Origin of the sequence: Stenotrophomonas rhizophila (assembly GCF_001704155.1) — a bacterium.
Classification (GTDB): domain Bacteria; phylum Pseudomonadota; class Gammaproteobacteria; order Xanthomonadales; family Xanthomonadaceae; genus Stenotrophomonas; species Stenotrophomonas rhizophila_A.
The window spans coordinates 1,690,684-1,746,622 of sequence record NZ_CP016294.1 but is presented as its reverse complement, the minus strand read 5'-3'; the positions used below and the strand labels follow the sequence as shown (position 1 = coordinate 1,746,622).

Annotated in this window: 51 protein-coding genes and 7 tRNA genes (2 of these 58 running past the window's edge); 10 read left to right on the top strand and 48 right to left on the bottom strand. The window is 66.5% G+C overall.

Annotated features, from left to right (window positions below; genetic code table 11):
• The 5 genes from eno to BAY15_RS07890 form a co-directional block, all read right to left on the bottom strand.
• Positions 1 to 749, bottom strand: partial view of a phosphopyruvate hydratase gene (eno, locus tag BAY15_RS07910; RefSeq protein ID WP_068850835.1) — the 5' portion only. 541 nt of this gene lie to the left of the window's left edge; 749 of the gene's 1,290 nt are visible here — the first part of the coding sequence; it begins with the start codon at positions 747 to 749; its stop codon lies off the left edge, out of view.
• Between the two features lie 119 nt (positions 750 to 868).
• Positions 869 to 1,105, bottom strand: a complete 237-nt coding sequence (locus BAY15_RS07905) for a hypothetical protein (RefSeq protein ID WP_237334332.1) — start codon at positions 1,103 to 1,105, stop codon at positions 869 to 871.
• A 113-nt stretch (positions 1,106 to 1,218) separates the two neighbouring features.
• Positions 1,219 to 2,883: a CTP synthase gene (locus BAY15_RS07900; protein ID WP_068850828.1), complete on the bottom strand. Its 1,665-nt coding sequence runs from the start codon at positions 2,881 to 2,883 to the stop codon at positions 1,219 to 1,221.
• Positions 2,880 to 3,143: a hypothetical protein gene (locus BAY15_RS07895; RefSeq protein WP_157771708.1), complete on the bottom strand. Its 264-nt coding sequence runs from the start codon at positions 3,141 to 3,143 to the stop codon at positions 2,880 to 2,882. The genes BAY15_RS07900 and BAY15_RS07895 overlap by 4 nt, the downstream gene beginning before the upstream one ends.
• A gap of 108 nt (positions 3,144 to 3,251) precedes the next feature.
• On the bottom strand, positions 3,252 to 3,494 hold the full coding sequence (locus BAY15_RS07890) for a hypothetical protein (protein WP_068850822.1): 243 nt from the start codon (positions 3,492 to 3,494) through the stop codon (positions 3,252 to 3,254).
• A gap of 163 nt (positions 3,495 to 3,657) precedes the next feature.
• On the opposite strand from BAY15_RS07890, the gene parE reads away from it, so the two are divergent.
• The gene (gene parE, locus BAY15_RS07885; RefSeq protein ID WP_068850819.1) at positions 3,658 to 5,547 is read left to right on the top strand and encodes a DNA topoisomerase IV subunit B; all 1,890 of its coding nucleotides are present in this window, start codon (positions 3,658 to 3,660) and stop codon (positions 5,545 to 5,547) included.
• 507 nt (positions 5,548 to 6,054) lie between these two features.
• Here parE and BAY15_RS07880 read toward each other — a convergent pair.
• Positions 6,055 to 7,176 carry an inorganic phosphate transporter gene (locus BAY15_RS07880; RefSeq protein WP_068850816.1) on the bottom strand — a complete coding sequence of 374 codons (1,122 nt, stop codon included), beginning with the start codon at positions 7,174 to 7,176 and terminating at the stop codon, positions 6,055 to 6,057.
• A gap of 13 nt (positions 7,177 to 7,189) precedes the next feature.
• The gene (locus BAY15_RS07875; protein ID WP_068850813.1) at positions 7,190 to 7,816 is read right to left on the bottom strand and encodes a DUF47 domain-containing protein; all 627 of its coding nucleotides are present in this window, start codon (positions 7,814 to 7,816) and stop codon (positions 7,190 to 7,192) included.
• A 281-nt stretch (positions 7,817 to 8,097) separates the two neighbouring features.
• Between BAY15_RS07875 and BAY15_RS07870 the strand changes: the two genes are divergently transcribed.
• Together BAY15_RS07870 and BAY15_RS07865 are read left to right on the top strand one after the other, a co-directional pair.
• Positions 8,098 to 9,441 carry a hemolysin family protein gene (locus tag BAY15_RS07870; RefSeq protein WP_068850810.1) on the top strand — a complete coding sequence of 448 codons (1,344 nt, stop codon included), beginning with the start codon at positions 8,098 to 8,100 and terminating at the stop codon, positions 9,439 to 9,441.
• On the top strand, positions 9,425 to 10,084 hold the full coding sequence (locus BAY15_RS07865; RefSeq protein ID WP_068850807.1) for an exopolysaccharide biosynthesis protein: 660 nt from the start codon (positions 9,425 to 9,427) through the stop codon (positions 10,082 to 10,084). The genes BAY15_RS07870 and BAY15_RS07865 overlap by 17 nt, the downstream gene beginning before the upstream one ends.
• Here the strand turns inward: BAY15_RS07865 and BAY15_RS07860 are convergent.
• From BAY15_RS07860 to BAY15_RS07845, 4 genes are all read right to left on the bottom strand, one after another.
• Positions 10,081 to 10,581: a pyridoxamine 5'-phosphate oxidase family protein gene (locus BAY15_RS07860; protein WP_068850805.1), complete on the bottom strand. Its 501-nt coding sequence runs from the start codon at positions 10,579 to 10,581 to the stop codon at positions 10,081 to 10,083. The two genes, BAY15_RS07865 and BAY15_RS07860, sit on opposite strands and share 4 nt — an antisense overlap.
• A 150-nt stretch (positions 10,582 to 10,731) precedes the next feature.
• Entirely contained in the window at positions 10,732 to 11,727 is a 996-nt protein-coding gene (locus tag BAY15_RS07855; protein ID WP_068854627.1) for an LLM class flavin-dependent oxidoreductase, read from the bottom strand.
• A gap of 91 nt (positions 11,728 to 11,818) precedes the next feature.
• Entirely contained in the window at positions 11,819 to 12,565 is a 747-nt protein-coding gene (locus tag BAY15_RS07850) for a sulfurtransferase (RefSeq protein ID WP_068850802.1), read from the bottom strand.
• 45 nt (positions 12,566 to 12,610) lie between these two features.
• Positions 12,611 to 12,976 carry a DUF6164 family protein gene (locus BAY15_RS07845; RefSeq protein ID WP_068850799.1) on the bottom strand — a complete coding sequence of 122 codons (366 nt, stop codon included), beginning with the start codon at positions 12,974 to 12,976 and terminating at the stop codon, positions 12,611 to 12,613.
• 63 nt (positions 12,977 to 13,039) lie between these two features.
• On the opposite strand from BAY15_RS07845, the gene BAY15_RS07840 reads away from it, so the two are divergent.
• A complete protein-coding gene (locus tag BAY15_RS07840; RefSeq protein WP_068850796.1) occupies positions 13,040 to 13,480 on the top strand; it encodes an FKBP-type peptidyl-prolyl cis-trans isomerase in 441 nt (146 codons plus the stop codon).
• Positions 13,481 to 13,485: 5 nt separating this feature from the next.
• Positions 13,486 to 14,730: a TIGR03862 family flavoprotein gene (locus BAY15_RS07835; protein WP_068850793.1), complete on the top strand. Its 1,245-nt coding sequence runs from the start codon at positions 13,486 to 13,488 to the stop codon at positions 14,728 to 14,730.
• Here the strand turns inward: BAY15_RS07835 and BAY15_RS07830 are convergent.
• The 5 genes from BAY15_RS07830 to BAY15_RS07810 all read right to left on the bottom strand — a co-directional run bounded on the left by BAY15_RS07830 (position 14,727) and on the right by BAY15_RS07810 (position 20,258).
• Positions 14,727 to 16,349 carry an FMN-binding glutamate synthase family protein gene (locus BAY15_RS07830; protein ID WP_068850789.1) on the bottom strand — a complete coding sequence of 541 codons (1,623 nt, stop codon included), beginning with the start codon at positions 16,347 to 16,349 and terminating at the stop codon, positions 14,727 to 14,729. The genes BAY15_RS07835 and BAY15_RS07830 overlap by 4 nt on opposite strands.
• A 31-nt stretch (positions 16,350 to 16,380) precedes the next feature.
• Positions 16,381 to 17,664: a nucleotide sugar dehydrogenase gene (locus BAY15_RS07825; protein WP_068850786.1), complete on the bottom strand. Its 1,284-nt coding sequence runs from the start codon at positions 17,662 to 17,664 to the stop codon at positions 16,381 to 16,383.
• A gap of 286 nt (positions 17,665 to 17,950) precedes the next feature.
• Positions 17,951 to 18,406: a BLUF domain-containing protein gene (locus tag BAY15_RS07820; protein WP_068850783.1), complete on the bottom strand. Its 456-nt coding sequence runs from the start codon at positions 18,404 to 18,406 to the stop codon at positions 17,951 to 17,953.
• Positions 18,407 to 18,475: 69 nt separating this feature from the next.
• Positions 18,476 to 19,480 carry a TraB/GumN family protein gene (locus tag BAY15_RS07815; RefSeq protein ID WP_068850780.1) on the bottom strand — a complete coding sequence of 335 codons (1,005 nt, stop codon included), beginning with the start codon at positions 19,478 to 19,480 and terminating at the stop codon, positions 18,476 to 18,478.
• A gap of 85 nt (positions 19,481 to 19,565) precedes the next feature.
• Positions 19,566 to 20,258 (bottom strand): glutathione S-transferase family protein, encoded by a 693-nt coding sequence (locus BAY15_RS07810; protein ID WP_068850778.1) that lies wholly within the window; start codon positions 20,256 to 20,258, stop codon positions 19,566 to 19,568.
• Positions 20,259 to 20,333: 75 nt separating this feature from the next.
• On the opposite strand from BAY15_RS07810, the gene BAY15_RS07805 reads away from it, so the two are divergent.
• A tRNA-Leu gene (locus tag BAY15_RS07805) sits at positions 20,334 to 20,420 on the top strand.
• 2 nt (positions 20,421 to 20,422) lie between these two features.
• Here the strand turns inward: BAY15_RS07805 and hemN are convergent.
• Positions 20,423 to 21,832, bottom strand: coding sequence for an oxygen-independent coproporphyrinogen III oxidase (gene hemN, locus BAY15_RS07800; RefSeq protein ID WP_068854626.1), 1,410 nt, complete (start codon positions 21,830 to 21,832; stop codon positions 20,423 to 20,425).
• Between the two features lie 44 nt (positions 21,833 to 21,876).
• Positions 21,877 to 22,314, bottom strand: coding sequence for a group III truncated hemoglobin (locus BAY15_RS07795; RefSeq protein ID WP_068850776.1), 438 nt, complete (start codon positions 22,312 to 22,314; stop codon positions 21,877 to 21,879).
• 71 nt (positions 22,315 to 22,385) lie between these two features.
• On the opposite strand from BAY15_RS07795, the gene BAY15_RS07790 reads away from it, so the two are divergent.
• Positions 22,386 to 22,679, top strand: a complete 294-nt coding sequence (locus tag BAY15_RS07790; protein WP_068854625.1) for a hypothetical protein — start codon at positions 22,386 to 22,388, stop codon at positions 22,677 to 22,679.
• Positions 22,676 to 23,716 carry a 4Fe-4S dicluster domain-containing protein gene (locus tag BAY15_RS07785; protein ID WP_068850773.1) on the top strand — a complete coding sequence of 347 codons (1,041 nt, stop codon included), beginning with the start codon at positions 22,676 to 22,678 and terminating at the stop codon, positions 23,714 to 23,716. Before BAY15_RS07790 ends, BAY15_RS07785 begins: the two co-directional genes overlap by 4 nt.
• A 23-nt stretch (positions 23,717 to 23,739) precedes the next feature.
• Here BAY15_RS07785 and BAY15_RS07780 read toward each other — a convergent pair whose 3' ends face one another.
• The 18 genes from BAY15_RS07780 to uvrB all read right to left on the bottom strand — a co-directional run bounded on the left by BAY15_RS07780 (position 23,740) and on the right by uvrB (position 40,816).
• Complete coding sequence (locus BAY15_RS07780; RefSeq protein ID WP_068850770.1) at positions 23,740 to 23,976, bottom strand: hypothetical protein; 237 nt, start codon at positions 23,974 to 23,976, stop codon at positions 23,740 to 23,742.
• A gap of 261 nt (positions 23,977 to 24,237) precedes the next feature.
• The gene (locus tag BAY15_RS07775) at positions 24,238 to 24,459 is read right to left on the bottom strand and encodes a hypothetical protein (protein ID WP_068850768.1); all 222 of its coding nucleotides are present in this window, start codon (positions 24,457 to 24,459) and stop codon (positions 24,238 to 24,240) included.
• A gap of 126 nt (positions 24,460 to 24,585) precedes the next feature.
• Positions 24,586 to 26,487 (bottom strand): acyltransferase family protein, encoded by a 1,902-nt coding sequence (locus BAY15_RS07770; RefSeq protein WP_157771707.1) that lies wholly within the window; start codon positions 26,485 to 26,487, stop codon positions 24,586 to 24,588.
• A 124-nt stretch (positions 26,488 to 26,611) separates the two neighbouring features.
• Positions 26,612 to 26,685: transfer RNA gene (locus BAY15_RS07765), tRNA-Cys, on the bottom strand.
• Positions 26,686 to 26,732: 47 nt separating this feature from the next.
• Positions 26,733 to 26,808, bottom strand: a tRNA-Gly gene (locus BAY15_RS07760).
• Positions 26,809 to 26,922: 114 nt separating this feature from the next.
• Positions 26,923 to 26,998, bottom strand: a tRNA-Gly gene (locus BAY15_RS07755).
• A 243-nt stretch (positions 26,999 to 27,241) separates the two neighbouring features.
• Positions 27,242 to 27,317: transfer RNA gene (locus BAY15_RS07750), tRNA-Gly, on the bottom strand.
• A 46-nt stretch (positions 27,318 to 27,363) separates the two neighbouring features.
• Positions 27,364 to 27,987, bottom strand: coding sequence for a CDP-diacylglycerol--glycerol-3-phosphate 3-phosphatidyltransferase (gene pgsA / locus BAY15_RS07745; protein WP_068850761.1), 624 nt, complete (start codon positions 27,985 to 27,987; stop codon positions 27,364 to 27,366).
• A gap of 9 nt (positions 27,988 to 27,996) precedes the next feature.
• Positions 27,997 to 29,844 (bottom strand): excinuclease ABC subunit UvrC, encoded by a 1,848-nt coding sequence (gene uvrC, locus BAY15_RS07740; protein WP_068850758.1) that lies wholly within the window; start codon positions 29,842 to 29,844, stop codon positions 27,997 to 27,999.
• Positions 29,841 to 31,256 (bottom strand): hypothetical protein, encoded by a 1,416-nt coding sequence (locus BAY15_RS07735; protein WP_068850755.1) that lies wholly within the window; start codon positions 31,254 to 31,256, stop codon positions 29,841 to 29,843. Before BAY15_RS07735 ends, uvrC begins: the two co-directional genes overlap by 4 nt.
• 24 nt (positions 31,257 to 31,280) lie before the next feature.
• Entirely contained in the window at positions 31,281 to 32,078 is a 798-nt protein-coding gene (gene kdsB, locus BAY15_RS07730) for a 3-deoxy-manno-octulosonate cytidylyltransferase (RefSeq protein ID WP_068850752.1), read from the bottom strand.
• A gap of 59 nt (positions 32,079 to 32,137) precedes the next feature.
• Positions 32,138 to 33,160: a tetraacyldisaccharide 4'-kinase gene (gene lpxK, locus BAY15_RS07725; RefSeq protein WP_068850749.1), complete on the bottom strand. Its 1,023-nt coding sequence runs from the start codon at positions 33,158 to 33,160 to the stop codon at positions 32,138 to 32,140.
• Positions 33,160 to 34,908, bottom strand: a complete 1,749-nt coding sequence (gene msbA / locus BAY15_RS07720) for a lipid A export permease/ATP-binding protein MsbA (RefSeq protein ID WP_068850745.1) — start codon at positions 34,906 to 34,908, stop codon at positions 33,160 to 33,162. The genes lpxK and msbA overlap by 1 nt, the downstream gene beginning before the upstream one ends.
• Complete coding sequence (locus BAY15_RS07715; RefSeq protein ID WP_068850743.1) at positions 34,905 to 35,327, bottom strand: ExbD/TolR family protein; 423 nt, start codon at positions 35,325 to 35,327, stop codon at positions 34,905 to 34,907. Before BAY15_RS07715 ends, msbA begins: the two co-directional genes overlap by 4 nt.
• Before the next feature lie 3 nt (positions 35,328 to 35,330).
• Positions 35,331 to 36,008 carry a MotA/TolQ/ExbB proton channel family protein gene (locus tag BAY15_RS07710; RefSeq protein WP_068850740.1) on the bottom strand — a complete coding sequence of 226 codons (678 nt, stop codon included), beginning with the start codon at positions 36,006 to 36,008 and terminating at the stop codon, positions 35,331 to 35,333.
• 3 nt (positions 36,009 to 36,011) lie between these two features.
• A complete protein-coding gene (locus tag BAY15_RS07705) occupies positions 36,012 to 38,438 on the bottom strand; it encodes a DNA internalization-related competence protein ComEC/Rec2 (RefSeq protein WP_068850737.1) in 2,427 nt (808 codons plus the stop codon).
• A 172-nt stretch (positions 38,439 to 38,610) separates the two neighbouring features.
• Positions 38,611 to 38,685: transfer RNA gene (locus BAY15_RS07700), tRNA-Val, on the bottom strand.
• A gap of 106 nt (positions 38,686 to 38,791) precedes the next feature.
• Entirely contained in the window at positions 38,792 to 40,816 is a 2,025-nt protein-coding gene (gene uvrB / locus BAY15_RS07695; RefSeq protein ID WP_068854624.1) for an excinuclease ABC subunit UvrB, read from the bottom strand.
• A 146-nt stretch (positions 40,817 to 40,962) separates the two neighbouring features.
• On the opposite strand from uvrB, the gene BAY15_RS07690 reads away from it, so the two are divergent.
• Entirely contained in the window at positions 40,963 to 41,505 is a 543-nt protein-coding gene (locus tag BAY15_RS07690) for a GspH/FimT family pseudopilin (protein ID WP_068850734.1), read from the top strand.
• A gap of 72 nt (positions 41,506 to 41,577) precedes the next feature.
• On the opposite strand, the gene BAY15_RS07685 is transcribed toward BAY15_RS07690, so the two are convergent.
• The 11 genes from BAY15_RS07685 to grxD all read right to left on the bottom strand — a co-directional run bounded on the left by BAY15_RS07685 (position 41,578) and on the right by grxD (position 54,956).
• Positions 41,578 to 41,654 (bottom strand) — tRNA-Asn (locus BAY15_RS07685).
• A 53-nt stretch (positions 41,655 to 41,707) separates the two neighbouring features.
• Positions 41,708 to 42,133 (bottom strand): type IV pilin protein, encoded by a 426-nt coding sequence (locus tag BAY15_RS07680; protein ID WP_068850731.1) that lies wholly within the window; start codon positions 42,131 to 42,133, stop codon positions 41,708 to 41,710.
• A 14-nt stretch (positions 42,134 to 42,147) separates the two neighbouring features.
• Positions 42,148 to 45,867, bottom strand: coding sequence for a pilus assembly protein (locus tag BAY15_RS07675; protein WP_068850728.1), 3,720 nt, complete (start codon positions 45,865 to 45,867; stop codon positions 42,148 to 42,150).
• A 10-nt stretch (positions 45,868 to 45,877) separates the two neighbouring features.
• Positions 45,878 to 46,393, bottom strand: coding sequence for a pilus assembly PilX family protein (locus BAY15_RS07670; protein ID WP_068850725.1), 516 nt, complete (start codon positions 46,391 to 46,393; stop codon positions 45,878 to 45,880).
• Positions 46,394 to 46,395: 2 nt separating this feature from the next.
• On the bottom strand, positions 46,396 to 47,541 hold the full coding sequence (locus tag BAY15_RS07665) for a PilW family protein (RefSeq protein WP_068850722.1): 1,146 nt from the start codon (positions 47,539 to 47,541) through the stop codon (positions 46,396 to 46,398).
• 11 nt (positions 47,542 to 47,552) lie between these two features.
• Positions 47,553 to 48,035 carry a type IV pilus modification protein PilV gene (pilV, locus tag BAY15_RS07660; protein ID WP_068850719.1) on the bottom strand — a complete coding sequence of 161 codons (483 nt, stop codon included), beginning with the start codon at positions 48,033 to 48,035 and terminating at the stop codon, positions 47,553 to 47,555.
• On the bottom strand, positions 48,026 to 48,538 hold the full coding sequence (locus BAY15_RS07655; protein WP_068850716.1) for a GspH/FimT family pseudopilin: 513 nt from the start codon (positions 48,536 to 48,538) through the stop codon (positions 48,026 to 48,028). Before BAY15_RS07655 ends, pilV begins: the two co-directional genes overlap by 10 nt.
• A gap of 162 nt (positions 48,539 to 48,700) precedes the next feature.
• Positions 48,701 to 50,089: a nucleotide 5'-monophosphate nucleosidase PpnN gene (gene ppnN / locus BAY15_RS07650; protein ID WP_068850713.1), complete on the bottom strand. Its 1,389-nt coding sequence runs from the start codon at positions 50,087 to 50,089 to the stop codon at positions 48,701 to 48,703.
• Between the two features lie 264 nt (positions 50,090 to 50,353).
• The gene (locus tag BAY15_RS07645) at positions 50,354 to 53,548 is read right to left on the bottom strand and encodes a TonB-dependent receptor (protein WP_068850709.1); all 3,195 of its coding nucleotides are present in this window, start codon (positions 53,546 to 53,548) and stop codon (positions 50,354 to 50,356) included.
• A gap of 347 nt (positions 53,549 to 53,895) precedes the next feature.
• On the bottom strand, positions 53,896 to 54,639 hold the full coding sequence (locus BAY15_RS07640; RefSeq protein WP_068850706.1) for an SDR family NAD(P)-dependent oxidoreductase: 744 nt from the start codon (positions 54,637 to 54,639) through the stop codon (positions 53,896 to 53,898).
• Positions 54,636 to 54,956, bottom strand: coding sequence for a Grx4 family monothiol glutaredoxin (gene grxD / locus BAY15_RS07635; protein WP_068854623.1), 321 nt, complete (start codon positions 54,954 to 54,956; stop codon positions 54,636 to 54,638). Before grxD ends, BAY15_RS07640 begins: the two co-directional genes overlap by 4 nt.
• Before the next feature lie 118 nt (positions 54,957 to 55,074).
• Here grxD and BAY15_RS07630 point away from each other — a divergent pair, with 118 nt between their 5' ends.
• Positions 55,075 to 55,656 carry a superoxide dismutase gene (locus tag BAY15_RS07630; RefSeq protein ID WP_068850703.1) on the top strand — a complete coding sequence of 194 codons (582 nt, stop codon included), beginning with the start codon at positions 55,075 to 55,077 and terminating at the stop codon, positions 55,654 to 55,656.
• Here the strand turns inward: BAY15_RS07630 and BAY15_RS07625 are convergent.
• On the bottom strand, positions 55,619 to 55,939 hold the final stretch of the coding sequence (locus BAY15_RS07625; protein WP_068850699.1) for a 5-(carboxyamino)imidazole ribonucleotide synthase. Its footprint extends 861 nt past the window's final position; only the last 321 of its 1,182 coding nucleotides appear in the window; its start codon lies off the right edge, out of view; its stop codon occupies positions 55,619 to 55,621. The two genes, BAY15_RS07630 and BAY15_RS07625, sit on opposite strands and share 38 nt — an antisense overlap.

Sequence of the window (55,939 nt, the reverse complement as noted above, 5' to 3'; positions counted from 1 at the left end):
TAGAACTCGCTGGAGGCCACGTCCAGGCCCAGCAGCACGTCTTCGCCGGCGGTGTAGCCGGCCTTGCCGATCGCCTCGAGGATGGTGTCGAGCGCTTCGACGTTGCTGCGGAAGTCCGGCGCGAAGCCGCCTTCGTCACCCACTGCCGTGCTCAGGCCATGGCCCTTGAGCACCGACTTGAGCGAATGGAAGATTTCGGTACCGGCGCGCAGCGCTTCGGAGAACGAGGTGAAGCCGACCGGCAGCACCATGAATTCCTGGAAGTCGACGTTGTTGTCGGCATGCGCGCCGCCGTTGATGATGTTCATCATCGGCACCGGCAGGCTCACATCGGTGCTGCCCTTGGACAGGTACTGCCACAGCGCCTGCTTGTTGGCGGCAGCGGCGGCATGGGCATTGGCCATGGACACGGCCAGCAGTGCGTTCGCGCCCAGGCGACCCTTGTTCTCGGTGCCATCCAGGTCGATCAGGCGCCGGTCGAGGCCTTCCTGGTCGGCCGCGTCGAAGCCCTTCAGCGCGGAGGCGATGGTGGTGTTGACGTTGTTGACGGCGTTGCGCACGCCCTTGCCCAGGTAACGGGTCTTGTCGCCATCACGCAGCTCGACCGCTTCCTTGGTGCCGGTGGAGGCACCCGACGGCACGGCGGCACGGCCGAACGAGCCGTCCTCCAGGGTGACTTCGGCTTCCAGCGTGGGGTTGCCACGGCTGTCGAGGATTTCACGGGCGTGGATGCTGCGGATCGTGGTCATAGCGGGCCGGTTACCAGTCAGAAAGGGGGAACGCCAAAAATCAATGCGTTGAAACGTGCCGCGTGATTATCCCCACCTGCCCCCCGCTTGCCAAATCCGCGCGCGGAAAGCGTTCGGGGCTACAGCAGGGAGGGCAGCAGCAGCACCAGCAACAGCAGGCCCAGCAGGCCCAGCGCGGCGCCGCCACCGGCCGGCTGGCGGCGCAGGCGCAACGCAAGCACGCCGGCCAGCACAGTGCCCAGCGCGCAGGTTGCGCCCAGCGCCAGGGTCAGGTTGATGGGCGTGGCGACGGCCTGGATGGCATGGCTGCCGTCACCCGGCGAACCCACTGCGGAGAACACCAGCACCATGAGCACGAACGCGCAGCCCCAGCTGGCTGTCGACAGGACCAGGGCAGCCCAGCCCCAGGGCCAGGCCCGCCAGTGGCGGCGCTGGCGACGCGCCAGCTGCGCCGCCCACGGGTCCTGGCTCAGGCGCTTGCTTCCTGCAGCAGCGCGCCGCCGGCCTTGCGCTCACGCGCGGCACGGATGAAGCCGATGAACAACGGGTGGCCATCGCGCGGGGTGGACAGGAATTCCGGGTGCGCCTGGCAGGCCAGGAACCACGGATGCTGGTCGCGCGAGAGCTCCACCACTTCCACCAGGGTGTCGTCCATCGATTTGCCGGCAATCACCAGGCCGGCATCTTCCAGCTGGGTGCGGTAGCGGTTGTTGAACTCGTAGCGGTGACGATGGCGCTCGGACACCACGTCCTTGCCGTACAGCTCGCGGGCCAGCGTGCCCGGCTTCAGGCGCTGCTCCTGCAGGCCCAGGCGCATGGTGCCGCCGAGATCGCTCTTGTCATCGCGCTTTTCCACATCGCCGGTGGCGGTGCGCCATTCGGTGATCAGGCCGATGACCGGGTTAGGCGACTGGCGGTCGTTTTCGGTGCTGTTGGCACCCTCCAGGCCGACCACGTTGCGGGCGAAGTCGACCACGGCGGCCTGCATGCCGTAGCAGATGCCGAAATACGGCAGCTGCTGTTCACGGGCGAACTGCGAGGTGAGCACCTTGCCCTCGAAGCCACGGTCGCCGAAGCCACCCGGCACCAGGATGCCATCGACATCCTTCAGCGCGGCCATGTCGGTGCCTTCCAGGTCCTGCGCTTCGAGCCACTTCAGGTTGACCCGGGTGCGCTGGCGCAGGCCGCCGTGCTTGAGCGCTTCGCCGACCGACTTGTAGGCGTCCTGGTGGTCGACGTACTTGCCGACCACGGCGATGGTGACTTCATCCACCGGGTGCAGGGTGGCATCCAGCGCGGCTTCCCATTCGTGCAGGTCGGCCGGACCGGCCTTGTCGCCGAGCTTGAGCTGGTTGATGACGATCTCGTCCAGGCCCTGCGCGTGCAGGCCCATCGGAATGCGGTACAGCACGTCGACGTCGGGCACGCTGATCACGGCACGTTCGGAGACGTTGGTGAACTGGGCGATCTTGCGGCGCTCGGAGTCGGGCACCGGCTGCTCGGAACGGCACAGCAGCACGTCGGGCTGGATGCCGATCGAGCGCAGTTCCTTGACCGAGTGCTGGGTCGGCTTGGTCTTCAGCTCACCGGCGGCGGCGATGTACGGCACCAGGGTGAGGTGCATGAACAGGGCCTTCTCCGGGCCGCGCTCGGTGCGCACCTGGCGGATGGCTTCCAGGAACGGCAGCGATTCGATGTCGCCCACGGTGCCGCCGATTTCCACCAGCGCCACGTCGAAGCCTTCGGTGGCTTCGTCCATGCAGCGGCGGATCTCGTCGGTGATGTGCGGGATGACCTGCACGGTGGCGCCCAGGTAGTCGCCGCGGCGCTCCTTGCGGATCACGTTCTCGTAGATGCGGCCGGTGGTGACCGAGTTCTTGCGGCTCAATCGGGTGCGCACGAAGCGCTCGTAGTGGCCCAGGTCCAGGTCGGTCTCGGCGCCGTCGTCGGTGACATACACCTCGCCGTGCTGGAACGGGCTCATGGTGCCCGGATCGACGTTGATGTACGGGTCGAGCTTCATCATCGTGACCTTCAGGCCACGGGCTTCGAGGATGGAGGCGAGCGAGGCGGCGGCAATGCCTTTGCCGAGCGAGGAAACCACGCCGCCGGTTACGAAGATCAAGGGAGTCATGGCTGGGGGTGTCCTGTCAGGAAGGGGGAAACGGCGCCGGCGCGCGGGGCGGCGGACGACGTGAAGGGGGAATCGGGGAGGATCCGGGCGGCGGCGGCGGGATGTTCACGCGCCAGGGCCGGGATCAGGGGGGCGATGACGTGGCGGCCGGTCGGCGAGGTCGGGTCGGCCGTGCCGGTCGCCGTTGGGACCGTCACCTCCTGCTTACCCTGCTGGCGGCCGCGCACGACCAGACCAGTCCATTCGCTGATGGATGACACGTACTGCTCCCGGAAAGCCATAGTTTACAGATTGAGGGCGCCCAGCCCAAGGGGCACGAACGAAGACGCCCCGGCAAGCCGGGGCGTCGGGGAAGCCGAAACGCTTGTTCAGCGCTTCTTCTTGGCCTCTTCTTCCTCTTCCTGCTGGGGCGCCTGCTGGCCCTTGGCCTTCATTTCGGCGTTGGCGGCCGCGCGGCGCTTGGCCTTGGCGTCGGCTTCGGACTGCGCCTTGGCCTCGGCCTGCTCGCCCTGCTGCGCGGTGGACTGGCCCTGTCCGGCGTTCTGCGCCATTGCCAGCGGCACGGCCACGACGGCGGCGGCAATGGCAACGATGGTCAGCAACTTCTTCATGGGGGGTCTCCTCGCATATGGCTGGGGATGGGGCGCCGGGGCTCCGGTTTTCCCATCCCCTACAGTCTATCGCGCGCTCTTCGGCCGGCCCCTGAACGTGCGGCGTGCAAAAAAACCGGCCAGACCGCAAACTTCGCCGTCGCTATGCGCTTTATGAAGACAGATGAACACCCGCTATAACGCCGCCGATATTGAAGTCCTGTCCGGCCTGGACCCGGTCAAGCGCCGCCCGGGCATGTATACCGACACCGCGCGCCCGAACCACCTGGCGCAGGAAGTGATCGACAACGCCGTGGACGAAGCGCTGGCCGGGCACGCCCGGACGGTCGAGGTCACCCTGTACAAGGACGGCAGCTGCGAGGTCACCGATGACGGCCGCGGCATGCCGGTGGACATCCACCCGGAGGAGAAGGTGCCCGGCGTGGAGCTGATCCTGACCCGGCTGCATGCGGGCGGTAAGTTCAACAACAAGAACTACACCTTCTCCGGCGGCCTGCATGGCGTGGGCGTGAGCGTGGTCAATGCGCTGTCGACGCTGGTGGAAGTGCATATCCGGCGCGATGGCAGCGAGCACCGCATCACCTTCCGCAATGGCGACCGCGCCACGCCGCTGGAAGTGGTCGGCAGCGTGGGCAAGAAGAACACCGGTACGCGGGTGCGCTTCTGGGCCGACCCGAAGTACTTCGACACGCCCAAGTACAACCTGCGGGCGCTGCGCCACCTGTTGCGCGCCAAGGCGGTGCTGTGCCCGGGCCTGACAGTGAAGCTGCGCGACGAGGCCACCGACGAGCAGGACACCTGGTACTACGAAGATGGCCTGAGCGATTACCTGAAGGCTGAGCTGGGCGAGCGCGAAATGCTGCCGGCCGAGCTGTTCGTGGGCCAGCTGAAGAAAGATACCGAGGTGGTGGACTGGGCGGTGGCGTGGCTGCCGGAAGGCGAGCTGGTCCAGGAAAGCTATGTCAACCTGATTCCAACCGCGCAGCACGGCACCCACGCCAACGGGCTGCGCACGGGCCTGACCGAGGCGCTGCGCGAGTTCTGCGATTTCCGCAACCTGCTGCCGCGCGGAGTGAAGCTGGCCCCGGAAGACGTGTGGGACCGGGTCTCGTTCGTGCTGTCGCTGAAGATGACCGACCCGCAGTTCAGCGGGCAGACCAAGGAGCGGCTGTCGTCGCGCCAGGCCGCCGGGTTCGTCGAAGGCGCGGCACATGACGCCTTCAGCCTGCTGCTGAACCAGAACGTGGCGCTGGGCGAGCAGATCGCGCAGCTGGCGATCGAGCGTGCCAGTGCGCGCCTGAAGACCGAAAAGCTGGTGGTGCGCAAGAAGGTCACCCAGGGCCCTGCCCTGCCGGGCAAGCTGGCGGACTGCATCAGCCAGGATCTGTCGCGCACGGAGCTGTTCCTGGTGGAAGGTGATTCGGCCGGCGGCAGTGCCAAGCAGGCCCGTGACAAGGACTTCCAGGCGATCATGCCGCTGCGCGGCAAGATCCTGAACACCTGGGAAGTGTCGTCGGGCAGCGTGCTGGCGTCGGAAGAAGTGCACAACCTGGCCATCGCGATCGGTTGCGACCCGGGCAAGCAGGACATCAGCGGGCTGCGTTACGGCAAGGTAGTGATCCTGGCCGACGCGGACTCGGACGGCCTGCATATCGCGACGTTGCTGACGGCGCTGTTCCTGAAGCACTTCCCGTCGCTGGTGGACGCGGGCCACGTGTTCGTGGCGATGCCGCCGCTGTTCCGCGTGGACGTGGGCAAGCAGGTGTTCTACGCGCTGGACGAGGAAGAAAAGCGTTCGCTGCTGGACAAGATCGAGCGCGAGAAGATCAAGGGCCAGGTCAACGTGACCCGCTTCAAGGGCCTGGGCGAGATGAACCCGCACCAGTTGCGCGAGTCGACCATCCACCCCGATACGCGCCGCCTGGTGCAGCTGACGGTGGACGATGGCGAGCAGACCAGCGCGCTGATGGACATGCTGCTGGCCAAGAAGCGCGCGGGCGACCGCAAGCAGTGGCTGGAGAACAAGGGCGACCTGGCTTCCCTGGAAGTTTGATTGCTGATGAAAAATCCCGCTTCGGCGGGATTTTTTTTGGCTCTCGCGGGTGGCAGGCAATTCCGTAGTGCCGGGCTCTGCCCTGCAGCTTCATGCATCTGGGCGAACAGCCGGTGGCCGTCGCATGGTCTGAGCTGGGCCGGCGGGTGCAGGGGTACGGGCTCTTGCGAAACATCCATGTTTCGCAAAGCCCCCGTACCCCCGCCCCCGCCGACCCTCGACGGTTTGTTGGTGGCCATGGGAGATCAACGGCGGTGCCGATCATTTTGATGCGTTACCGGCCGCGGTGGCGTTCCGTGCCGTCGTTCGGGAACCGACGCTACCGACCCCACGCACATTCGGCATGCCCGCCGCGTAGGGCCACGCCATGCGTGTCTGATTTTGGTATCCGCACGCGACCATCTATCGGGGGCGGAAAAAATGAAAACGCTGCTCTTCGCAACCAACCAGCAGACACAAAAAAACCCGGCCGAAGCCGGGTTTTTCGCGTTTCCAAACCAACCCCGATCAGGTCCAGCCGAACAGCTCGAACAGCTTCAGGATCAGGTAGGCGCAGCCGCCGGCGGCCGGGATGGTGAGGATCCAGGCCCAGACGATGCGTTCGATCACGCCAAAGCGCAGCGAACGCGGGTTCTTGGCGTAACCCACGCCCATGATGGCGGTGGAGATGCTGTGGGTGGTCGAAACCGGCATGCCGAAGTGCGCGGCCAGGGTCAGGATCGTGGCCGAGCTGGTCTCGGCCGCGAAGCCGTGGATCGGGTGCAGCTTGACCATCTTGTGGCCCAGCGTCTTGATGATCTTCCAGCCGCCCGAGGCGGTACCGGCGGCCATCACCACCGCGCAGGTCAGCACGATCCACATCGCGATGCCGTCACCGGCGTGCGCGTCCGGGTGCATGAAGGCCAGCCAGGACGGCAGGTCGTTCAGTGCCCCGGTCGCCTCGGCGCCGATCAGGGTCATGGCGATGATGCCCATGGTCTTCTGCGCGTCGTTGTGGCCGTGGGCGAAGCCCATGTAAGCCGCCGAGACGATCTGCGCCTTGCCGAAGAACGCGTTGACGATGCGCGGGCGGGCCAGGCGGCCCAGCCAGCCACCGGCCTTGGCCATGCCCGCGATGATCGCCCACAGCAGCAGCATCACCACGATGCCGAGCAGGAAGCCGGCGATCGGCGAGGTGATCATCGGCAGGAACACCTTCCACAGCAGGCCCTTGTTCTGCGCCCAGGTGCCGATGCGTTCGGACCAGATCAGCGCGTCCCAGTTGTTGTGGGCGGCGGCCAGGCCGGCGCCGCACAGGCCACCGATCAGCGCGTGCGAGGACGACGACGGCAGGCCCTTCCACCAGGTGATCAGGTTCCAGATGATGCCTCCCAGCAGCGCGCACAGGATCACCTGCGGGGTCACGTCAACCACGCCGGTGTTGAGCAGGCCCGAGGCGATGGTCAGCGCCACGGCGGTGCCGGTCAGGGCGCCGATGAGGTTCATGAAAGCGGCGAGCATCACCGCCCAGCCGGGCGAGAGCACCTTGGTCGCCACCACGGTGGCGATGGAGTTGGCGGTGTCGTGGAAGCCGTTGATGAACTCGAAGACGAGCGCGGCCAGGATCACCACCAGAACGAGGGTCAGCATGCTGTGGCGTCCGTCAGCTGTTCTTCAGCACGATCTGGTAGGCCACCACACCGGCCTCGCGGCAACGGTCGATGGCCTTTTCCAGGATCTCGAAGAATTCCTTGAGCAGGAACATCTGCAGGTTGTCCAGGCGACCGGAGTAGATGTCGCGGTACAGCTCGAGCATCAGGCGGTCGGCTTCGTTCTCCAGTGCACGCAGCTTCTCGTTGAGCGCGGTCATCCGGTCCAGGTTCATGTTGCGCAGGTCGTGGACCATCTCCACCACCACGCTGGCGGCCTGTTCGAGCATCGCCGCGCGCGGCGCGAAATCGATGTGTTCCAGATGCTTGGTGGCCAGCGAGTAGCGGTCGGCGAACTTCTCGACCTGCTTGGGAATCTTGTACAGCGCCGAGCCCAGCGCTTCGATGTCTTCGCGCTCGATCGGGGTCATGAAGCTGTCCACCAGCGCCTGGCTGATCTTGTCCGAGGCGGCGCGTTCGCGCAGGCGGGCCAGCTTGAACGCGTCAAGCGCGGGCTGCCGGTCGGCGTCGCGCAGCATCGAATGCAGCGCCTTGGCGCTGTCGTAGGCCGCCTGGGCAGCCTCGTCCAGCAGGGTGTAGAACTGTTTGCCGGAGCCGAAAATGGTCTGCAGAGAGAACATTGAGAAACCTATTCGCCGTCGAGGAAGGACGGCACCGGGCGGAATTATGACGGTTTGATGTCCAATCCGGGTACTCCCGTCGTCTTCACACTGCCACCGGGCCACCTGAACGACCCTGTTTGCACCCCTCCCCCCGGCTTTTGTTAAGATGCGCGGGCACCTTCGGGTGCACTCTATGGACGACGACCCTTATCCCCCGCCGCGCCCGCCAGGCCTGACCTGGCCCGGTAGCCGCCCGCGCTTGAACACGCCCTCCCTGCCACCAACCGGGGAAGACGCCCGTGTTTGAACTCATCATCGTACTGGCCCTGATTCTGCTCAACGGCTTCTTTGCCATGTCCGAAATGTCGGTCATGACCTCGCGCAAGAGCCGGCTCAAGCAGATGGCCGCCACCAGCAAGCGGGCACAGCGCGCGCTGGAACTGTCGGAAAAGCCGGAAAGCTTCCTGTCCACCGTCCAGATCGGCATCACCCTGATCGGCATCCTGACGGGTGTTTACGGCGGCGATGCCATCGGCAGCGCCATCGCCCTGAACCTGCAGAGCCTGTTCCCGGCGCTGTCGGCCAATTTCCCGCTGTTCAATGAACCGCAGCCCTGGTCGGCGGTGATCGGCAAGACCCTCGCCGTGGCCCTGATCACGTTCCTGACGCTGATCTTCGGCGAACTGGTACCCAAACGTCTCGCCATCACCCGTTCCGAGGACATCGCCGGACTGGTCGCGCTACCCATGAGCGGGCTGGCCCGGATTGCCTTCCCGTTCGTGTGGCTGCTTTCTCACACCACACGGCTGGTTCTGCGCCTGCTGGGACTGGGCAAGGACGAAGCGGCCAGCGTGACCGAAGAGGAGATCCGCATGCTGGTGGCTGAGAGCCACGAGGCCGGCGTGATCGACGCGCATGAGCGCGACATGATGAACCGGGTGATGCGCCTGGGCGACCGCACTGCCGACAGCCTGATGACCCCGCGCAACCGGATCGCCTGGCTGGATACCCAGGCCGACGCGGAGAAGAACCTGGCCACCATGCGCGAGCACGAGTTCTCGCGCTACCCGGTGTTCCGCGGCAACGACCAGGACATCGTCGGCGTGCTCGAGGTCAAGAGCCTGGTCACCCGCCTGGCGCGCGATGAGCACTCGCTGTTCCAGCAACTGCGCGAGCCGCTGTATGTTTCCGAATCCACCCATGCGATGAAGCTGCTGGAGATCTTCCGCGAGGAGCAGCAGTCGGTGGCGCTGGTGGTGGATGAGTACGGCGAGATCCAGGGGCTGGTGACCATCAGCGACCTGATGGGCGCGGTGGTCGGCCGCATGCAGTCGGTGGAGAACGTCGACGAGGACGCGCTGGTGGTGACCCGCGAGGACGGCTCGCTGCTGGTGGACGGGTCATTGTCGATCGAAGACCTGCGCGAACTGATGGGCAACGCCGAACTGCCCGATGCCGATGACGGCGACTACTACACGCTGGCCGGCATGTGCATCCACTACTTCGGCCGCATTCCGCATGCCGGGGAATACTTCGACTGGGCCGGCTGGCGCATCGAGATCGTCGACCTGGACGGCGCGCGCGTGGACAAGCTGCTGCTGCGCACGCTGGCCGAAGAGGAGACTGATGAACTCACCGGCTGATCCGCCTCCGGCGCCGGACCAGGGCCGGCCGGAATACCAGAACGAAGGCATCCGTACGCTGCTGGCGATGTTCGACCACGGCGATCCCGATGAACGCCTGCGCCTGGGGCAGATCCTGCAGGGCCTGCAGCAGAGCGCGTTCGGCGTGTTCCTGTTCATTGCGATCCTGCCGTCGTTCATTCCGGTTCCCGGGCTGGGCGGCGCCGTGAGCGGTCCGCTGGTAGTCCTGATCGGCGTGCAGATGCTGTGCGGCATGCGGCGCCCGTGGCTGCCGGGCTTCATCGCCAACCGCGGGCCGCGACGCGGCACGATGCATAAATTCCTGGGGAAGATCGACGGCGCGCTGCGCCGTCTGGATCGCATGCTCAAGCCGCGTCGTCCGGCCCTTCTCGTGCCCTTGCCGGCGCATGCATTCACCGGCCTGCTGCTGGTGCTGACCGGCGTGCTGCTGTCGCTGCCGATCCCGTTCACCAACTACCTGTTCGGGTTCCAGCTGCTGCTGTTCTCGCTGGCGCTGCTGGAACGCGACGGCTCCCTGATGCTGGTCAACTGGATCGGCGCGATTGCCGCGGTGCTGTTCTTCAGCTTCAGCTCCGGCCAGTTGGTGCACTACCTGACCGAGCTGTTCCAGCGCTGGTTCTAACGCAGGTCCACGACGCCGTTGTCGGACAAGGTGCTGGGGTCATCGCTGACGGCGGAGAGCACGAAGCTCAGCGCCTTGCCCAGCAGCGTGCCGGGGCCGTCCCAGTACTCTGCCGACTCGGCACGCACGTGGATGAGCCGCAGGTTCGGATCGTCCTTGCCGCCGGGGAAGAACAGCTTCATCGGCGGCGACCACAGTTCCTCCACCTTGGCGCGGTCGTCGACGATGCGCGCGATGCCCGCCACCGAGACGTAGGTGTTCTTAGACTGCGAGGCATAGGCCACGTTGACGCGCGGATTGAGCGCGATCTCGGCCACTTTGGGGCTGTCGGCGGCGGTGGCGAACCACAGGTCGCCGTCGAATTCGACTTCCTGGGTGCCCAGCGGGCGGCTGTACAGGCGCCCGTCCACGCCGGTGGTGGTGAACATGGCGATGTCCACGTCGCGGATCAGTTCGGCCAGCTGTTCGATGTGCTGCTGGCGATCTTGGTCGGCCATGCGGTGACTCCTGGAATAAGGAGCTCCATCACACCGGAAGGGTGGGAATGGCGACGTGAACCGGATGGTCACGTCGCCTTCGCGTGGCATGTCGTGGAGAGCCGCACAGCCGGTACATCATTTACCGGGCGCGTGGCGACGCGTTCAACGTCAGAACCGGTCAGCAAGGTCGCGGCGCGCCTGCATCGCCAACCCGAACGAGCGCCTGCGCGCGCCATGGTCGTAGATGTTGGCGGTCAGCAGCAGTTCGTCGGGCTTGTGGCGTGCGGCGAACGCGGCCATGCCTTCGCTGACCTGGCGCTGGTCGCCGACCACCGCGCAGGCCAGCGCGTTCTGCACGCCGATCTTCTCGTGCGGCTGCCAGAAGGCTTCGATGTCGTCGATCGGCGGTGGAATCAGGCCCGGCAGGCCGCGACGCAGGTTGACGAAGCTCTGCTGCTGGGTGGTGAACAGGCGCTTGGCCTCGGCTTCGGATTCGGCCGCCACCACGTTCAGGCCCAGCACCGCGTACGGCGCGGTGAGGTACTGCGAGGCGCGGAACTCGCGGCGATACACCGCCAGCGCTTCGTCCATCGCATCCGGGGCGAAATGCGAAGCGAAGGCAAACGGCAGGCCCATTGCCGCCGCCAAGCGTGCACTGAACAGGCTGGAGCCCAGCAGCCACACCGGCACCGGGATGCCCGCGCCGGGGACCGCGCGCACGGCCTGCCCGGGCTGCGCCGGCTCGAAATAGTGCAGCAGCTCGCGCACGTCCTGCGGGAACTGGTCGGCGCTGTCGAAGTAGCGCCGCAGGGCGCGCGCGGTGGGCTGGTCGGTGCCCGGCGCGCGGCCCAGGCCGAGGTCGATGCGGTCCGGGTACAGCGAGGCGAGCGTGCCGAACTGTTCGGCCACCTGCAGCGGGGAGTGGTTCGGCAGCATGATCCCGCCAGCCCCGACGCGGATGCGCTGGGTGCCGCCGGCCACGTGGCCGATCAGCACCGCAGTGGCGGCGCTGGCGATGCCTGGCATGTTGTGGTGCTCGGCCAGCCAGTAGCGGTGGAAGCCCCAGCCTTCTGCGTGCTGGGCCAGGTCCAGCATGTTGGCAAAGGCCTGGGTGGTATCGCTGCCCTCGCAGACCGGGGCCAGATCAAGAATCGACAGTTGCATGGGGCGTTCCATCAAAGGTTATCCCCTGTTGATGGGGGCGCCGCTCGAAGGACACCATGGCCGCTGGCGGAATGCTGATTCCCGCGCGATATCAATCGGCGGCCTGGTCAACCAGCGGCTTCAATTCCGCGTCGAGGGCCACGCGTTCATCGAACACGAAACAGCGGCCGTCGTAGCCTTCGCCGCCCACGGCCTCGAAGTAGCCGAGGATGCCGCCGTCCAGCTGCAGCACGTTGTCCATGCCGTCGTTGCGCATCCACAGCGCGGCCTTTTCGCAGCGGATGCCACCGGTGCAGAAGCTGACCACGGTGCTGTCACGCAACGCGTCGCGGTGCGGGGCCAGTGCCTCGGGCAGGTCGGTGAACTTTGTTATCGGCAGCACCAGCGCATCCTGGAAGGTGCCGTACTCGATTTCCTGGGTATTGCGGGTATCGAGCATGACCACCGGCTTGCCGTCATCGTCATGGCCCTGGCGCAGCCAGCGCTGCACCGTGGCCGGGTCCACCGAGGGGGCGCGTGGATAGGCCAGCGGCTGGCCGTCGTCGATGCGGAAGCTGATGATCTCTGGCTTGACCTTGGCCTTGAGCCGGGCGAACGGCTGCATCCGGCTGTAGCTGGTCTTCACCCGCAGCCCCTCGAAGCGCGGATCGGCGCGCAGCGCGGCGTAGAAGCCGTCGATGCCGGCTTCAGGGCCGGCCAGGAACAGGTTGATGCCCTCGCCCGCCACCAGCACGGTGCCACGCAGTGCGGCCGCCTCGGCGCGCGCCAGCAGCGTGGCACACAGCGCGTCCGGGTCGGCGATCGGGGTGAAGTGATAGGCGGCGGTATTGGCGATCATCCGCCCATTTTACCCGGGCCCCGCCCCACCCGCCCAACCGGCCATTCAGCCGCGCAGCAGCACGAACGGCAGCAGTACCAGCGCGGCGGCCACCAGCATGCCGGCCAGCACCGCCACCACGAACAGCGGGCGGCGCCGCAGCAGCGTGCCGAAGGTTTCGGCGCTGCCGTCGGCCAGCGCGGCCTGGCGCTCGGCGCGGACCCGCTCGCCGCGCGCCTGCTGGTACTCGGCCATCAGGGCCTTGGCCCGGGGCTGGTCGGCGTCGTCGCGGATCCAGATCCCGCCAAAGGAGATTCCCCACGGGCTGGGTTCGGTGCGGTAATGGGCGATGCCCGCCCGGTCCAGCAGGGTGATCACATCCTGGATTTCATCGTCCGCGACATTGCGCAGGTTGAGCAGCAGTTTCGACATGCGCCCATGATAGCGCCCGGCGATGCGCTACCCTTGCGTCCCATTTTCCATCCGGTGCCGCCCATGCGTGCTCTGCCGAAGTTCCTGCTCGTTCCCGCGCTGCTGTCGCTGCTGGCCGCCTGCACCCCGCCCGGCCCGCCGCCGGGTGGCAGCATCGCCGCCTTCGAGAAGATCGACACCCAGCCCGGCACCGGTGCCGAGGCCACCCCGGGCAGCACCATCGTGGTCCATTACACCGGCTGGGTGTACGACGAGAAAGCCGCCGACAAGCACGGCGAAAAGTTCGACAGCTCGGTCGATCGCGGCGAGCCGTTCAGCTTCGGGCTGGGCCAGGGCCGGGTGATCAGAGGCTGGGACGAAGGCTTTGCCGGCATGAAGGTCGGCGGCAAGCGCACCCTGATGATTCCGGCTGACTACGGCTATGGCGCCTCCGGCGCCGGCCCGATCCCGCCGAACGCCTCGCTGGTGTTCGATGTCGAGCTGCTCGACGTCAAGCCGCGCTGAACCGCATGAGCACTCCTGTCCACCCTGCGCGACGCGTGGCGATCATCGGCGGCGGCCCGGCCGGGCTGATGGCGGCCGAGACCGTGCGCGCCGCTGGCCACGCCGTGGACCTGTACGAAGCCAAAGGCTCGCCGGGGCGCAAGTTCCTGATCGCCGGCAAGGGCGGCTTGAACCTCACCCATTCCGATCCGCAGGACGTGTTCGTGTCCCGCTACCGTGAGCGTGCGACCGAGGTCGGCACGTGGCTGGCCGATTTCGACGGCCCCGCACTGCGCGAATGGGCGGCAGGCTTTGGCGTGGAAACCTATGTTGGCACCTCCGGGCGGGTGTTCCCGGTCGACCGCAAGGCCGCCCCGCTGCTGCGCGGCTGGGTGCGGCGGCTCAAGGAACAGGGCGTGCGCTTCCATGTGCAGCACCGCTGGACCGGCTGGCAGGACGACGGTGCGCTGCGCTTCGAGACGCCGGACGGGGTTGCCACGGTGCAGGCCGATGCGGTGGTGCTGGCGATGGGCGGTGGCAGCTGGCCCGAGTTGGGCTCGGACGGCGCGTGGGTGGCGCCACTGGCCACACGCGGCATCGACATCGCACCGCTGAAACCGGCCAACTGCGGTTTCGACATCGACTGGACGCCCTACTTCCGCGACCGCCAGGCCGGCGCCCCGTTGAAGCCGGTGGTCGCGCACTGGCTCGGGCTGGACGGCCAGGAACACGCGCAGCAGGGTGAGTGCGTGATCACGGCCAATGGCATTGAAGGCAGCCTCATCTACGCGTTTGCCGCGGACCTGCGCGACCGCCTGGCGCGCGATGGCCAGGTGCAGCTGCAGCTGGACCTGTTGCCCGGGCAGACCGAAGCGCAGCTGCTGGACAAGCTGCACAAGCCACGCCAGGGCCGCAGCTTCGGCGAACACCTGCGCCGCCAGCTGGGTCTCAGTGGAGTGAAATCGGCGTTGCTGTTTGAAGTGCTGGGCAAGGACGCCGGCCAGCTGCCGGCCGAAACCATCGCCGCCGCGCTGAAGCGGCTGACGCTGTCGCCGCTGCGGCCGCGACCGATCGACGAGGTGATCAGCACCGCCGGCGGCGTGCGGCTGGAAGCGCTGGATGACACGTTGATGCTGCGCGACCTGCCCGGCACGTTCTGCGCCGGGGAGATGCTGGATTGGGAAGCGCCTACCGGCGGGTATCTGTTGACCGCTTGTTTTGCCAGCGGGTTGCGGGCCGGGCGTGGTGTGGTGGAGTACCTCGCGCGCTAGCGCGATTTGCTGTTGCGTAGTGCCTGGATGCGCGCTGGTGGCTGGAACGAGTCGCTGCGTGCGTCCGCCCAGAAGTCGTGGAATACCGCGTGGTCGGGCACCCGGCGCAGCAGTTCGCCCGGGGTGAGGTAGCGGTACAGCGAGGCCAGCGAGCGGATCTCCACCGGCGACACGCGGCGCACGATGTGTTCCGGGCCCAGTTCGGCCGGATGCTGCAGGCCGGCCGCGCACAGCAGGTCGCGCAGCGCACGCAGGGTGTTCTCGTGGTAGTTGTGCACGCGGGTGGCCTTGTCGGCCGGGTCCAGGTGCCGCCAGCGGTTCGGGTTCTGGGTGGCGATGCCGGTCGGGCAGCGGTCGCTGTGGCAGCTCAGCGACTGGATGCAGCCCAGCGCGAACATGAAACCCCGCCCGGCATTGCACCAGTCCGCGCCCAGCGCGATGGTGCGCGCGATCTCGAAGGCACTGCTGACCTTGCCCGCCGCCCCGACCCGGATCCGGTCGCGCAGGTCCAGGCCGACCAGCGTGTTGTGGACCAGCAACAGCGCTTCATGCATCGGCACGCCGACATGGTCGATGAACTCGGCCGGCGCCGCGCCGGTGCCGCCTTCGGCACCGTCGACCACGATGAAATCCGGCAGCAGCCCGGTTTCCTGCATTGCCTTGGCGATGCCGAACCATTCCCACGGGTGGCCGATGGCCAGCTTGAAACCGACCGGCTTGCCACCGGACAGCTCGCGCAGGCGCACCACGAACTGCAGCAGTTCCACCGGCGTGTTGAACGCCGAGTGCTTCGACGGCGACACGCAGTCCACGCCCATCGGTACGCCGCGGGTGGCGGAGATCTCGGCGCTGACCTTGGCGGCCGGCAACACCCCGCCGTGGCCGGGCTTGGCGCCCTGCGACAGCTTGATCTCGATCATCTTCACCTGGTCGGTGTTGGCGTTGGCGACGAAACGCTCTTCGCTGAAACCGCCGTGCTCATCGCGGCAGCCGAAATAGCCGGAGCCGATCTCCCAGACCAGGTCGCCGCCCATCTCGCGGTGGTAGGGCGAAATCGAGCCTTCGCCGGTGTCATGGTAGAAACCGCCACGGCGCGCGCCTTCGTTGAGCGCGCGGATCGCATTGGCCGACAGCGAGCCGAAGCTCATGGCCGAGATGTTGAACACGCTGGCCGAATACGGCTTGGCGCAGTTGGGCCCGATCAGCACGCGGAAGTCGTGGTCGGCCACCTCGGTCGGCGCCAGCGAATGGTTGATCCATTCGTAGTCCACCGCGTAGGTGCTGCGCAGCGTGCCGAACGGCACCACGTCCATTTCGTTCTTGGAGCGCTGGTAGATCAGTGCGCGTTGCTGGCGCGAGAACGGCACGTCCTCGAGATCGCTCTGCACGAAGTACTGGCGGATTTCCGGGCCGATCGATTCCAGCCCGTAACGGAAATGCGCCATCACCGGGTAGTTGCGGCGCAGCGTGCTGCGCTTCTGCAGCAGGTCCCAGGTGCCCACGATGACCATCGCCGCGCTGATGCCCACGCCCCAGTACCAGGCGGCCCAGTACCCGGCCAGGTACAGCGAGACCGGGAGCAACAGGATGGCGAGCACGTAGACCAGGTAACGATGCATGGCTTTCCTCGATCAACAACCGGGTTCGAGTCTACAGCCGGTCGTCGACCACGTCCCGTGGCCAGACCGACTTCACGTCGTAGACGATCCCATCCGGCGCGAGCAGCGCGCGGATCCGTGCGGTGTCCATCGCGCGGAAGCGGTCATGCGCCACCGCCAGCACCACCGCGTCGTAGCCCTGCGGGTCAGGCTGTTCCACCCACTGCACACCGCTGCCTTCCAGCGTGGCCGGACCGACCCACGGGTCCTGCACCTGCACCTGCGCGCCGCTGGACTGCAGGGCCTGGGCCAGTTCCAGCGCGCGGCTGTTGCGCAGGTCCGGGCAGTTTTCCTTGAAGGTCACCCCCAGCACCAGCACGCGTGCGCCCTGCGGTGCCTTGCCGCGGCTGGCCAGCAGCGCCAGCACGCGCTGCGCCACGTGCGCGCCGACGCGGTTGTTGACCTGCCGCGCGGTGTGGATCAGGTCCGGGTGGTAGCCCACGCTTTCGGATTTGTGCAGCAGGTAGTACGGATCCACGCCGATGCAGTGGCCACCGACCAGGCCGGGGCGGAACGGCAGGAAGTTCCATTTGCTGCCGGCGGCATCCAGCACATCCTGGGTATCGATGCCGAGCCGGTCGAAGATCAGCGCCAGCTCGTTGACCAGCGCGATGTTGACGTCGCGCTGGATGTTCTCGATCACCTTGGCCGCTTCGGCCACGCGGATCGACGGTGCCGGCCAGGTGCCCGCGGTGATGATGCGCGCGTACAACGCATCGACAAGCGCGGCGATCTCCGGGGTGGACCCGGAGGTGATCTTGCGTATGTCGGGCAGGCGCCGCTGGCGGTCGCCCGGGTTGATCCGTTCCGGGCTGTAGCCGCAGTGGAAGTCCTGGTTGAAGCGCAGCCCGGAGCCGGCTTCCAGCAGCGGCACGCAGACCTCCTCGGTGGTGCCGGGGTAGACGGTGGATTCGTAGATCACCAGGTCGCCAGGCTTGAGCACGCTGCCGATCAGGATGCTCGCGTCGCGCAGCGGGCCAAGATCCGGCTGTTCGTGCGCGTCGATCGGGGTGGGCACGGTCACGATGTAGACGGTGCACGCGGCAAGGTCGGCCGGGTCGACGCTGTAGCGCGCCTGCACCGCAGCGGCGAGTTCGTCCGCCGACATTTCCAGGGTGTGGTCGCGGCCCTGCTGCAGTTCGGCCACGCGCGCATGGTCGATGTCGTAGCCGAGCGTGGGCAGCTGCGCGCCGAACGCTACCGTCAACGGCAGGCCGACATAGCCCAGCCCGATCACGCCGATGCGTGCCTGTGCGGCGCGGTCGGCCGCCGTCATCCGGCCAGCCCCGCAGGCGCGCGCAGGCGCGGCAACAGGTACGCGGGGGAATGATCAATCATGCGGGGGCACCACCAGGAAACAGTTGCGACAAGCCTAACGCGGCAGGCGCTGCGCCACAAAGAACAAAGCCGCCGCCCGCGGAGAGTACGGACGACGGCCAACAAGTGGTCCAGCTGCGGTTACTTCCCTTTCAGACAACCCCGGGGCATACCCCGGACCGGTCACAGCTGGTAGACACATGGTACGAAGCGGACTGTGATCTTTGTGTTACGAGCGACGCCACTCACGAGCCCAGCGTCACGGCTGCGGGTTCGAGTTCGCCGGAGACGCCGGTCCATACCTCGAGCAGACGCGCGAAGCCGACCCGGCGCTGGCCATCCACGGGCGCGGACGCGGCGAACCCCATCCAGTCGGCTTCGATGATCGCGCTCATCACGTCCGGGTCGATGCGGGCAGAGGCCATCGTCCAGCGCGGGAAATGACGCGTGCCGACCTCGCCGCGTGCCAGTTCCCGCATCTGCTGGTGGCTGCGCGCGTTGATCACGCGCTGCTCGACCGGGGCTACGCCATCATCCGGGCCCTCGATGTACTGCAGGAAGCGCCGGCCATCGAACATCAGCACGCTGGTCACACCGGCCACGCGGTTGAAGTTGGAGGCCTCGGCGAGGATGCGGTCGATGCCCGGACCGTCGATGCCGTCGACTGCCTCGCTTACATAGGCGAACGCCTGCAACGCCATATGCACCCCCCGGTGAAGTCCCCATGACTATGCCATGAAGTTCGCGGGGGTGAAAAGATGGTATCCGGCTCAGGGCGACTCGACGTGGTAGCCGGCCTGGCGCAGCCGCTCGAGATAGCCACCCGGTTCCACCAGGGTGTGCACGGGCACGGTCGCAAAGGTGACCGCGTTGCCGGCCAGCGCTGTGCGTGCCGCGCCCATCCACTTCTCCGCCGCGCGTGCATCCAGGTTGGTCATGCCGCGCCGGCGCCCCAGCTCGCTGTCGGCAATCGCGCCGACACAGGCGTCGTACTGGCTCTTCAAGGCCAACTGCTGGAGCGCGTCGATATCCCCTGCCGCCCAGGCGTTGGCGCGCTCGACCAGCAGCGGCAGCTGGTGTTCAACCACGTCCAGCGTCCGTTGCAGGCAGGCCACGTCCTGCAGCGGGCTGGCCCGCACTTCCTTCAGTGCGGCGCGCGGATCGTCCACCTTGACCTCCACCCGGGTCACCACGGGCGTCAGGCCGCGAGCCTTGTACGCCTTTTCAAGCAGCTTGCCCACGCCGGATCGGGGACTGAGCCCGACCTCGTCGAGGGCAGCGACGTACAGCCGCGTGGCGGCCACCAGCGGGCGGTCCTTCTCCACCCCATTGCCGCGCCCAAGGTAACGTGCCTTCAACGGCTGCCAGCGCGCATACAGCTCCGGCGGCAGAATCTCCTGCAGTCGCCTGCCCTGCGGATCGTGCTGTGCCTTCATGGCCGACGGCAGCAGTGTCAGCCGGCTGAAAAAACCGACATCGGCATCCAGCGTCCAGCCCGGCGGCCCCAGCACCGCATCGGCGCTGGCGATGACCGCCTTGACCTCGTCGGCGCGCCAGTCCAGCTTGGCCGGCAGCGGCGATACCGTGCCCAGGATCCACAGTGTGTGGCCCTGCGCATTGGTGACCCGCCACATGCCCGGCCCGGGCTGCACGCCGGAGACCACCACCGGCGCCAGGTCGACCACCTCGGGGGGTGCCTGCTGCGCCCTGCCTTCGGGCACACCCGCACAGGCCAGCCACACCAGCATCGCGCCTGCTGCTGCCCTCTTCGCCATGCCTGTCCACCTTCGTGTGCGCCTGCCGTGCAGCGTACGGCGCGCATCGCAGCGGCGTAAACCGTGCCTCAAGTCCCGGTGCCGATCAGCCCGGGTCCGGTGCCTGCCGATAGGGTTCTTCAAACGGGCGGAAATCGTGCTCGTCCAGTGCCGCCGCGATCCATGCCTGTACGCCCGGCAGTGCCCGCACCTGCTGCATGTAGGCGGCCACGCGCGGCGACACCGGCACGGCATAGGTGTGCAGGCGCATCACCACCGGCGCGAAGAACGCATCGGCGATGCTGAAACGATCGAACAGCAGCAGGCCCTCATGGCGTGCCAGCAACCGCTCCCAGAGCGCCTGCAGACGCTGCAGGTCGGCCACCACGTCCGGCTGCTCGCGCAGCACCCGCACCCCGACCTCGGGAAGCAGTGCTTCGATGTTCATCGGGAAGTGCGAGCGCAACGCGCCGAATCCGCTGTGCATGGCAGCGGTCGCGCTGCGGGCCAGTGCGCGCTCGCTGCGCTCCTGCGGCCACAGCGCCGATTCCGGAAACCGTTCGGCCAGGTATTCGGCGATGGCCAGCGAATCCCAGACGACCAGCGCGCCATCGACCAGCACCGGCACGGTGCCCGAGGGCGACAACGCCTCGGCGCTGCGCTTGAACTGCGAGTCCGGGTCGAAGCTGTCAAAGCGCAGCACGACCTCGTCGAACGGAATGCCGGCCTGGGTCATCAGCACCCACGGCCGCATCGACCACGAGGAGTAGTTCTTGTTGCCGATGTGCAGTTTCAGCATATGCAGAATGGCCCGGAGCAGGAAAGCCTGATGCTAGCGCCCCCTTGGATTCCGCTACAATCCCTCCGCAGCGCCGCCCGGATGGCGAAACTGGTAGACGCATCGGACTTAAAATCCGCCGGGGGCAACCCCATGCCGGTTCGATTCCGGCTCCGGGCACCACCTCAGATCGCCCGCGAATAGCGCACCGGCTGTTCGGGCTGGGCCAGGTAACGGTCGAAGCACATCGCGAGCAGGCGCAACAGTGGACGCCCGCGCGCGGTGGCACGTACCACGCCGTCGCGGTATTCGGCCAGGCCATCGGCCTCCAGCGCCGTCAATGCGGTGAGGGCATCGGCGAAGTACTGGTCGAAGTCGACACCATGGCGTGCCCCCAGCGCGCGGCCATCCACTTCGCCCTGGCACATCAGCTGGTTAATCAGCGCGGCGCGCAGCGCATCGTCCGCATCCAGGGTCAGCCCCCGCCACACCGGCAGGCGCCCTGCATCCACCGCCGTTTCCCAGCCCGGCAGGTCGCGCGGGTTCTGGCTGTAGCAGTTGCCGATGCGGCTGATCGCGCTGACGCCCAGCCCGACCAGGTCGGTCTGCGCGTGGGTGGTGTACCCCATGAAGTTGCGGTGCAGCTGGCCGGCGCGCTGGGCGCGGGAGAGATGCTCTTCCGGTAGTGCGAAGTGATCCATGCCGATGTACTGGTACCCGGCCAGCGACAGCCGACGCACCGCCAGGCCGAGCAGCGCCAGCTTCTGTTCCGGGCTGGGCAGCGCGGCATCGGGGATCTGCCGCTGCGCCTTGAACAGGTTGGGCAGGTGCGCATAGCCGTAGATCGCCAACCGGTCGGGGCGTTCGCGCAGCACCGTTTCCAGGGTGCGCGCGAAACCCTCCAGGGTCTGGTGCGGCAGGCCATAGATCAGGTCCACGTTGACCGAGCGCAGGCCATGCTCGCGGCACGCACGCAGCACCTCCAGCGTGGCCTCCACGCCCTGCTCGCGGTTGATCGCACGCTGCACTACCGGGTCGAAATCCTGGATGCCCAGGCTCGCCCGGTTGAACCCCAACGCGCCCAACCGGGCGATGTCCTCGCGGGTGACGAAGCGCGGATCGAGCTCGATCGAGAAGTCGCGAGCGGCCGAGGTGCTGAACGAAAAGCGCTGGCGCAGGCCCTCGATCAGCTCGCGCATCTGGGTCGCGGCGAGGAAGTTCGGGGTGCCACCGCCGAGGTGCAGCTGCACCACTTCGCGCGAGGCGTCGAACAGCGGTGCGATCAGGTCGGCTTCGCTGAGCACGCGCGCGACATACGCCACGCCCTTGCCATGGTCGCGGGTGATCACCCGGTTGCAGCCACAGTAGAAGCAAGGGCTGCTGCAGTACGGCACATGCACGTACAGCGACAGCGGCAGCGCTTCGGCATTGCTGGCCGCGATCGCGGCACGCAGCCCAAGCTCATCGAAGCCGTCGTGGAAATGCGGCGCGGTGGGATAGGAGGTGTAGCGCGGGCCGGGCCGGTCGTGACGACGCAGCAGGTCCGGGTCGAAGTGCCAGGCAAGCCCGGCGGCGGCAGGCGAAAGGGTATCCATGGCCCAAGCGTGCGCGCCCGCGCGCGGCGCCGCATTGAGCCAGATCAATCCAGGCGCGGTCTTCCGGCGAGCGGCAGTTCGGGCCAGCGCTGCATCTGGATGCGCCGCCAGAAGGTGTCGGCGATGCGCGTGGCCACGTCGTCGGCCAGCTGCTGCATGGGCGGGTTGCCCAGTTCGGCGGTGGTGCGCCGGAACAGCAGCAGCCAGCGGTCGAACAGCGCGCGCTCCAGCTCCGGCATGGCCATGTGCTTGGACATCGGATTGCCGTTGAAGCGGCGGGTGCCGCGCAGCATGGCCGACCAGAAATCCACCAGCTGGGCCAGATGCACGTCCCACTCGTGGATGCGCGCCTCGAACACCGGGCCCAGCTGCTCGTCCTGGCGCACGCGGGCGTAGAAGTCGTGCACCAGGCGGGTGACTTCCTGCTCGCTGCACAGCGCCAGGGAGGCGGCCGGCAGCACGGGGGCGACGGACGAGGACATGCGGTCATGATGCTACGCCGCCTTGATCAGGATCAATGTGGCGTGCTGTCGCAGGGCCTACCGTGCAGGCCATGGACACGCTGAACGCCCCGCCTGGCAACCGCCGCCGCCTGCTGATCCAGCAGTGGGGTGCGGTGCTGTGGCCGAGCTTTGTCGCCGCCGGGCTGGCCTGCGCGGTGTTTTTCGCCTTCGTGGATCCGTTGCGCCTGCGCGACATCACCTTTCCGGACCAGGCGCTCAGTCGCGAACTGGGCTACACGCTGGGCTTCTTCATGTTCTGGTCGGTAACCGCTGCCGCCAGCGCGGTTACCGGTTACCTGCTGCGGCCGCGGCCGCGCGATGGCGACGAGCTGCCGCTGGGATGACGCCGGGTGCGCCCCCTGCCCTGCGCTGGCGCGCCCTGGTATGGGCAGCGCTGCTCATGCTGTTCTACGCCCTGCCCTGGCTGCGCTGGAACGGGCGGCAGGCGCTGCTGTTCGACCTGCCGGCGCGTCGCTTCGACCTGTTCGGGCTGACCCTGTGGCCGCAGGATGTCGGCGTGCTGTTCGGGCTGGTCGCGGTGCTGGCCTGCACGCTGGTGCTGCTCACCACCGTGGCCGGGCGGGTCTGGTGCGGGCATGCCTGTCCGCAGACGTTGTGGAGCGGCCTGTTCCGCTGGATTGAACGCAGCGCCACGCGACGACTGCGACCGCCGGCCCTGGCCCGCGTGGTCAAACACCTGGCCTGGGTCGCGGTCGCACTATGGACCGGTATCACCTTCGTCGGCCTGTTCAGTCCGATCCAGCCGCTGGTGGCCGGCTTCTGGCCGGCCCGCTGGAGCGGCTGGGAAACGTTCTGGGTGCTGTTCTACGCCACGGCCGCGTGGGCCAACGCCGGCTTCCTGCGCGAACAGGTCTGCATCGACCTGTGCCCATATGCGCGGGTGGCCCCGATGCTGTGCGATGCCGACACCCCGAAGGTCTGCTACGACGCCCGCCGCGCCGAACCGCGCGGCGCCCGCCAGCGTGGACAAGGTTCGGTGCAGCAACGCGGTCGTGGCCTGCTCGATCCGACCAGTGCCAGCGACTACGCCTTCCGCGCGGCGCATCCGGCCTTGGCCGGCCCGCCGCCGCGCTTCGCCGATGACCGGCTCGGCGATTGCCTCGACTGCGGTGCCTGCGTCCAGGTGTGCCCCATGCAGCTGGACGTGCGCGCCGGGCCGCAGCCGGACTGCATCACCTGTGGCGCGTGCGTGGATGCCTGCGATGCGCAGATGCGCGCGTGGCGGTTTCCGAGCGGGTTGGTCCAGCTGGCCAGCGAAAACACGATGCAGGGCAGGCCGCGACGGTGGCTTCGTCCGCGCACGCTTGCGGCACTGCTCAGCCTGGCCGCGCTGCTCGGTATCGGTCTGCATTACCTGTAACCGCCGTCCCCGGGCGGTAGGCTTCAGCGCGTGCGGTTGTCGGGCGGCGGCACCATCTGCGCGCGCCGGACAATGCCGAGCTGTTCAATGATCAGGGCCAGTTCGTTGGTCACCTGGGTGCGGCCGCGGCCCTGCGGCACCAGGCGTTCAAGCACCTGCTGGTAGGTGGTCCAGAACTCCGGCCCACACCCATGCTTGCTGTAGCTGGCCTCCAGCTCGGTGCGGACGCCGTCAGCCAAGTCATTCGCGCCGTATCGCATACGACCTCCCTTGGACCTGCCCTGCATCGAAGACGAGCAATTCCCCCTGCCAGGCTTGCGCCTGTCGCCCCGCCGCTGGGAGGCGGCAGGACTTCACCCACGTTTCACTCCACCCTTTCATGCCCTTCGCGCCAAGTCAACCAATGGTGAACAGGCGATCAAACAGGCCCTGAATGGTTCAGGCACGCTCCTGTCCACGCAGGCAGGATGCCGCGCGGTTGTTGACACCGTGATGTCAGCCCGCGAAGGCCCGGCGGGTGGTCAGCCCCCCATCCGCCAGATGCCATAGGCGCTGATGGCCACGCCGGCGCCCAGCACCATCCAGGCCACGCCGTTGAAGCGCTTGAACACCTTGGCGAGGCCGAACGAGAGCACGATGGCCGCCAGCCCAAATCCCAGCACGACCACGCCGCTGACGTTGCTGGGCGAATCCCAGAACGAACCGGGCGCGCCGACGGCTGCAAACCACAAGGCGATATCCATCGAACATCCTCGACACGAAAACGATACTGCACAGTAGGTGTGCGCTCGTCCGGGCGAGGTGAAGGCAAGAAACGCAACAAGCCCGCCGAAGCGGGGTTGCGTGCTGCCGGCGCCATCCCGGCCGATTCAGAACAGATCCGGGTGATTCACCTTGAGGCGGCTGCCAAAATCGCGCGAACCCTGCAGCGTGAAGTGATTGTTGTCGAAGTAGAAATACGCTCCCTCCGGAGAAAGCAGCGCGCAGCTATCGGGCGTGGCACATTGCGAGGTAATGAAGCTCACATACGTCACCCCGGGCATCTGCCAGCTGGCGACGACGTTGCCAAGGTCGTGATCCAACCTGGCCCGGTCAGGCCGGGAATAAGCCTGGGCGAACGCATTTACGTCGGACGGGGTGACCTTGCCCGCCGCTGCGGCGGCACGCCGGATCCCCAGCGCCGATTCGGTGAACATCATCTTCGGCCCAAAAATATAGATCGGAGCGGCCGACTTCGAGCGGATCGCCTCGACCACATTCCGGAATCCCACAACATCCACACCAGCCCAGCTGTCATGCAGGTAAATCACGCTGGCATTGCCTAGCTGCGGATCCGCCAGCATGTCGTGTTCCGCCTTGGCACAGATCGGCTCTGCCTCGGCATTGACCGGGTTGTGCCCGAAGTTGAAGCACTCCCCGCCGGTGGCAATGAGTCGAACGTTTCCAGAGAAGCCGTTACCGGTCAGCGCATATGAAAGATCGTAGGCGTGGGAATTGCCGATGACCATGAGGTTGCGTTCCCCGGGCGCGAACTCGGTCTTGGTTGTGCCCACCAGCGTCCAATACCTGGAGCGTTCGCGATCAAGCTGGTCCTGGGTCAGCGTTTCATAAGGCACCCGCGATGGAATGCCTTGCCGGGCAAAGATCACCGCCGGGGCAGCCACCGCGCCCAGGCCGATTGCCAAGCCCAATGCCAGCTTGCCGGTACGACGCGGCCCATGCGCATAGCGGAAGGTGTTCTCCACCAACGCCCAGCTGAGCGTGGCCAGCAGCAGGGTCGACGCGACCACCATTACATTCACCCACGGCGTAAGCTCGACCTTCTGGTAATGCAGGAAACTGATGACCGGCCAGTGGTAGAGATACAGGGAGTAGGAAATCAGGCCAATGAACACGACGGGCCGCATCGACAGCAGCCAAGTGACGGGATTGGCACCAAACCGGGGAGCGATGATCAACAGCGCAGCGCCGAGGCACGGAATCAGCGCGTTGACGCCCGGGAACACGGAAGCACCGCTCAACAGGACCGCCGGTGCCGCGATAAGGGCCACGCCCAACCCAGCCATGACAGTACTTGCCCACGTCCGCGCCGGTCTGGCAGGTCCGTTCGACGGAAGCAGCGCGAGCAATGCGCCCATCAGCAGTTCACCCGCACGGGCATGCAGGAAATAATAGGCTCCGGTGGAGCCACTTCGCGCGCTCCACTCCGCGTAGGCAAATGAAAGTACCGCGGCCACTGCCACCATGACGATCCGGCTCCGGGCGCTCTTGATCCTTATTAGCGCCAGCAGTGCGATCGGCCAGAGGAAATAGAACTGCTCTTCCAGCGATAGTGACCAGATATGCAGCATTGGCAGCTCTGCGGAATTCGCAGCGAAGTAACCGCCCGTCGACTTCCAGAAGTAGAGATTCGACGCAAAAACCAGCACGCTCCCGCCTGCTTCGGCGAGGTCGCTGTAGTCGCCGGGCAACATGACGAAATAACCCACCGCGAATACCGCAAGAAGCATGACGTACACCGCCGGCAGGATGCGGAGTGCGCGGCGTTTGTAGAAGGAGGCGAATGAAAATCCTCCGGACTCCATCTGTCGTTTCAGGATGCCGGTGATCAGGAATCCCGAAATGACAAAGAAAATGTCGACACCGATGAAGCCACCGGAAAATGAGGAAATTCCTAAATGATTAAGGATCACCAGACCCACCGCTACTGCGCGCAGGCCGTCTATGTCCGCGCGATAACCCTCGCGCCCCTGTTGCCCCGACTGCCGCATCTTCCCTGAACTCCCCATGCAAGAATGCGCGGCATTCTACTGCTTAATGTCGGGGCGGGATATTGATCAACGTGCGGAAAAACAAAAAGCCCACCAAAAGGCGGGCTTGATGCTTCATTCAAGATGGAGGCCTGGGTCGGAATTGAACCGGCGTACGCGGATTTGCAGTCCGCTGCATGACCACTCTGCCACCAGGCCGGTGACCCTATAGGACAAGACCCCGAGAACGGGGCCTGGTCGGGATTTGGAGCGGGAAACGAGACTCGAACTCGCGACCTCAACCTTGGCAAGGTTGCGCTCTACCAACTGAGCTATTCCCGCAAAATCAGGCGAATATGTTACCGGAACCGCGGGTAACACACCAGCCTTTTTCACATGTTTCTTCGCGTGCCAGCGCGGAGAAAAACAAGGCCCCAAGGGGGCCCTGTCGAAATCTGGAGCGGGAAACGAGACTCGAACTCGCGACCTCAACCTTGGCAAGGTTGCGCTCTACCAACTGAGCTATTCCCGCAGATCTGCAGCATTCCCTCAACCCGGACCTGCGTCGAAGGAGCGCTATTGTGTCGGGAATCCTTCACGCAGTCAACAGGTTCATGCAGCGGTATTCAGCCGCTTTCTGCCGCTGGCCCCTGCGGCAGTCAGGACCACCCGGAACGCAGGGGATGGCGGTTCCGCCAGGATGGGCCGGAAAGACGGACACCCAGCCTGCCGACCAACGAAAAAAGCGACCCGAAGGTCGCTTTTGTCTTGAATCTGGAGCGGGAAACGAGACTCGAACTCGCGACCTCAACCTTGGCAAGGTTGCGCTCTACCAACTGAGCTATTCCCGCTTGGGAGGCGAAATTCTACATCCAAACGCGGTGCTGTCAACAGCCCTCAGCCCTTCTTTTTCAGGCGTGCGGTTTCACGTGCGGCGCGTTCGTCCTCGCGCAGGCTCGGCCACGCCGCATGCAGGTACTGCAGGCCGGAGAACAGGGTGAGTACCGCAGCGATCGCCAGGGTCCAGTCGCCGACATGGAATACCGGTTCGCCCATCCAGATATCGGACACCGGCGTGTTCGGCGCCACCGAATACAACAGGCACAGCAGCGCGACCATCTGCGCGGTGGTCTTGATCTTGCCGATCAGGGCCACCCGCACCTTCGCACGCTGGCCGATTTCAGCCATCCATTCGCGCAGTGCCGACACCGCGATTTCGCGGCCGACGATGACGGCTGCCCAGAACGCCATCCACGGCGTGGGGTGGCCCTGCACGATCAGGAACAGCGCCACGGCCACCATCAGCTTGTCCGCAACCGGGTCCAGGAAGGCGCCGAACGCCGAGGCCAGGTCGTAGCGGCGGGCGATCCAGCCATCCAGCCAATCGGTCAGCGCGGCGATGCCGAAGATCGCCGCCGAGGCGAAATTGGTCCAGGTGTAGGGAAGGTAGAACACCAGCACCAGCACCGGGATCATCACGATCCGCAGCAACGTCAGCCAGGTGGGAAGGGTCAACTTCATTGCGTCTCTCTACTCGCCGGCCGCAGGGGGCGTGGGCAGTCCATGAAGGTTAGCGTAGATGCGTGCGGCAAGGGCGTCATTGATGCCCTCCACCTTTGCGATTTCCGCCTCGCCGGCCGCCTTCAGGCCGACCAGCCCGCCGAAATGCTTGAGCAGGCTGGCGCGCCGGCGCGGCCCGATGCCGGGAATGTCCTCCAGCTTGCTGGTCATGCGCGCCTTCTGCCGGCGGCCCCGATGGCCGGTGATCGCAAACCGGTGCGCTTCGTCGCGGACCTGCTGGATGAACTGCAGGGCCGGTGATGCGGCGCCGGGGCGCAGCTCGCGGCCATCGGGCATCACCAGCGCTTCGTGCCCGGCGCGGCGCTCCACGCCCTTGGCCACGCCCACCAGCAACACCCCTTCCACGCCGAGGTCGGCCAGTGCGGCCTGCGCCTGGGCCAACTGGCCGGCGCCGCCGTCGATCAGCAGCAGGTCCGGCAGCACGCCCTCCTCTTCCACCGCACGCCGGAAGCGACGGTCGATGGCCTGGCGCATGGCCGCGTAGTCATCGCCGGGTTCGATCCCGCTGATGTTGAAACGCCGGTACTGGCTGCGCACCGGGCCGCTGGCATCGAACACCACGCATGAAGCCACGGTGGCTTCGCCCATGGTGTGGCTGATGTCGAAACACTCCACGCGCTTGACCTGCTCAGCCAGGCCGAGCATCTGCCGCAGATCCTCGCTGCGCGCATGCTGGGCGCTGCGGCTGGTGAGCTCGCTGACCAGCGTGATCTGCGCATTGCGGCTGGCCAGCTCGACATAACCGGCCCGTTCGCCGCGCACGTTCCACTTCAGCTGCACCTTGGCCTCGGCCGAGGCGCTGAGCGCCGATTCGATCAGGCTGGCATCGGGAATCTCGCGGTCCAGCAGGATCTCGCGCGGCGGGGAATGTTCGGCGTAGTACTGCGACACGAAAGCGCCGAGCACTTCGTCCGCGCTTTCCTCGCCGTTGGTGCGCGGGAAGAACGGCCGCGTGCCCATGTTCCGGCCATCGCGGAACGCCAGCAGCATCACGCAGGCGCTTGCGCCCTGCGTGGCGCAGGCCAGCACGTCGAGGTCGGCGGCGCGGCCATCCACGTACTGGCGGGTCTGCATGCTGCGCAGGGACGTGACCAGGTCGCGCAGGCGCGCGGCCTGCTCGAATTCCAGCGCTTCGCTGGCCGCCTGCATCTGCGTACCCAGTTCGCGCGCCAGCTGGTCGCTCTTGCCTTCCAGGAACATCGAAGCACGCCGCACCGATTCGGCGTAGTCGTCGGCGGCCACCAGGTCCACGCACGGCGCGCTGCAGCGGCCGATCTGGTACTGCAGGCACGGTCGCGAGCGGTTGCGGAACACGCTGTCCTCGCAGCTGCGCAGCTTGAACAGCTTGTGCATGAGGTTGAGCGTTTCGCGCACCGCGGTCACCCCCGGGTACGGACCGAAGTACCGGCCCGGCACCGCGCGCGGCCCGCGGTGCAGCGCGATGCGCGGCCAGTCTTCGCGGGTCAGCAGCACGTGGGGATAGGTCTTGTCGTCGCGCAGCGAGACGTTGTAACGCGGCGACAGCGACTTGATCAGCTGGTTTTCCAGCAGCAGCGCTTCAGCCTCGGAACGCGTCACGGTCACATCCATGCGCGCGACCTGCGACAGCATGGACATGATCCGCGCGGTCTTGGGCGCGCCATTGAAGTAACTGCCCACGCGGTTGCGCAGCGCGCGGGCCTTGCCGACATACAGCAGGGTGTCGTCGGCGGCATACATGCGGTACACGCCGGGCGCGGTGCTCAGGTGGGCCGCGAATGCCTTTCCATCGAAGGCCGGAGCGGTAGTGAGGGTCATTCGCTGATCGGCACGTCGCTCAGTACGCCGCTGACCGGGTCGAAACGCAGTACGGCATGGGCATCGGTCTCGGCGATCCACACCGCACCGCCGCCCAAGGCCAGCCCGGCCGGGCCATGCAGCCGGCGCGGCAGCGCCACGGTACTCAGTTCGCCGCCGCCCAGGCGCAGGGTGCGCAGTCGGCCGTTGCCGGCGTCGGCGATCCACAACACGGGCGCATCGGGGTTCATCGCGATCGCCTGCGGGTACTGCAGCTGGGCAGCGGTGCGCGGGCCATCCTGGTCGCCGAACGACCACATCCCCTGCCCCACCAGCGTCTGCACCAGGTCGCCGCGCAGCTGCATCGAACGGATCGACGAACCCAGCGCGTCGCATACGTACAGCACCTGCTGCACCGCCGCCAGCGCGGCCGGCTGCGCGAACGCGGCCAGGTGGCCGCTGCCGTCACGCTCGTCGATCGCGCCGGAGCCGGCGCGCCAGGACAACGTGCGCTGGCCCAGGTGATAGCTCCAGATGCGGTTGTCGCCGGCCATCGCGATATGGATCTGGTTGTCGGCGACCACCAGGCCCTGCGGATGGTTCAGGGGGGTCTGGCGCGGGTCGCCCACCGCGCCTTCGCGCGGCTCGCCCGGACGACCATTGCCGCACAGGGTGTCGACCTGCCCGGTCAGCAGGTGGATCCGGCGCAACGCATGGTTGCCGGTGTCGGCGACGTACAGCCACTCGCGTTCCAGGGCCAGGCCCTGCGGCCGGTTGAACGCGGCCTCGCCCGGGCCGCCATCCATCATGTCGGCGGTGCCCATCCCGAACTGGCGAAGCACCCGCCCGGCATGGCTGCATTCGAGGATGCGATGGTGGCCGCTGTCGGCGATGTACAACCGCTCGGTGCTCACCGCCAGCGCGGTCGGGAACAGCAACGGCAGGCGCGGCTCGGGATGCAGCTCGCGCTGGCGCGATGCGTCCGCGTCGAGCGGGCTGGACGTCCCCTGGCAGAGTGCATTGAGCGCACGATCCAGCTCCTCGCCGAAGCCGACCAGGCGGTCGACCTCACGCCCCTGTGCATCCAGCAGCACCAGGGTCGGCCAAGCCGCCACGTTGAACCGGCGCCAGCCGTCCCAATCGGCATCCAGCAGCGCCGGCACGGTCACGCCCTGTCGGCGCAGCAGCTTCAGCGCCTGCTCCGGTTCGCGCTCGAAGTCGAAGCGCGGCACCTGCAGGACCAGTACCTGCAGCTTGCCGGGGTTGCGCGACTGCCATTGGCCAAGCTCGGCCAGCCGGTGCGCGCACCACACCGAGGCGGCGTTGACAAAGGCCAGTACCACCGGGCGACCACGCAGTTCGGTCAGGGTGGTCGGGGCGGCATTGAGCCACGTGGCAAATTCGGGCAGATCCTGGACGGGCTGTACGTTCATGCGCTGATTATGCCGGACTGGGCGTCATGCAACCGTCGTGCCACCGTCAATTTCGCGGCGGGCCAGCCAGCCCTCGGCACGCGCCAGGTCCTCGGGCGTATCGATCCCCGGCGGGAAGGCGGCCGGCGACAGCGCCACGCTCAGCCGGTGGCCGGCCTCCAGCACCCGCAGCTGCTCCAGTGATTCCAGCTGTTCCAGCATGCCCGGCGGCAACGCGGCGAACTCCTGAAGGAAACCCGCCCGGTAGGCATAGATGCCGATGTGGCGCAGCCAGTGGGGGCCGGACAGGCGCTCGCGCGACTGCGCGAAGGCGTCGCGGTGCCAGGGAATGGGAGCGCGGCTGAAGTACAGCGCGTCCAGGTTCTGCTGGCGCACCACCTTGACCACGTTCGGGTCGAACAGGGTCTCGGCATCCTCCACCGGGGTGGCCAGGGTCGCCATGGCGGCACCGCTGTAGACCAGCGCTTCGGCCACCGCGCGGATGCCCTCGGCCGGGGCGAACGGCTCGTCGCCCTGCAGGTTCACCACCACGGTGTCGTCGGACCAGCCGGCCTGGCGGGCGCATTCGGCCAGCCGGTCGGTGCCGGAGGCATGGCTGGCGGCGGTCATCGCCACCTGCACGCCGTCCAGGCCCCGCAGGGCGTCGGCGATGCGCGCATCATCGGTGGCCACCCAGACCTCGCGCGCACCGGCCAGCAGCGCGCGTTCGGCCACGCGCAGCACCAGCGGTCTGCCGCCGAGCAGCCGCAGCGGCTTGCCGGGCAGCCGGGAGGCGGCGTAACGCGCCGGAATGGCGACGACGAAATCGACGGGCTGGCTCATGCGGGACCTCTCGGCAATACACGGGAACAATGGCCGCCAGTGTGCCGCAAACGCGGTGCTCAGCGCTTGCCGAGTTTGTCCACGCGGTCCAGCAGGTTGACCCAGAACGCGGCGGGAAGATCGGCCGACAACGGCACCGAAAAATGCCATTCGTTGGCGAACGCCTTGCACTTCACCGCGTCCTTTTCAGTCATCAGCACCGGCAGTTCGCTGCCAAAGCGAAGGTCTGCCGCCTGATACGCATGGTGGTCGGCGAAGGCATGCGGGACCACCCCGATGCCGTGCGCACGCAGCATGTCGAAGAAGCGCTGCGGGTGCGCGATCCCGGCCACGGCGTGCACGCGCTGGCCACGGAAGTGCGACAACGCGCGGGCACGGCCGCCGCTGAGCGGCTGCGCGCTGTCGATATGCAACTGCATCGCCCATTCGCCGAACCCGCAGGAGGCGAGCGCGGACGGATCCGCGCTGGCCTGGCCCAGGTTGACCACGCGGAAGTCGCAGTCGCGCGCGCGTTCGGCGGGTTCGCGCAACGGCCCGGCCGGGATCAACCGGCCGTTGCCGTAGCGGCGTTGTGCGTCCACCACTTCGATTTCGATGTCGCGCGCCAGCCGGTAGTGCTGCAGGCCGTCGTCGCAGACGATGATGTTGCAGCCCGCCTCGACCAGCGCGTTGCCGGCCGCCACGCGGTCGGCATCGACCCGGACCGGCACGCCGGTTTTCCACGCGATCAGCACCGGTTCGTCGCCGCCCAACGCGGTAGGCGTGCCTGCCTCGACCCAGCGCGGGAGCTTGGCCTCTTCGCGCCCGTAACCGCGACTGGCCACGCCCGGCTTCCAGCCCGCCTCGCGCAGGCGGTCCACCAGCGCGATGGTCAGCGGAGTCTTGCCGGTACCGCCAGCGGTCACGTTGCCGACCACGATCACCGGCACCGGCAGCGCGTGGCGCTTGCGCCAACCGCGCCGGTACAGCCCACGGCGCAGCGCCACCACGGCGCCGTACACCGGCGCCAGCAGCCGTGCGACAAACGGAATCGGACTGCCGTCGTACCAGTACGACGGCGTCTGGGAACCCTTGGACGCCATCAGGGCTGCCTTTCGCGGAACTGCATCTTGTGCAGGTGCTCGTACAGCCCGCCCAGCGCCAGCAGCTCGCGGTGAGTGCCGCGCTCGACGATGCGGCCGTGGTCCATCACCAGCACCTGGTCGGCATGTTCGATGGTGGACAGGCGATGTGCGATCACCAGCGTGGTGCGCTCGGGCATCAGACGCTGCAGGGCGTCCTGCACCAGCCGCTCGGACTCGTTGTCCAGCGCGGCGGTGGCTTCGTCGAGGATCAATACCGGCGCGTCGCGCAGGATCGCGCGGGCGATCGCCAGGCGCTGGCGCTGGCCGCCGGACAGCAGCGCGCCGTTCTCACCCACCGGGGTCTGCAGCTGCTGCGGCATGCGCTCGATGAACTCCCACGCATTGGCGGCTTCGGCGGCAGCGCGGATCTGCTCCTCGCTGGCGTCCATGCCGTAGGCGATGTTGGCGCCCACGGTATCGTCGAACAGCATGACCTTCTGCCCGACCATCGCCACCTGGCGGCGCAGGTCGGCAAGCGGGTAGTCGTCCAGCGGCACGCCATCGAGCAGGATGCGCCCGCCGCTGGGCTCATAGAAACGCGGCACCAGCCGGATCAGGCTGGTCTTGCCGCTGCCGGAGCGGCCGACGATGGCCGTTACCGTGCCCGGCTTGGCATCGAAGGTGATGTCGTCCAGCGCGATGCCGGCATCTTCGCGGTAACGCAGCATCACGTGCTGGAAAGACAGCTCGCCACGCACGCGCTGGGCGCGGGTGCTGCCTTCGTCGCGCTCGACCGGCAGGTCGAGGATGCCGAACAGGCGCTCGGCGGCGGCCACGCCGCGCGAGATGGAGGTCTGCACGCTGGTCAGGCGGCGCAGCGACGGGATGATGGCCATCATCGAGGTCATCAGGCCCATGAACTGGCCGGCATTCAAGCGCCCGGCCAGCGCTTCGCGGGTGGACACCCACACGATCACGGCCAGCGCCAGCGCGGCCAGGAACTGCACGGTGCTGGACGCCAGCGCACGGGTGGTTTCGACCTTCATGTTCAGGCCGAGCATGCGGTTGGCCAGCCGCGAGTAACGCGAGATCTCGTGTGCCTGGGTGCCATGCACCTTCACTTCCTGCTGCGCGGCCAGCGACTGTTCGGCAGTCTGCGCCATGCTGCCCATGCCGTCCTGGATGCCGCGGCTGATGCGCCGGTAGCGCTTGCCCACGAACGAGACGATCACGCCGATCAGCGGCACCACCACCAGCATCGCCACGGTCACCTTGACGCTCATCTGCAGCATCACCACCAGCATGGCGATGATGGTCAGGGTGTCGGCGACCAGGGTCTTGAGCGCATCGGCGCTGGCCTGGGTGACCTGCTCGGTGTCGTAGTTCAGGCGGCTGACCATCACCGGCGTGGCTTCGCTGTCGAAGTGCGACGACGGCAGGTGCAGGTACTTGGACAGCACCTGTTCGCGCAGGTCGCGCACCACGCTGCGGCCGGTGCGGGCCAGTGCGTAATCGCTGACCAGCGTGGCCAGGCTGCGCATCATGAACAGCCCGAGGATGGTCAGCGGCAGGATCACCGCCATGCGCGGCTCGGGGTTGACGAAGCCGCGGTTGACCAGCGGTTCCATCAGCTTGGTGAAGTGGTAACCGGCCAGGGCTTCGACCACCATCGCGATGACGGCGGCCACCATGAACACCCAGTAGGCGCGGGTGTAGCCCAGCAGGCGTTTGTAGATCGGCCATACCGGCGCGTGTTGTTTACTCATGGACGCACCTCCGGCGCGGTAGCGATGGCGATGCGACGGAAACCGAGCTGGCCCAGGGCATCCTGGGCGGTCACTACGGCCTGGTACGGGGTGCGGGCATCGGCGCGCAGCAGTACGGTCTGCTCACGGTCGGTGCCGGCGACGGCGGCAATGGTCTGCTTGACCGATTCCACGTCGGTGCGCAGCACTTCCTGATCGTTGATGAAGTAACGCCCTTCGGCATTGACCAGCACGCTGAGCGAGCGCGGCGGCTCGGTGGTGTCCTGCTGGCTGGCGGTCGGCAGCTGCAGCTGCAGCGTCGAGCGCGCGTCGAAGGTGGTGGTGACCACGAAGAAGATGATCAGCACGAGGATGACGTCGATCAGGGGTACCAGATCGATGTGCACCTCGTCCTGGACCCGGTCGTTGCGGATACGCATCCGTCAGCCCTTGGCCGTGACGGGCGCGGCGCCGGCCGCCGGCGCGGCGCCGGCGCGCGGTGCCGCGTTCATGACGCCGGGGCGGCCGTCCAGTGCGTCCAGCAGGGCCGAGGCCTCCATTTCCATCTCGATCACGTAACCGCCGATGCGGCCCTTGAAGTAGCGATGGAACATCAATGCCGGGATGGCCACGATCATGCCGGTGGCGGTGCACACCAGCGCCTTGCCGATGCCGCCGGCCAGCTGGTTCACATCGCCCACGCCGTGGTCGAGGATGCCCAGGAACATCTGGATCATGCCCACCACGGTGCCAAGCAGGCCCAGCAGCGGGCCCGCCGATGCGATGGTGCCCAGCGCGTTCAGGAACCGCTCCATGCGATGCACCAGATGCCGGCCGGCATCTTCGATGCGCTCGCGGATCTGGTCGCGCGGGCGGTTGCGCGCTTCCAGCGCCACGGCCAGCAGCGCGCCCAGCGGCGAGTTGGCCCGCAGCGACTGGATGTGATTCGGATCGAGCTTGCCGCGCGCGGCCCAGTTGCGCACTTCCTGGCCCAGCCCCGGGGGCAGGACCTCGTTACGCCGCAAGGTCCAGAAACGCTCCAGGACGATTGCCAAAGCCAGTACGCCCAACAGCAGCAGCGGCACCATCGGCCAGCCACCGGCCTTGACCAGTTCCCACACGTTTCAACCCTCCGGCCCATTGGCCGCCTGTATGACCGCCGATAGGATAGCAGCCGACCGCGTCCGCTCCGCGGCATCCCACCAACGGCGTTCGAAAAGACGCTGTTCCCGCACCTGCAATCCCTCCTGGCCCAGCCACAGGCGCAGCGCGCCGCTGTCGGCGGTGTTCAGCACTTCGGCAGGGACCGCCTGCCAGCGCTGCACGACGTCCCGGCGCGGGTGCCCGAACCGGTTGCCATGCCCGGCCGAGACGATGGCCAGGCGGGGCGACACCGCCTGCACCCAGTCGGCGCCGGACGAGCCGGCGCTGCCGTGGTGCGCCACCAGCACCGCGTCGGCGCGCAGCGCGGCCGGTACCGTGGCAACCAGCATGGCCTCCTCGCGCTGGCCGATGTCGCCCGTCAACAGCACCACGCCATGCGCGGTCTGGATGCGCAGCACGCAGCTGCTGGCGTTGCCTGCGTAGTCCATGCCCGGCGGCGGATGCAGGACGGTGAAGTCCACCCCGTCCCAGCGCCAGGCGTCGCCGCTGCTGCAGGGCAGTTGGATGGCGGGCACCGCACCCGACGGCGCCTGCAGCGGTGGCTCGCGAAAGGCGCGGCGCACCGCCGGCATGCCACCGGCGTGGTCGCGGTCGCCATGGCTGATCAGCAGCCGGTCCAGCCCAGCCTCGCCCAGCGCGTGGAGGGTCGGCACCACCACCCGTTCGCCGGCGTCGAATCCCCCTTCCGCAGCGGGGCCGGCGTCATACAGCAGGCGGTGGTGGCGGGTGCGCACCCACACAGCCAGGCCCTGCCCCACGTCCATCACCAGCAGCTCGACCTCGCCGGGGCCGGGACGATCGCGGGCCGGCCACAGCAGGGGCAGGCACAGCAGCAGCGCCGGCAGGCGCATCCCGGCGGCGCGCGGCAGCAACAGCCAGAACACCCCGAGAACGGCGACCGGAACCGCCGCGACGCCCGCCTGCGGCGCCCACCACAACGCCCACGGCTGGCGCGCAAGCGCCCCGAACAGCCACCAGCTCGCGTCGAAGCAGGCGGCCGCCCAGCGCCACGGCCAGCGCCCCGCCCCGTCGATCAGGGCTTCAAGCCCGGTGCCAAGCAACGCCAACGGCACCACCACCAGGCTCCACCAGGGAATGGCCAGCAGGTTGACCAACGGCCCCGCCCGCGAGGCCTGCCCGAACAGCGCCACGGTGAGCGGCAACAGCGCCAGGGTGGCCACGCCCTGTGCGGCCAGGAAGGTGCGCAGCCAGTGCACCCCGTGCCCCGGCAGGCACCACACCAGCCACAGCACCCCGGCGAAGCTGAGCCAGAAGCCCGGGGCCAGCACCGACAATGGATCCACCAGCAGCACCGCCAGCGCCGCCAGCGCCAACGCCTGGCCAACGGTGGCCGGTCGTCGCACGCAGCGGGCGGCGGCGACCACCGCGATCATCAGCACCGTGCGCACCGTGGGCAGCGCGAAGCCGGCCACGGCCGCATACAGCGCGGCACCGGCGACGGCCGCCAGCGCGGCCGCCAATGGCCGTGGCCAATAGCGTCCCAGCGCAGCAACCGCTCGCCAGGCCAGCCCCGCCAGCCACGCCGCGAACCCGGCCACCAGCCCGACGTGAAACCCGGAGATCGCCACCAGGTGGGTCAGGCCGAGCGCGCGCAGATCATCCCAGTCGCCCTGCCCCAACCTGCGGGTATCGCCCAGCGCCAGCGCCTGGATGAAACGTGCGCCGGCGCCCGGCACGTGTCCGGCGATGGCATCGGCCATGCGCTCGCGCCACGCCGGCAATCCGGTCGGGTCGCCCAAGGCCATCGCTGGCGCGCGCACGTGTCCGGTACCGCTCAAGCGCTGCAGCAGCGCATGCCGCTCGGCGTCGAAGCCACCCGGGTTGCGCAATCCACGCGGTGGGCGCAGCCGCGCGTGGAGCTGCCAGCGTGCGCCGGCGCGAAGCGAGCAGCGCAGCGCCGGTTCGGCTGCAGGCGCGCGCGCAGGCGTTTTTGCCGCAGTGACGTCATACCAGGCCAGCGCAAGCTCGCGGCCGCGCAGGTGCGCGGGCATCGTCGCATCGTCATCCACGCGGAACCGGAAGCGGGTGCTGCGTGATCCATGTTGCGGCAGCTCCACCACCCGGCCGCGCAAAACGTGGTCCGCAGGCGCGGCAGCCGCGGGCAACTGCAGGGCCAGGCCGGCATGGGCGTGCAGGGTGACCCAGCCGATCCCGGCCAGCACTGCGCCGCACCACCGTGCACGCGGCACCGCACACCAGACCCCTGCACCGCACAGCAGCGCGCACCACGCAGGCATCCGGGGCAACAGCACCGGCGCGAACACCACACCGCACACACCGGCCAGCAGTGCGACCGCACATGCCTTGCCGAACAGGGGCAACGGCGTTGGAAACGAACGGGAGAAGACGTCCGACAGGAACGACATGCAGGCCACCACGCGCTGGAGCCTGCATCCTTGGCCTGCAGCAACGATGTCGCCATCAGGTGGGTGCGGAACGCGGTGTGGGAAAGCGCCGCTGTCACGGAACCCACAACGCAAAAAAGCCGACCTGATGGCCGGCTTTTCTGTTGTTCCACCGCAGTCACTGGGACTGGAGTGGTGGGCGGTACAGGGTTCGAACCTGTGACCCCTACCATGTCAAGGTAGTGCTCTACCGCTGAGCTAACCGCCCGTTTGTCTCGCTGCGCCGCTGCAATTGCGTCGGTGCAGGCCGCGTATATTACGGACGTCGGGTGTGAAGAGCAACACTTTTGTGAAGGTATTTCACAACGCGTTGTTCAGCCCAGGCTGGCCTCCTTCAGCTGGCGGATCTGGTCGCGCACGCGCGCTGCATCTTCGAACTCCAGGTCGCGGGCGTGCTGGTACATCTGCTGCTCCAGCGCCTGCAGCCGCTTGGCGATCTGGGCCGGTTCCAGGGTGCGGTAATCCACCGCCTCCTCGGCCACCCGGCCACCGCGTCCCTTGCCTTTGCCCCGCGCTTCTTTTTCGGCCGCTTCGGAGCGCGCACCTTCCAGCACATCCACGATCGGGCGCAGCACCGACTTGGGCACGATGCCATGCGCTTCGTTGTACTCCACCTGCTTGGCACGACGGCGGTCGGTTTCGTCGATCGCCGCCTGCATCGAACGGGTGATCTTGTCCGCGTACAGGATCGCCTTGCCGCGCAGGTTGCGTGCGGCACGGCCGATGGTCTGGATCAGCGAGCCGGTCGAGCGCAGGAAGCCCTCCTTGTCCGCGTCGAGGATCGCCACCAGCGATACCTCCGGCATGTCCAGGCCTTCGCGCAGCAGGTTGATGCCGACCAGCACGTCGAACTTGCCAAGGCGCAGGTCGCGGATGATCTCCACGCGTTCCACCGTATCGATGTCCGAATGCAGGTAGCGCACCCGGATGCCGTGTTCGGTGAGGTACTCGGTGAGGTTCTCGGCCATGCGCTTGGTCAGCGTGGTGACCAGCACGCGGTCGCCGAGCTTGATGCGCTCGTTGACCTCGCTCATCAGGTCGTCAACCTGGGTGCCCACCGGGCGGATCTCCACCACCGGGTCGATCAGGCCGGTCGGGCGCACCACCAGTTCGGTGATTTCATCGGCGGCTTCGCGCAGCTCGTACGGGCCCGGCGTAGCGGATACGTAGATGCTGCGCGGGCAGCGCGCTTCCCACTCTTCGAAGCGCAGCGGGCGGTTGTCCAGCGCCGAGGGCAGCCGGAAGCCGAATTCGACCAGGGTTTCCTTGCGCGAGCGGTCGCCCTTGTACATCGCGCCGATCTGCGGAATGGTCACGTGCGATTCGTCGATGACCAGCAGCGCATCGGGCGGCAGGTAGTCGAACAGGGTCGGCGGCGGCTCGCCGGCGGCCTTGCCGGTGAGGTGCCGCGAATAGTTTTCGATGCCGTTGCAGAAGCCGACCTCGGCCATCATTTCCAGGTCGAACTGGGTGCGCTGCGCCAGGCGCTGCGCTTCCACCAGCTTGTTCTGTTCGTACAGCTGCTCCAGCCGCACCTTCAGCTCGGCCTTGATCGTATCCACCGCCGACAGCACCCGCTCGCGCGTGGTGGCGTAATGGGTCTTGGGGTATACGGTGTAGCGCTGCAGGCGGCGCAGGCTTTCACCGGTGAGCGGATCGAACATGCTGATCTGCTCCACTTCGCCATCGAACAGTTCGATGCGCACCGCTTCGCTGTCCGATTCCGCGGGGAATATGTCGATGACCTCGCCGCGCACGCGGAACGTGCCGCGGTGCAGCTCGTACTCATTGCGGGTGTACTGCAGCTGGGTGAGATGGTTGATCAGGTCGCGCTGGTCGATGCGTTCGCCGGTGGACAGGATCAAGCGCAGCGACAGGTAGTCCTCCGGCGCACCCAGTCCATAGATTGCCGACACAGTGGCCACCACGATCGCATCCGGGCGCGACAGCAGGGTCTTGGTCGCCGCAAGCCGCATCTGCTCGATGTGCTCGTTGATCGAACTGTCCTTCTCGATGAAGGTGTCCGATGACGGCACGTAGGCTTCGGGCTGGTAGTAGTCGTAATAGCTGACGAAGTACTCCACCGCGTTGTGCGGGAAGAACGCCTTGAATTCGCCGTACAGCTGCGCGGCCAGGGTCTTGTTCGGGGCCATCACCAAGGTGGGCTTCTGCACCTGCTGGATGACATTGGCAATGGTGTAGGTCTTGCCCGAGCCGGTCACGCCCAGCAGGGTCTGCTTGGCGATGCCGGCTTCGAAATTGGCCGTCAGCTTCTCGATCGCGGCCGGCTGGTCGCCCGCCGGGGAGTACGGAGATACAAGTTCGAAGCGATCGCTCATGGTGCCGCCATAGACCGGGCCTTCCATTATAGCGGGGGGTTGGGTGACGGCCGGCTGAGGGGGCAGCCTACCGTGAAGCTTGCCTTTGACCGATGGTCCGCCTGCTCCGGACAGGGCACGGTGATGCCTTGTCTCCGGTATCCCCCATGCACCGCCCTCGCCCCTTCCCCCGGCCCCGGGGGTTCACCCTGCTGGAACTGACGGTGACCCTGCTCATCCTGGCGGTGCTCTGCGCGCTGGCCCTGCCCTCGCTGAGCGCCAGCGTCAGCCGGATGCGCGCCGACATGCTGCGCATGCAGCTCGTCTCGGTGTTCAACACTGCGCGCAGCACCGCGATCACCCGCGCCGCGCCGGTGGCCGTCTGCCCGAGCGAAGACGGCATGCACTGCGGGGACGACTGGAGCCGGGGATGGCTGATCCACCTGGACCGTGGATCGGAATCGGGGACGGCCCCGCCCTCGCCGACGGATGTCCTGCAGTACCGCCCCGGGTACCGGGATGCCTCGGTGGTGGCGCGGTCCAGCCAGAATCGCCCGCGCCTGCGCCTCCAGCCCGACGGGCGCAGTGGCGGCAGCCCGCTCACGGTGGCCATCTGTGCCGGAGGGCAGCTGCACGGCGAGGTGGTCGTGAACAACGTGGGCCGCACCCGTGCCGCACGCAGGCCGGGCACCGTGGACTGCCCGCACTGAGCGGCCGGGTCTACCTCTACACCAGCCACCGAAACGACAAAAGCCGCGATTGCTCGCGGCTTCTGCAGAAACTGGCGCCCGAAGTTGGACTCGAACCAACGACCCCCTGATTAACAGTCAAGTGCTCTAACCGGCTGAGCTATTCGGGCGGGGACGCGAATTCTAGACGTTCACTCGTGGCGTTGCAACCGCCGGCGGCCATTTACCAGCAATCCAGCGCGCTGGTGTTGGCCGGGGTCTTCACCCCCGCCTGGTTCACCGAGATGGTGCCGCACGGGTCTTTTGCCTGGTCACCCTGCGGAACTGCCGTAATGGTAAACGCGTTGGCATTGGCCGACGCAAAGGTCACCTGGTACATCGGCTTGCTGCCATCGCGTGGCGAGGCGATGGTAGTGCCGCTGTTTTCCACGAACTTGAAGTTCGTGTAGCTGTTGTTGAGCGTGTGCTGGCGCTCGGCGCGCTGTGCGTACTCCACCAGCTCCGCCTTGGCCGCGGCGCGCTTGGACTTGCGCACCTGGGCGGTATAGGAGGGATAGGCGATGGAGGCGAGCACGGCGATCACCGCGACGACGATCATCAGCTCGATGAGGGTGAAGCCCATCACCTCGCGTGGCCCACGCCCGTTCATGGAAGAAAGCTTGCTCACTTGATCTGTCTCCACGATTGACGACCACACGGATAAGGAATGTACAGCGTGTCGGTTCCGAACTGGATACCGCCCATACAGACGCTGGACGGAACGTTCGGCGGCGGGATTGCGCCTCCGCCTCCCCCAAGTGCAGGCGGCGACTGGCGCGGCAATGCAAACGCATTTGCGTTGGTGATGGGCGACCCAGTCTTGGACGTGCTCTTGAAGCCCGCGGTTCCAACGGCGAAGGCGGTGCCGGTCGGCGAACCCAAGGTCGCGCGGCCCAGCGCCCCTGCACCGGTCAGCGGCTGCAGCCCAAACAGCCAGTTCTCGCCGGGAACCGCGCAGCTGGTGCTGGCGTTGGTCGGGTCACGCGGAACGTACGTTGGCATGTAGACAATACCGTTGGACAGCGACGGATTGGCTACGAAGCGCTCGCGGTATGCCAGATCGATGAACCAGCCGCGCGAGCCGGTCGGCGGCGTGCCTGCGGTCAGCGTTCGTTGCGAGCCCGAGAAGTTGGCTGTGTAGCCAGACAGGTTTGCTCGGGAAAGTCCGGTCCCGATCGGACCATTGACCGTATCGTTCACGGCATACAGCGTCTGCAGCGAGCTGTCCCTCGGATCGTCCTCGAACGAGAAGCTCCCCGTCCCGAAATACAGCATGACACCGCCGCTGTTACCGGCGCCGGCAGTAATTCCGCCGGTGATCGGCTGGCGTATCCGCACCCCGGATTCCGTGGAAGGCAGCGTGGTGAACAACGGCACGCTCAGATTGCCGGTGCTGCGCAGATCAAATTTCCACACGGCACCCTTCTGGTCCGTACCATACACCGTATCCGAGTAGCCGTCCCGGGTGCGCTTCTGCTGGTTGGTGTCGCCCCAGCGGTCAACCACCACGATACTGGCCAGCCCGTTGCTGCCAGAGGGCACGTCCGTCCCAGCTTCCACCGCCTCGATCATCCGCGCCTTGCCGTCCTCGATATTGACGACGAAGAGCACGGCCTTTCCGCTGGCACTGTTGAACCCGTTGCCGAAAATCGCCTTCCAGGTGGCCTGTCCACCCTCCAACACCGGAACGATCACCGGCTTGCCCAGCACGAACCCGATATTGTCGCGGACGTCCTTGGGCAGCGTTGTATCCAGGTCGCTGATTTCCCAGCGCTTGCTGTTGGCATCGAACGCAGTACCGTGGGTGACATCGAGACCGAACACGCTGCGCCCGCCTGCGCCCGACGCCCCCACCAGCGTGGTATGCCAAGCGGAGTTGTAATACGTATCTCCCACGGCGATTTGACCGTCAACATAGTACTTGTGCTTGAACTTCTGCCCCACCTTCGAGGTGGCATCGTAGGGCACGAGCAGGTTGGCCATATGCCCGAGCGAAGTGCTCGGAATATAGGCAAACGCTTCGGTTCCGCCTCCGGCGACGACGCTGCCGTCCCCCTTCATGCCACCATTGAAAGCGTGCAGCATGCCGTCATTGGCACCTGCGTACACCATGTACTGGGCCTTCGCGCTCTTGTCGTCCAGGAAGTTCTGGTACGAGGTTTCGAGGGTGCCGCCGAAGCGGCGATAACCAAAGTCGTCGATGGGCGAGGTAATCACGGGGGTGGAGTTGATGATGTCGCCAAGCCGCGTCGTACGGTCGCGCAGGCGACCCCCATTGCGCTTTTCGCCTGAGGTATCGCCGCGCAGGTAGGCCACCGCGCCGGCGTCAGTTACGCTGGTGCGGGCCACGACGTCGTCGCAGACCAACATACCGGGATTCTGGGCGGTCTTGCTGCACAGATCCGCGAGCGTGACGGTTGCGGTAGAGAAATCATGCGTCTGGCCGCTGCGCGTAAAGAAGATCCGCCGCGACGCAGCCGACGGCAGCCTTGCGCTTGCCTCCCAGAAATCGGACTGCACCAACGCACGCGTGGTGGGGTCGACCGACAGCCGCACGGCGGTCAGCGTGCTGGACCAGTCCGTCCCTTCATTCTTGATGTCATAAGACGATCCGGCAGTAATCGAGCCAACCCCGATGCGCGCACCGCTCGCACCCGTGCCGCTGGCCGGCGCGCCGCCGGAACCCACTGCCTGCAGCACGCGGGCCATGGCTGCGGTGATGTCCACTGGGGTGCGGGCGTTGATGTACTCGCCACGGGTATTCACGGCAGCGTGCCAGATATCGTCAACCGTGCTGCGCTCGTCGTCCTCGCGAGGCGGCCAGTTACCGTAGATCGATGCGTCCTTGTAAGGATCCTGCTTGAGGTTGGAATTGAACAGATTACCGCGCGCGCCCAGCGTCACACCATAGAAATTCAGGTGAAGATTGGTCTGGCAATCCAGGCTCTTGTCACCATTTCCGCACGCCTCTGGTACCGGCACCATCCCGGACGGCAGGTCCGGCCGCAATGGCGGCTGGGCGCCATTGTTGTTGTAGAAGCGGGTCACGATGTCCGCCATGGTGTTGGAGTACGAGTCACTGAACGGCGTGCCCATGTTCTGGTCGTTGTTGCCAACGGTGGGACCACCGCCGTTGCTGAAACCGTCGGTGAACAGCATCACCGCGTTCTTCTGGCAGGAGTTGGTGATGGGTGCGCCGTCGTCGGTGCGGGTAAACTGCAGGGCCGCCGCGTTTACCGCCTGGCGATTCGGCGTGCCACCGCTTGCCGTCAGCGAGAGCATGTCCGCGTACAGGGCCGCCTTCTCGTCAGCGTTTCCCATGGAACGCATGGCCAAGCGCTTGTTGGTGGCGGTTCCACTGTCGTAACTGCCGTTCTGGTTGATGCGGAAATAGCCCACCTTCAGCTCTTCCACGCCTTTCATCGAGCGTGTCATGCCCGCGATCATCGCGCGGTTGCGGTTGCCGTAGTAGGTAAACCAGTTCGCGAAATTCCGCGACGCCGCAGTATCGCCGGCCAGCGTGTATTTCCACATCGTGCAATTGGTGCCGCAAGCATTGAATACCTTTTCGCGGGTGGCCCCTGCGTACGCATCAACGACGCCGGGCAGCTGCGGGCGGGGCTCGCCATCTGCCGTAAAGGGTACGAAGAACGTGGCGGGCACGTACTCGATGGCGATATTCGCCTCACCCCTGTTCGATGGCCAGGTGTAATCCGTGTTGTACTGGTAATTGGTGTTGTTGTATCGGAACCGCGTGTTTGCAGGAATCACCATGCCCGTCTGCATGCGGAAACTGTCGTTGGCGGCCGTGCTGTAATAGTTGGCAACCAGATTCACGGTAGCGGTGCCGCCATTGGGCTGGGGATTGATCAGCGCCGCCGTGGGGGAACTCGGGAGGTAATCCTCCAGGCCCGACTTCGCCCAGGGCTCGTACGTTACCGTCGGGTCGTAGTAGCTGGGGTTATAGGCAGCAGACCGGGCAAAACCGAGCGAATTGATCGGCGGAATGCCATAGTAGTTATTGATGCGCGGACCCGGCACGACGAAAAAGTAATCGCAGTTGCCGGACGTGTACAACTGCCCGTTGGCGTCGAAGAAGCTCTGGCGGGTGGTATTCCAGCACCCCTCGCCATCGCGGCCCGGGAACTGGGTCTGGAAGTTCATGGAGCCGGAGTCGTCCACTGCCATGATGAACGACGCCGGTGCCGACGTCTTGCTGGCCAGTGGCTCCTGCGCCAGGACCCCTTTGCCCTGTGCCGCGATCAGCGAGTAGCCGACGATTGCCAGGCCGATTGCTGCTACCGTCGAACCGGCAGCCGTCCACTTGAATCTGCGCGAAGCCATGACCGCGTCCTCAGAGCTTGAAAATGGTATCGATCACCGTCCACGACGACGGGTTCGCCGTGTTGTCAGTGGAGTACGCGGTGATCTGGAACGATGCGGAATCGTCATCGTTGGGCTGTCCTTCGTCCAGCGGATTGCCGCCGGGTCCGCCGCATTTGTCGATGCGCCGGACATTGACAGCGGGCAACGCGGGGACCGGCTTCTGGCGGGCCCACGCGACCGGGTCAAACCCGTCCTCACAATTTATCGAAATCGACGTCGCGCTGATCAGGCTTCCGTCCGGCAGCGCCGTGCGGTCCGTGATGGCTTCTGCCGCGCGCTCAGTGTTGCGCAACACCCCCTCCGTCGCCTGGAACGAGCGACTGGAAGCACGATAGTTCGATGCCATTTTTTCCTGCATGCCGGCCACCTGCATGCCGGCCACGCCGATCAGGGCAAGCAGCAGCAGCATGATCAGCGCGACGTACAGCACCGCGCCACGTTGACTGCGTGGGATGGGACGAGGAAAGTGCGATGGACGATTCATGATCAGTTCCCGAACAGGCGGTTGCGCAGGGCAATGCTGACTTCATAGGCAGTGCGATATCGGCCATCGGTCGCGGCGGACTGGTCATAGGTCATGCCGAGCACGCCCAGACGGGCCGCCGCATCGGTCGGCCGGGAGTTGGCGTTGCTATCGATACGATTGGCGCTCCGCGCAACCAGGCCGACCTGGACCATGCCAACGCGACGCCATTGCCCGGCGCCCGTGGCGTTGGCATCCGTGGTGACCCCCGAGGCCACGTTCTGCACAGCCATATTGCCGACCGGTGGTGTTGCCGCAGCGATAACTGGCGTCGCATCCAACCCATACATCAGCTGCAGGTTTTCGATACCTTCCACCAGCTCTTCGTTGATCGCATACACACCCGCCGAGTTCGCGCGTGCGCGACGCAGACCAGGGCCGTTCGTACCCTCGCCTATGTAGTACACCATTGATTCCGCGCGATACACCACCGTCGGTTCCGGCTGCGGGGCGTAACGGGTGAAGTCCACCGTGCCGCCGGTGATCTTCCCTGCGGTGATGCTGCCCGCAAAGACGTCGGCCGTCTCGCAGTTGGCGATGCCAAACAGTGTTGGTATCGCCACGCCGCTCTCGGTAAGGCGATTCAACGCGCCGGCGTCTACCGTCAACTCCTGACCGTTGATTCCGAGGACCGGCACGCCTTCCGGGGCCAGGAAGCGCAGCACCAGTACGTCGCTGCCGGCTACTGGCGCGGGGTTGAGACCGGTGATGGAGACTGGCATGCCGGCCGGAATCGCGCCTGCCCCTACCGACAGCGTGTTGGTGGGGCCGGTGTTGCCGGCTTCATAACCCTGGATTGCCACGCTGAAATCCAGCGGACTGCCACTTCCCGTACCGGCAGCAAGGTTGTTCTTCAGCGCCGATGTCCCTTTGATGAAGTGCGCCTGGTCGTTGACGCAGCCCGTGTGGCCCGCCATGCGGATGTCGCGCTCAAGATAATCCAACGCGAACCGGCCGTTCTCCTGGGCGCGGGCCACGCCCTCGGACAGCCGTGACGCCGCATGGGAAGCAATGAATATCTGGGTAATCCCCAACATCAGGATCAAGCCGATCACCAGGGAGATCATCAGCTCGACCAGGGACAGACCAGTCTGGCGGGTACGGAACATGTGCGGCCCTTTCATAGCTGGGTCTGGATGGCGAAGGTGGTGGCGGCGTCCGGTGCGGTTCTGCTCCAGCGTTCGTCCGCCCAGCTGATCGAGATGTTCGCGACACCGTTGTTCACGGTGACCGTGGCCGATGCGTTGTCGCCCAGCGCCTTGACCACCTGGCACTGCCAGCGCGTGATGTTCTGTTCGAGGGTCACAGCGCCGATGTCGCGTGCGCAGACGCCGGCCGCAGTCTTGCTGCCGGAGGCGAAGCTGGCATTGGCGTACCAGGCCGACTGGAACCGATTGCTCCGCATCTGCTCGGAGAGGTCATACGCGAGGTTGGTGGCCTGGGTGCGGTAATTCGCACTCTGCACGTAGCGTACGCTCATGGTCTGCAGCAGTGCGAACCCAAGCAGGCCGAAGGCGAGAACCACTACCGCCACCAGTACTTCCAACAGGCTGAAGCCGCGCTGGTGGCCGCGCGGTCGGTAGGGTTTTCGGATCACTGGCATGCTCCCTTGACTGCGGTGACCTGGCCAGAGGCATTGATGGTCAGCGTGCTCTGCAGCGGCTGGTTACCGCAGTTGGTTGGACGCAGCTTCACCGTCTGATCGGCCCCGGCACGACGACGGCCGCGCGCATCAAATGCAATCGGCGCCGGCGGACCAGTCACGGTCAAGGCACTATTGAACGCCGTATACCGCAAGACCGTTTCGCTGCTGCTGAAAGCGCCGTCACCATCGCTGTCGCTGAACACCATCATCCCGGCCCCCCACTGACCATTGCAGGTCGTGCCATTGCTGCTGCCGCACACCACCCCACCCTGGTTGTTGCGGATCGCGTCGTTGCGCGCGAGGTTGACCATCCCGATCAGCTCGTTGTGGGCGGTCGCTACCCGGCTGGAGCGGATCAGGCTCTGGAAACTAGGAAACGCGATCGCGGCCACCACTCCGATCACCACAAGAGTGATCATCAGTTCGACCAGCGTGAAGCCCTTGGACAGGCGTGCAGACATGGGACGCTCCCCAGCGTGATGACAGGAACAATGGACGCCCTGCCGCCCAGCGGCAAGCGACAGCAGGACGAACGGTCGCCCGGAGGCGACGGGCGTCAAACCGTTGACACCCGTACGGTTGGGCGGGGCGGCGCGGGCTCCCGACCCGGCCACCCCGCTTTCTCAGGCCAGCACCCGATAGCAGGGCTGGTATACGCCCGAGATCTTCATCCGGCGCTGTTCGACGAAGGCGCGCAGGAGTTCATCCAGGGCCTGCATCATGTCGGCGTCGCCGTGGATCTCGAACGGACCGAACTGCTCGATCCGGCGCATACCGTCCTCCTTCACGTTGCCGGCCACGATGCCGGAGAACGCGCGGCGCAGGTCGGCCGCCAGTGCATGCGGCGGGCGCCCGTGGTGCAGGTCCAGCGCCGCCATGGCCTCGTGGGTCGGCACGAACGGCTGCTGGTACTCCCACGGGATCTCGATGGACCAGTTGAAGAAGAACGAATCCTTCTGCACCAGGCGATGCTCGCGCACGCGCTTGATGCCGGCCGACATCTGCCGGGCCACCGCGACCGGGTCGCCGATGATGATCTGGTAACGCTCGGCCGCGGCATCGCCCAGGGTCAGGCGGATGAAGCGGTCGATCTGCTCGAAGTACGGCGCGGCCACGGTCGGGCCGGTCAGGATCAGCGGGAACGGCAGGTCCTTGTTTTCTTCGCGCAGCAGGATGCCGAGCAGGTACAGGATCTCCTCGGCGGTACCCACGCCGCCGGCGAACACGATGATGCCGTGGCCGATGCGCACGAACGCTTCGAGACGCTTCTCGATGTCCGGCATGATCACCAGATGGTTCACGATCGGGTTCGGCGATTCGGCGGCGATGATGCCCGGCTCGGTCAGGCCGATGTAGCGCGTGGTGTGCTTGCGCTGCTTGGCATGGGCGATGGTGGCGCCCTTCATCGGGCCCTTCATCGCGCCCGGGCCGCAGCCGGTGCAGATGTCCAGGCCGCGCAGGCCCAGCTCGTAGCCGACCTGCTTGGTGTACAGGTACTCATCGCGGCCGATCGAATGGCCGCCCCAGCACACCACCAGGTTCGGGTCGCCCGGGTTGAGGATGCGCGCGTTGCGCAGCAGCCCGAACACCGCGTTGGTGATGCCTTCCGACGACTCCAGCTCGGCCGCGTAGGCCGGGCCCATTTCGATGGCCATGTAGGCCAGGTCGCGCACGACCGCGAACAGCAGCTCGGCCACGCCGCGGATGATCTCGCCGTCCACGAACGCCATCGCCGGTGCATTGACCAGGTCGATGCGCACGCCGCGGTCCTGCTGGGCGACCTGGATGTCGAAATCGGGGTACAGATCGCGCGCGGCGCGCGGATCATCGGAGGCACTGCCACTGGTCAGCACGGCCAGCGCGCAGCGGCGCAGCAGCTCGTGCATGCCACCGCCGGATGCATCGCGCAGGCGCGCCACTTCTGCGCGCGACAGCACATCCAGCCCACCGCGCGGGTAGATCCGCGCGTCCTGCACCGGCAGCGTGCGCGCCGGCTTTTCGGTGATCGTCATTTCCATTCTTTTCGCTTCCTCAAGGTTGCCGACTGTACCGCTGCCCCCTTAAAAAGCAAAACGGCCGGGAAACCCGACCGTTGGAGCGTTTCGACCCCGGCGACGCCTCGGGGGCTGCCGTACGTGCGCGATTTTCGCGCAACCGGACGAGCATACGCTCATCCGCCAACGCAGACAAGCGCCCTCGCCTTCCTCGATACCGCACACAGCAGAACGGCCGGGTTTCCCCGGCCGTTCTGTTTACCTTGCCACTAGCTCAGTTCATCAGAACTGGTAGCGGAAGCCCAGCTGCACCGACCACTGCGAGACACCGACGTCGAAGCCGTCCGCGTCATTGTTGGCCACCGCCGGCTCGTCCGCGCCGCGGAAGTTGTACACGTACTTGCCGTCCTTGATGCCCTGCAGGGTGGCCACACGCGCATCGGCGAAGAAGCCGTAGTCGTAGATGTTGCCCCAGTCCTTGTTGATCATGTTGCCGATGTTCTGGACGTCCAGCCAGATCTCCGACTTGTGACCCTTCATGAAGCCCGGCAGTTCCTGGCTGATGCGCAGGTCGAAGGTGTTGATCCAGCCGGTACGGAACTGATTGGCCGGGGCCGCCTGGCCGGCGTACTTGGCCAGCTGCGGGTTGTTCTTCAGCCACTCGAAGAACGATGCCTCCATGGCCGGATCGGCAGTGAACTGGCCACTCTGGGTCAGGTTGCCGAACAGCACGTCGCCCGGGCCCGTCGGCACGTAGAACAGGTCGTTCGCGGTGCGGCTGTCGCCGTTGGCGTCGTTCACGTAGACGTAGCTGTACGGACGGCCGCTGCGACCTTCGTAGACCAGGCCGACGCGGGTTTCGTAGTCGCCGAAGAACTTGTGCTTCCAGTTCAGCGCACCCGACAGGCGGTCGCGGATCTGGTAGCGCGAGGTGTTCTCGATCTCGTCATTGGCGTTGAAGGCGTACTGGTAGCCCCAACCCGAGCTGGCGGTGGAGCTGGTCAGCGTGCCGACTTCGGTGGCATCGGTGTAGGTGTAGCCCAGGTTCCAGGACCAGTCGCTGGCGGCATCCCACGGCTTGGCCAGCGAGACGGTGAACTGCGAGGTGCGGCCCTTGTCGGTGTTGGCGATTTCGTACACCGCGTCGTAGGCCTGATTGCGGCCTGCGCGTGCGTTGCCGGTGGCCCAGGCATTGCCGGTGCTGCCGCGGGAGTAATACATGTCACGGCCGTCCGGACCCTGATACTGCACCGGACCCAGGTTCAGGTTCTTGTAGTACAGGGCATCCTTGACCTTGGTGACCAGCAGCTCGGCCGAGGCCACGATGCCGTACCACGGGGTTTCGTGGTCGAAGGCCAGGTTGGCCTTGTACACCGACGGCATGTTGAAGTCGCTGCCGACGAAGTTGACGTTCTGGCGGTTCGAGCCCGGCGTGGTCGGGACCGGCTGGCTGTCCTTGCTCGGGTTGAACGGCAGCGCCGGGTTGTAGCCGCTGGTGTAGGCGTAAACCGAATTATTGAAGCCGGTCGCCGAGTAGCTGTTGCTCAGCCACACCTGCGGGGCGTCACCCTGGAACAGGCCCACGCCGCCGCGCAGCTGGGTCTGGCGATCGGTGTCGAAGGTGTAGTTGAAGCCGACGCGCGGCTGGATCAGGAACTTGTTGCTCAGCACTTCGCTGTTGTCCAGGCCGAAGAACTGCGACGCTGCGGCGTTGTAAGCCGGGGCCGGGCTGGTGTCGGCGCGGTCGGCACGCACGCCCATGGTCAGGGTCAGGTTGTTGTTGACGTACCAGGTGTCCTGCACGAACAGGGCCAGGTTGCTGAACTTGTAGTCCGCCGGAATCGAACCCGGGGTGCGTTCCGGATTGTAGTTGTAGCTGCTCCAGCGGCCGGCAGCGAAGTTGTCCAGGCCGTAGAAGGTGTACGCGCCCCACGAGTTGGCGCCGAAGTAGTTGTAGATGTCGTTGGTGTCGTACGACGCGCCGAACTTGACGTCGTGGTCACCCAGGGTCCAGGTAGCGGCGGCGTAGTAGTTCCACGCCTTGGTCTCCAGGATGTTGTCCTGCGAGTTGACTTCGGTACCGAGGTACAGCGAGTCGCCGGACGGCGAGGCTTCGTTGCCCTGGAAGAAGATGCGGATGCTCGGCGCGTCGGTCGAGACATTACGGATCGCCGAGTACTCGCGATACGAGGCCTTCAGCTCGGTCGAGAAGTTCGGGGACCAGTCGCTGAACAGCTGGGCGACGTAGCTCTCGTTGGTCTTGTCGTGCTGGTACCAGTACGAGCTCAGCGAGGCCGAGCTGGTGGTCATGCCGTTGATGCGCAGCTTGCTCTGGTCGATCTTGCTGTAACGGATGTTGGCACGGTGGTTGTCGCTGATGTTCCAGTCCAGCTTCAGCGCGTACTCTTCCATCTCCGTATCGCCATTGCTTTCCAGGCCACCGGCGGCAATGCCGTAGCCTTCAGCAATCTGCTGCGCACGGGTCACGTCGGCCAGGGTGAACTGCGGGTTGGCCTTGCCCAGCGCGGTGCCGCTCAGGTCGGCGCCCGGGGCGGCCTGCTTGAACTTTTCGTAGTTGGCGAAGAAGAACAGCTTGTCCTTCACGATCGGGCCGCCCACGGTCATGCCGTAGGTTTCTTCCTTGGTGAAGCCGTTGAACTTCTGGCCTTCCGGGTTGTCACCGAACCAGTCGCCGTCACGGTAGGTGCCGTAGACCGAGCCGTGGAAATCGTTGGTACCGGACTTGGTCACCGCGTTGACGGTGGCACCGGCGGCGGCAGCGATGCTGACGTCGTAGTTGGACAGGTTGATGTCCAGTGCTTCGATGGCTTCCATCGCGACCGGCTGGCGACGGGTCGGCATGTTGTTGCCTTCCAGGCCGAAGGTGTCGCTGGCGGACACGCCGTCGATGTTGATCGAGTTGAAGCGCGGGTTCTGGCCACCGGCCGAGATCGAGCCCGAGGCGCGGTCGATGAAGGTCACGCGCGGGTCAAGACGCATCAGGTCCTGGATGTTGCCGCCGATCGACGGGGCCGTCTCGATCTGCTGCTGGCTGATGTTGGTGCCCGAGCCCATCTTGGTCGAGCTGAACACTTCCGAGCCACCGGCCACGGCCACGACCTGCACGGCGTCCAGGTTGGTCGCCGCAACGTCGCCGGTCAGGGCAGCGTTGACGGTACCGGTCTGGTTCACGCCCAGGTACACGCCTTCTTCGGTCTTGGTGCCTTCACCGGGCTTGTTGATGGTGATGGTGTACGGACCACCCACACGCAGGCCGCGCGCGTTGTATCGACCCGCTGCATCGGTCGTGGCGCGGCTGACCGTGCCCGACTCGGTGTGCGTGATGGTGACTTCGGCGCCAGCAACAGGCTGGCCAGCGGCAGACGTTACCTGGCCGCCGACACCGGCAGAGGTGCTCTGGGCGAAGGCGGGGGCGGCAGCAAGTACTGCCATGAGGCCAAGGGTGAGCTTGGACATCCGGAGACAGCGTGGGTCGATCATTGGGAGTAGCCTCGATGCGAGTTGGCGATGGCGGAAAAAAAAGCGCGCCCAAGCAGCCATTCAGCGGCTGTCTGGACTTTTATCTGGGTTCCCTTGCCGCAGGCTGGTTTCAGCCGCAACGGTTAACACTAGATTAACACGATAAGCCCGCTATATGACCGTTTGGCGACAAAACACACGCCATCACAACGCGATCGTGACGCGTTCTTCACATTTGGCTGAACAGGGTGCTCCGCCGGGGTTCCTTCGCGTTCAGGTTCGAGGGCGCGGATTCTCGCGTAACCGCTTCCAGGGAAGGGTAAGTCGCGGCTGTTTCCAGCCGGTTACGACAGGTCCAGCACCGTGCCGCGGTGGGCGATGCCCTGGGCCGAGAGCAGTTCGACGGCCGCCGCAGCGCAGGCCACCGGGTCGCGGGCCATGCCGTCTTCGTCGATCGAGTAGGCGCGGGCGCGCAGCGCGGTGCGCATCGGGCCGGGCTGCAGGCCGCTGACCCGCACCGGGCTGTTGGCCAGCTCGTCGTGCAGCGCGGTGATCAGGCCGCGCAGGCCATGCTGGGCCGCTCCATAGCCGCCCCAGAAGGCCCGCCCTACCCGCGCGGGATCATCCACGGTGAACACCAGCGCGGCATCGTCGCGCTGGCGCAGCAGCGGCAGGCAGGCCTGGGCCAGCCAGGCCGGTGCGGTCAGGTTGACGTGCACCGCCCGCGCGAACGCGGCCGGGTCGGCGTGTTCAAACGGGGTGAGGCCGGCAAAGTCGGCGGCACAGTACAGCACGCCATCAAGCCGGCCGAGCTCGGACTGCAACCGCTCGGCCAGGGTGGCGTAGTCGTCCGGGGTGGCCCCTTCCAGGTCCAGCGGGTACAGCAGCGGCTCGGGGCCGACCGCTTCCACCGCCGTGTAGACCCGGTCCAGCCGGCGCGGCTTGCGCCCCAGCAGGACCACGGTGGCACCCGCGGCGGCGCAGGCAATGGCGGCGGCACTGCCCAGACCCCCACCCGCACCGGCCACCAGGATGACGCGATCGGCAAGCGATGCGGTCCCGACCGCAACGGACGGGACCGCACTCACGGCTGAGATGCCTCTTCGACGATCCGCTTGAGTTCGCCGGATTCGAACAGCTCCTGGATGATGTCGCAGCCGCCGATCAGCTCGCCATTGATGAACAGCTGCGGGAACGTCGGCAGGTTGGAGAAGCGCGCCAGGTTGGCCCGGACCTCGGGCAGTTCCAGCACGTTGACGGTGCGCAGCGACACGGCACCGGCGGCCATCAGGGCCTGCACGGCGCGGCTGGAGAAGCCGCACATGGGGTACTGCGGGGTGCCCTTCATGAACAACACGAGGGGGTACTTGTCCACTTCGGCCTGGATCTCTTGCATTACCGCCACCACGACTCTCCCTGCGCCACGGGACACCCGACCTCGCCGGTCGGATAGACTTCCCAGACGGTCATTGTAATCCTACTGGCCCTGCCTCCGGCGCCCCGTCTCCAGCCTGCAGCGACCCATGCCCCTCGAACTCCCCCGCCTGCCCTATGACCGCACCGCCCTGCAGCCGCATCTGTCGGCTACCACCCTGGACCTGCACCATGGCCAGCATCACCGGGGTTACGTGGATGCGGTAAATGCACGCATCGAGGGCACCGAGCTGGCCGAGCTGCCGCTGGAAGAGATCGTGCGGCAGAGCCAGGGCAGCCTGTTCGACGCGGCCGCCCAGGCCTGGAACCACGCGTTCTATTGGCAGTGCCTGCACCCGCGCGGCGGTGGCGAACCGCAGGGGCGGCTGGGCGAACTGATCAGCCGCCATTTCGGCGACGCGAAGCGGTTGCGCGAGGAATTCGACCGGGTCGCGCTGGGCGTGTTCGGCGCCGGCTGGGTGTGGCTGGTGCAGCACCCCAATGGTGCGCTGGCGATCCAGGCCACCCGTAACGCCGGCACCCCGCTGACCGGCCAGAGCACCCCGCTGCTGGCCTGCGATGTGTGGGAACACGCGTATTACACCGACTACCAGAACGAACGCGGCCGATACCTGGACGCGTTCTGGAAAATCGTCAACTGGGATTTCGTGGCCACGCAGTTGCGCGATTGAAGCGCAGTGCGGCTACGACAGGAGCCACCTGATCCGGACGACCCAGCTGCTGCCCCACGTCTTCAAGGGCAGCCGCCAACGCTCCGGCCTCATCCTCGCGCAGCGTGGCATGCCCGACCTTGCGGCCGTCGCGCGGCTCCTTCCCGTAGTCGTGCCAGTGCCCGCCAGGCTGTGCCAGCACGGCATCCGCATCGGGCATTTCACCCAGCCAGTTGAGCATGCAGGCATGGCCCAGCATGCGGGTGTCACCCAGCGGCAACCCCACCACGGCACGCAGGTGGTT

Bases quoted from the DNA above. Each gene is read 5' to 3' on its own strand.
- BAY15_RS07900 (WP_068850828.1), bottom strand. From the start codon at position 2,883: ATGACTCCCTTGATCTTCGTAACCGGCGGCGTGGTTTCCTCGCTCGGC.
- BAY15_RS07890 (WP_068850822.1), bottom strand. From the start codon at position 3,494: ATGAAGAAGTTGCTGACCATCGTTGCCATTGCCGCCGCCGTCGTGGCC.
- parE (WP_068850819.1), top strand. From the start codon at position 3,658: ATGAACACCCGCTATAACGCCGCCGATATTGAAGTCCTGTCCGGCCTG.
- BAY15_RS07880 (WP_068850816.1), bottom strand. From the start codon at position 7,176: ATGCTGACCCTCGTTCTGGTGGTGATCCTGGCCGCGCTCGTCTTCGAG.
- BAY15_RS07875 (WP_068850813.1), bottom strand. From the start codon at position 7,816: ATGTTCTCTCTGCAGACCATTTTCGGCTCCGGCAAACAGTTCTACACC.
- BAY15_RS07865 (WP_068850807.1), top strand. From the start codon at position 9,425: ATGAACTCACCGGCTGATCCGCCTCCGGCGCCGGACCAGGGCCGGCCG.
- BAY15_RS07860 (WP_068850805.1), bottom strand. From the start codon at position 10,581: ATGGCCGACCAAGATCGCCAGCAGCACATCGAACAGCTGGCCGAACTG.
- BAY15_RS07855 (WP_068854627.1), bottom strand. From the start codon at position 11,727: ATGCAACTGTCGATTCTTGATCTGGCCCCGGTCTGCGAGGGCAGCGAT.
- BAY15_RS07850 (WP_068850802.1), bottom strand. From the start codon at position 12,565: ATGATCGCCAATACCGCCGCCTATCACTTCACCCCGATCGCCGACCCG.
- BAY15_RS07845 (WP_068850799.1), bottom strand. From the start codon at position 12,976: ATGTCGAAACTGCTGCTCAACCTGCGCAATGTCGCGGACGATGAAATC.
- BAY15_RS07840 (WP_068850796.1), top strand. From the start codon at position 13,040: ATGCGTGCTCTGCCGAAGTTCCTGCTCGTTCCCGCGCTGCTGTCGCTG.
- BAY15_RS07835 (WP_068850793.1), top strand. From the start codon at position 13,486: ATGAGCACTCCTGTCCACCCTGCGCGACGCGTGGCGATCATCGGCGGC.
- BAY15_RS07830 (WP_068850789.1), bottom strand. From the start codon at position 16,349: ATGCATCGTTACCTGGTCTACGTGCTCGCCATCCTGTTGCTCCCGGTC.
- BAY15_RS07825 (WP_068850786.1), bottom strand. From the start codon at position 17,664: ATGACGGCGGCCGACCGCGCCGCACAGGCACGCATCGGCGTGATCGGG.
- BAY15_RS07820 (WP_068850783.1), bottom strand. From the start codon at position 18,406: ATGGCGTTGCAGGCGTTCGCCTATGTAAGCGAGGCAGTCGACGGCATC.
- BAY15_RS07815 (WP_068850780.1), bottom strand. From the start codon at position 19,480: ATGGCGAAGAGGGCAGCAGCAGGCGCGATGCTGGTGTGGCTGGCCTGT.
- BAY15_RS07810 (WP_068850778.1), bottom strand. From the start codon at position 20,258: ATGCTGAAACTGCACATCGGCAACAAGAACTACTCCTCGTGGTCGATG.
- hemN (WP_068854626.1), bottom strand. From the start codon at position 21,832: ATGGATACCCTTTCGCCTGCCGCCGCCGGGCTTGCCTGGCACTTCGAC.
- BAY15_RS07795 (WP_068850776.1), bottom strand. From the start codon at position 22,314: ATGTCCTCGTCCGTCGCCCCCGTGCTGCCGGCCGCCTCCCTGGCGCTG.
- BAY15_RS07790 (WP_068854625.1), top strand. From the start codon at position 22,386: ATGGACACGCTGAACGCCCCGCCTGGCAACCGCCGCCGCCTGCTGATC.
- BAY15_RS07785 (WP_068850773.1), top strand. From the start codon at position 22,676: ATGACGCCGGGTGCGCCCCCTGCCCTGCGCTGGCGCGCCCTGGTATGG.
- BAY15_RS07780 (WP_068850770.1), bottom strand. From the start codon at position 23,976: ATGCGATACGGCGCGAATGACTTGGCTGACGGCGTCCGCACCGAGCTG.
- BAY15_RS07775 (WP_068850768.1), bottom strand. From the start codon at position 24,459: ATGGATATCGCCTTGTGGTTTGCAGCCGTCGGCGCGCCCGGTTCGTTC.
- BAY15_RS07770 (WP_157771707.1), bottom strand. From the start codon at position 26,487: ATGCGGCAGTCGGGGCAACAGGGGCGCGAGGGTTATCGCGCGGACATA.
- pgsA (WP_068850761.1), bottom strand. From the start codon at position 27,987: ATGAAGTTGACCCTTCCCACCTGGCTGACGTTGCTGCGGATCGTGATG.
- uvrC (WP_068850758.1), bottom strand. From the start codon at position 29,844: ATGACCCTCACTACCGCTCCGGCCTTCGATGGAAAGGCATTCGCGGCC.
- BAY15_RS07735 (WP_068850755.1), bottom strand. From the start codon at position 31,256: ATGAACGTACAGCCCGTCCAGGATCTGCCCGAATTTGCCACGTGGCTC.
- kdsB (WP_068850752.1), bottom strand. From the start codon at position 32,078: ATGAGCCAGCCCGTCGATTTCGTCGTCGCCATTCCGGCGCGTTACGCC.
- lpxK (WP_068850749.1), bottom strand. From the start codon at position 33,160: ATGGCGTCCAAGGGTTCCCAGACGCCGTCGTACTGGTACGACGGCAGT.
- msbA (WP_068850745.1), bottom strand. From the start codon at position 34,908: ATGAGTAAACAACACGCGCCGGTATGGCCGATCTACAAACGCCTGCTG.
- BAY15_RS07715 (WP_068850743.1), bottom strand. From the start codon at position 35,327: ATGCGTATCCGCAACGACCGGGTCCAGGACGAGGTGCACATCGATCTG.
- BAY15_RS07705 (WP_068850737.1), bottom strand. From the start codon at position 38,438: ATGTCGTTCCTGTCGGACGTCTTCTCCCGTTCGTTTCCAACGCCGTTG.
- uvrB (WP_068854624.1), bottom strand. From the start codon at position 40,816: ATGAGCGATCGCTTCGAACTTGTATCTCCGTACTCCCCGGCGGGCGAC.
- BAY15_RS07690 (WP_068850734.1), top strand. From the start codon at position 40,963: ATGCACCGCCCTCGCCCCTTCCCCCGGCCCCGGGGGTTCACCCTGCTG.
- BAY15_RS07680 (WP_068850731.1), bottom strand. From the start codon at position 42,133: ATGAACGGGCGTGGGCCACGCGAGGTGATGGGCTTCACCCTCATCGAG.
- BAY15_RS07675 (WP_068850728.1), bottom strand. From the start codon at position 45,867: ATGGCTTCGCGCAGATTCAAGTGGACGGCTGCCGGTTCGACGGTAGCA.
- BAY15_RS07670 (WP_068850725.1), bottom strand. From the start codon at position 46,393: ATGAATCGTCCATCGCACTTTCCTCGTCCCATCCCACGCAGTCAACGT.
- BAY15_RS07665 (WP_068850722.1), bottom strand. From the start codon at position 47,541: ATGTTCCGTACCCGCCAGACTGGTCTGTCCCTGGTCGAGCTGATGATC.
- pilV (WP_068850719.1), bottom strand. From the start codon at position 48,035: ATGCCAGTGATCCGAAAACCCTACCGACCGCGCGGCCACCAGCGCGGC.
- BAY15_RS07655 (WP_068850716.1), bottom strand. From the start codon at position 48,538: ATGTCTGCACGCCTGTCCAAGGGCTTCACGCTGGTCGAACTGATGATC.
- ppnN (WP_068850713.1), bottom strand. From the start codon at position 50,089: ATGACGATCACCGAAAAGCCGGCGCGCACGCTGCCGGTGCAGGACGCG.
- BAY15_RS07645 (WP_068850709.1), bottom strand. From the start codon at position 53,548: ATGTCCAAGCTCACCCTTGGCCTCATGGCAGTACTTGCTGCCGCCCCC.
- BAY15_RS07630 (WP_068850703.1), top strand. From the start codon at position 55,075: ATGCCCCTCGAACTCCCCCGCCTGCCCTATGACCGCACCGCCCTGCAG.